The 54,075-nt window shown below is 65.9% G+C and carries 59 protein-coding genes (2 of these 59 only partly in view); 28 read left to right on the top strand and 31 right to left on the bottom strand.

What is annotated here, in order from left to right; translation table 11 throughout:
- From FEJ81_RS13505 to FEJ81_RS13485, 5 genes are all read left to right on the top strand, one after another.
- Window positions 1-543, top strand: the 3' portion of a protein-coding gene (locus FEJ81_RS13505) for a phosphate uptake regulator PhoU (protein WP_138245780.1). Its footprint begins 489 nt before the window's first position; 543 of the gene's 1,032 nt are visible here — the last part of the coding sequence; its start codon lies beyond the left edge, outside the window; the stop codon is at window positions 541-543.
- 73 nt (window positions 544-616) lie between these two features.
- Window positions 617-802 (top strand): DUF7525 family protein, encoded by a 186-nt coding sequence (locus tag FEJ81_RS13500; protein WP_138245779.1) that lies wholly within the window; start codon window positions 617-619, stop codon window positions 800-802.
- Between the two features lie 112 nt (window positions 803-914).
- Complete coding sequence (locus FEJ81_RS13495) at window positions 915-1,139, top strand: DUF7123 family protein (RefSeq protein ID WP_006429547.1); 225 nt, start codon at window positions 915-917, stop codon at window positions 1,137-1,139.
- 109 nt (window positions 1,140-1,248) lie between these two features.
- Complete coding sequence (locus FEJ81_RS13490; protein WP_138245778.1) at window positions 1,249-1,683, top strand: SRPBCC family protein; 435 nt, start codon at window positions 1,249-1,251, stop codon at window positions 1,681-1,683.
- 25 nt (window positions 1,684-1,708) lie between these two features.
- Entirely contained in the window at window positions 1,709-2,563 is an 855-nt protein-coding gene (locus FEJ81_RS13485; RefSeq protein ID WP_138245777.1) for a carbon-nitrogen family hydrolase, read from the top strand.
- 275 nt (window positions 2,564-2,838) lie between these two features.
- Here the strand turns inward: FEJ81_RS13485 and FEJ81_RS13480 are convergent, their stop codons facing one another.
- The 5 genes from FEJ81_RS13480 to FEJ81_RS13460 form a co-directional block, all read right to left on the bottom strand.
- The gene (locus tag FEJ81_RS13480) at window positions 2,839-3,561 is read right to left on the bottom strand and encodes a hypothetical protein (RefSeq protein WP_138246791.1); all 723 of its coding nucleotides are present in this window, start codon (window positions 3,559-3,561) and stop codon (window positions 2,839-2,841) included.
- 163 nt (window positions 3,562-3,724) lie between these two features.
- The gene (glmU, locus tag FEJ81_RS13475; protein WP_138245776.1) at window positions 3,725-4,912 is read right to left on the bottom strand and encodes a bifunctional sugar-1-phosphate nucleotidylyltransferase/acetyltransferase; all 1,188 of its coding nucleotides are present in this window, start codon (window positions 4,910-4,912) and stop codon (window positions 3,725-3,727) included.
- 157 nt (window positions 4,913-5,069) lie between these two features.
- On the bottom strand, window positions 5,070-6,602 hold the full coding sequence (locus FEJ81_RS13470) for an aldehyde dehydrogenase family protein (protein ID WP_138245775.1): 1,533 nt from the start codon (window positions 6,600-6,602) through the stop codon (window positions 5,070-5,072).
- Window positions 6,603-7,010: 408 nt separating this feature from the next.
- Window positions 7,011-7,529: a hypothetical protein gene (locus tag FEJ81_RS13465; protein WP_138245774.1), complete on the bottom strand. Its 519-nt coding sequence runs from the start codon at window positions 7,527-7,529 to the stop codon at window positions 7,011-7,013.
- A 93-nt stretch (window positions 7,530-7,622) separates the two neighbouring features.
- On the bottom strand, window positions 7,623-8,432 hold the full coding sequence (locus FEJ81_RS13460) for an RIO1 family regulatory kinase/ATPase domain-containing protein (protein WP_138245773.1): 810 nt from the start codon (window positions 8,430-8,432) through the stop codon (window positions 7,623-7,625).
- Between the two features lie 201 nt (window positions 8,433-8,633).
- Between FEJ81_RS13460 and FEJ81_RS13455 the strand changes: the two genes are divergently transcribed.
- On the top strand, window positions 8,634-9,815 hold the full coding sequence (locus FEJ81_RS13455; RefSeq protein ID WP_229504711.1) for a DUF7544 domain-containing protein: 1,182 nt from the start codon (window positions 8,634-8,636) through the stop codon (window positions 9,813-9,815).
- 92 nt (window positions 9,816-9,907) lie between these two features.
- Complete coding sequence (locus tag FEJ81_RS13450) at window positions 9,908-11,050, top strand: acyl-CoA dehydrogenase family protein (RefSeq protein ID WP_138245772.1); 1,143 nt, start codon at window positions 9,908-9,910, stop codon at window positions 11,048-11,050.
- A gap of 84 nt (window positions 11,051-11,134) precedes the next feature.
- Here the strand turns inward: FEJ81_RS13450 and FEJ81_RS13445 are convergent, their stop codons facing one another.
- The 3 genes from FEJ81_RS13445 to FEJ81_RS13435 form a co-directional block, all read right to left on the bottom strand.
- Entirely contained in the window at window positions 11,135-11,905 is a 771-nt protein-coding gene (locus FEJ81_RS13445; RefSeq protein ID WP_138245771.1) for a DUF6517 family protein, read from the bottom strand.
- Window positions 11,906-12,031: 126 nt separating this feature from the next.
- Window positions 12,032-13,288, bottom strand: coding sequence for a Glu/Leu/Phe/Val family dehydrogenase (locus tag FEJ81_RS13440; protein ID WP_138245770.1), 1,257 nt, complete (start codon window positions 13,286-13,288; stop codon window positions 12,032-12,034).
- 108 nt (window positions 13,289-13,396) lie between these two features.
- Window positions 13,397-14,254, bottom strand: coding sequence for an HpcH/HpaI aldolase/citrate lyase family protein (locus tag FEJ81_RS13435; RefSeq protein ID WP_138245769.1), 858 nt, complete (start codon window positions 14,252-14,254; stop codon window positions 13,397-13,399).
- A gap of 623 nt (window positions 14,255-14,877) precedes the next feature.
- Here FEJ81_RS13435 and FEJ81_RS13430 point away from each other — a divergent pair.
- Together FEJ81_RS13430 and FEJ81_RS13425 are read left to right on the top strand one after the other, a co-directional pair.
- On the top strand, window positions 14,878-15,126 hold the full coding sequence (locus FEJ81_RS13430) for a sporulation control protein (RefSeq protein ID WP_138245768.1): 249 nt from the start codon (window positions 14,878-14,880) through the stop codon (window positions 15,124-15,126).
- Window positions 15,127-15,358: 232 nt separating this feature from the next.
- Complete coding sequence (locus FEJ81_RS13425) at window positions 15,359-16,645, top strand: Cdc6/Cdc18 family protein (protein ID WP_138245767.1); 1,287 nt, start codon at window positions 15,359-15,361, stop codon at window positions 16,643-16,645.
- Between the two features lie 268 nt (window positions 16,646-16,913).
- Here the strand turns inward: FEJ81_RS13425 and FEJ81_RS13420 are convergent, their stop codons facing one another.
- Window positions 16,914-17,126: a hypothetical protein gene (locus FEJ81_RS13420; RefSeq protein WP_138245766.1), complete on the bottom strand. Its 213-nt coding sequence runs from the start codon at window positions 17,124-17,126 to the stop codon at window positions 16,914-16,916.
- Window positions 17,127-17,246: 120 nt separating this feature from the next.
- Between FEJ81_RS13420 and FEJ81_RS13415 the strand changes: the two genes are divergently transcribed.
- Window positions 17,247-18,647, top strand: a complete 1,401-nt coding sequence (locus FEJ81_RS13415) for an NAD-dependent succinate-semialdehyde dehydrogenase (protein WP_138245765.1) — start codon at window positions 17,247-17,249, stop codon at window positions 18,645-18,647.
- Window positions 18,648-18,691: 44 nt separating this feature from the next.
- Here FEJ81_RS13415 and FEJ81_RS13410 read toward each other — a convergent pair whose 3' ends face one another.
- Window positions 18,692-19,399, bottom strand: coding sequence for a DUF2270 domain-containing protein (locus tag FEJ81_RS13410; RefSeq protein WP_138245764.1), 708 nt, complete (start codon window positions 19,397-19,399; stop codon window positions 18,692-18,694).
- Between the two features lie 166 nt (window positions 19,400-19,565).
- Here FEJ81_RS13410 and FEJ81_RS13405 point away from each other — a divergent pair, with 166 nt between their 5' ends.
- The 3 genes from FEJ81_RS13405 to FEJ81_RS13395 are packed head-to-tail and all read left to right on the top strand — an operon-like array spanning window position 19,566 to window position 21,344.
- Entirely contained in the window at window positions 19,566-20,087 is a 522-nt protein-coding gene (locus FEJ81_RS13405) for a MaoC family dehydratase (protein WP_138245763.1), read from the top strand.
- A 5-nt stretch (window positions 20,088-20,092) separates the two neighbouring features.
- Window positions 20,093-20,731: a PH domain-containing protein gene (locus FEJ81_RS13400; RefSeq protein ID WP_138245762.1), complete on the top strand. Its 639-nt coding sequence runs from the start codon at window positions 20,093-20,095 to the stop codon at window positions 20,729-20,731.
- Window positions 20,709-21,344 carry a PH domain-containing protein gene (locus tag FEJ81_RS13395; RefSeq protein WP_138245761.1) on the top strand — a complete coding sequence of 212 codons (636 nt, stop codon included), beginning with the start codon at window positions 20,709-20,711 and terminating at the stop codon, window positions 21,342-21,344. The genes FEJ81_RS13400 and FEJ81_RS13395 overlap by 23 nt, the downstream gene beginning before the upstream one ends.
- An 11-nt stretch (window positions 21,345-21,355) precedes the next feature.
- On the opposite strand, the gene FEJ81_RS13390 is transcribed toward FEJ81_RS13395, so the two are convergent.
- From FEJ81_RS13390 to FEJ81_RS13380, 3 genes are all read right to left on the bottom strand, one after another.
- Entirely contained in the window at window positions 21,356-22,477 is a 1,122-nt protein-coding gene (locus tag FEJ81_RS13390; RefSeq protein WP_138245760.1) for a DUF7537 family lipoprotein, read from the bottom strand.
- 139 nt (window positions 22,478-22,616) lie between these two features.
- Window positions 22,617-22,967: a DUF5658 family protein gene (locus FEJ81_RS13385; RefSeq protein WP_138246790.1), complete on the bottom strand. Its 351-nt coding sequence runs from the start codon at window positions 22,965-22,967 to the stop codon at window positions 22,617-22,619.
- 221 nt (window positions 22,968-23,188) lie between these two features.
- Window positions 23,189-24,994 carry an acyl-CoA carboxylase subunit beta gene (locus tag FEJ81_RS13380; protein WP_138245759.1) on the bottom strand — a complete coding sequence of 602 codons (1,806 nt, stop codon included), beginning with the start codon at window positions 24,992-24,994 and terminating at the stop codon, window positions 23,189-23,191.
- 532 nt (window positions 24,995-25,526) lie between these two features.
- Between FEJ81_RS13380 and FEJ81_RS13375 the strand changes: the two genes are divergently transcribed.
- Window positions 25,527-26,699: a hypothetical protein gene (locus tag FEJ81_RS13375; protein ID WP_138245758.1), complete on the top strand. Its 1,173-nt coding sequence runs from the start codon at window positions 25,527-25,529 to the stop codon at window positions 26,697-26,699.
- 71 nt (window positions 26,700-26,770) lie between these two features.
- On the top strand, window positions 26,771-27,028 hold the full coding sequence (locus FEJ81_RS13370) for a hypothetical protein (RefSeq protein WP_138245757.1): 258 nt from the start codon (window positions 26,771-26,773) through the stop codon (window positions 27,026-27,028).
- Window positions 27,029-27,032: 4 nt separating this feature from the next.
- Here the strand turns inward: FEJ81_RS13370 and FEJ81_RS13365 are convergent, their stop codons facing one another.
- The 3 genes from FEJ81_RS13365 to FEJ81_RS13355 all read right to left on the bottom strand — a co-directional run bounded on the left by FEJ81_RS13365 (window position 27,033) and on the right by FEJ81_RS13355 (window position 29,711).
- Complete coding sequence (locus tag FEJ81_RS13365; RefSeq protein WP_138245756.1) at window positions 27,033-27,902, bottom strand: class 1 fructose-bisphosphatase; 870 nt, start codon at window positions 27,900-27,902, stop codon at window positions 27,033-27,035.
- A gap of 1 nt (window position 27,903) precedes the next feature.
- A complete protein-coding gene (locus FEJ81_RS13360; protein WP_138245755.1) occupies window positions 27,904-28,698 on the bottom strand; it encodes a class I fructose-bisphosphate aldolase in 795 nt (264 codons plus the stop codon).
- A 224-nt stretch (window positions 28,699-28,922) separates the two neighbouring features.
- Complete coding sequence (locus FEJ81_RS13355) at window positions 28,923-29,711, bottom strand: hypothetical protein (protein WP_138245754.1); 789 nt, start codon at window positions 29,709-29,711, stop codon at window positions 28,923-28,925.
- Between the two features lie 129 nt (window positions 29,712-29,840).
- Between FEJ81_RS13355 and FEJ81_RS13350 the strand changes: the two genes are divergently transcribed.
- Both FEJ81_RS13350 and FEJ81_RS13345 read left to right on the top strand, forming a co-directional pair.
- The gene (locus FEJ81_RS13350; RefSeq protein WP_138245753.1) at window positions 29,841-30,695 is read left to right on the top strand and encodes a 3-hydroxyacyl-CoA dehydrogenase family protein; all 855 of its coding nucleotides are present in this window, start codon (window positions 29,841-29,843) and stop codon (window positions 30,693-30,695) included.
- Between the two features lie 157 nt (window positions 30,696-30,852).
- Window positions 30,853-32,139 carry a hypothetical protein gene (locus FEJ81_RS13345; RefSeq protein ID WP_138245752.1) on the top strand — a complete coding sequence of 429 codons (1,287 nt, stop codon included), beginning with the start codon at window positions 30,853-30,855 and terminating at the stop codon, window positions 32,137-32,139.
- Window positions 32,140-32,187: 48 nt separating this feature from the next.
- Here FEJ81_RS13345 and FEJ81_RS13340 read toward each other — a convergent pair whose 3' ends face one another.
- Window positions 32,188-32,607, bottom strand: coding sequence for a thiol-disulfide oxidoreductase DCC family protein (locus FEJ81_RS13340; protein WP_138245751.1), 420 nt, complete (start codon window positions 32,605-32,607; stop codon window positions 32,188-32,190).
- Between the two features lie 56 nt (window positions 32,608-32,663).
- Window positions 32,664-33,710, bottom strand: coding sequence for a phytoene/squalene synthase family protein (locus tag FEJ81_RS13335; protein WP_138245750.1), 1,047 nt, complete (start codon window positions 33,708-33,710; stop codon window positions 32,664-32,666).
- 159 nt (window positions 33,711-33,869) lie between these two features.
- Here FEJ81_RS13335 and FEJ81_RS13330 point away from each other — a divergent pair, with 159 nt between their 5' ends.
- The gene (locus FEJ81_RS13330) at window positions 33,870-34,511 is read left to right on the top strand and encodes an SDR family oxidoreductase (protein WP_138245749.1); all 642 of its coding nucleotides are present in this window, start codon (window positions 33,870-33,872) and stop codon (window positions 34,509-34,511) included.
- Window positions 34,512-34,551: 40 nt separating this feature from the next.
- On the opposite strand, the gene FEJ81_RS13325 is transcribed toward FEJ81_RS13330, so the two are convergent.
- Complete coding sequence (locus FEJ81_RS13325) at window positions 34,552-35,202, bottom strand: helix-turn-helix domain-containing protein (protein WP_138245748.1); 651 nt, start codon at window positions 35,200-35,202, stop codon at window positions 34,552-34,554.
- A gap of 84 nt (window positions 35,203-35,286) precedes the next feature.
- Between FEJ81_RS13325 and FEJ81_RS13320 the strand changes: the two genes are divergently transcribed.
- The 3 genes from FEJ81_RS13320 to FEJ81_RS23235 all read left to right on the top strand — a co-directional run bounded on the left by FEJ81_RS13320 (window position 35,287) and on the right by FEJ81_RS23235 (window position 37,902).
- Entirely contained in the window at window positions 35,287-36,345 is a 1,059-nt protein-coding gene (locus tag FEJ81_RS13320; protein ID WP_229504710.1) for a complex I subunit 1/NuoH family protein, read from the top strand.
- A gap of 84 nt (window positions 36,346-36,429) precedes the next feature.
- Window positions 36,430-37,623, top strand: coding sequence for an acyl-CoA dehydrogenase family protein (locus FEJ81_RS13315; RefSeq protein WP_138245746.1), 1,194 nt, complete (start codon window positions 36,430-36,432; stop codon window positions 37,621-37,623).
- Window positions 37,624-37,731: 108 nt separating this feature from the next.
- The gene (locus FEJ81_RS23235) at window positions 37,732-37,902 is read left to right on the top strand and encodes a hypothetical protein (RefSeq protein WP_175416420.1); all 171 of its coding nucleotides are present in this window, start codon (window positions 37,732-37,734) and stop codon (window positions 37,900-37,902) included.
- A 17-nt stretch (window positions 37,903-37,919) separates the two neighbouring features.
- Here the strand turns inward: FEJ81_RS23235 and FEJ81_RS13310 are convergent, their stop codons facing one another.
- Both FEJ81_RS13310 and FEJ81_RS13305 read right to left on the bottom strand, forming a co-directional pair.
- Entirely contained in the window at window positions 37,920-38,222 is a 303-nt protein-coding gene (locus FEJ81_RS13310; RefSeq protein WP_138245745.1) for a PadR family transcriptional regulator, read from the bottom strand.
- A gap of 70 nt (window positions 38,223-38,292) precedes the next feature.
- Complete coding sequence (locus FEJ81_RS13305; protein ID WP_138245744.1) at window positions 38,293-39,198, bottom strand: DUF3267 domain-containing protein; 906 nt, start codon at window positions 39,196-39,198, stop codon at window positions 38,293-38,295.
- 103 nt (window positions 39,199-39,301) lie between these two features.
- Here FEJ81_RS13305 and FEJ81_RS13300 point away from each other — a divergent pair, with 103 nt between their 5' ends.
- The gene (locus FEJ81_RS13300; protein ID WP_138245743.1) at window positions 39,302-39,583 is read left to right on the top strand and encodes a DUF7111 family protein; all 282 of its coding nucleotides are present in this window, start codon (window positions 39,302-39,304) and stop codon (window positions 39,581-39,583) included.
- A 1-nt stretch (window position 39,584) separates the two neighbouring features.
- On the opposite strand, the gene FEJ81_RS13295 is transcribed toward FEJ81_RS13300, so the two are convergent.
- On the bottom strand, window positions 39,585-39,938 hold the full coding sequence (locus tag FEJ81_RS13295) for a DUF7410 domain-containing protein (protein WP_175416419.1): 354 nt from the start codon (window positions 39,936-39,938) through the stop codon (window positions 39,585-39,587).
- Window positions 39,939-40,063: 125 nt separating this feature from the next.
- On the opposite strand from FEJ81_RS13295, the gene FEJ81_RS13290 reads away from it, so the two are divergent.
- A complete protein-coding gene (locus FEJ81_RS13290; protein WP_138245742.1) occupies window positions 40,064-41,494 on the top strand; it encodes a heme o synthase in 1,431 nt (476 codons plus the stop codon).
- 419 nt (window positions 41,495-41,913) lie between these two features.
- Here the strand turns inward: FEJ81_RS13290 and FEJ81_RS13285 are convergent, their stop codons facing one another.
- From FEJ81_RS13285 to FEJ81_RS13275, 3 genes are all read right to left on the bottom strand, one after another.
- Window positions 41,914-43,536 carry an SLC13 family permease gene (locus FEJ81_RS13285; RefSeq protein WP_138245741.1) on the bottom strand — a complete coding sequence of 541 codons (1,623 nt, stop codon included), beginning with the start codon at window positions 43,534-43,536 and terminating at the stop codon, window positions 41,914-41,916.
- A 160-nt stretch (window positions 43,537-43,696) separates the two neighbouring features.
- Window positions 43,697-43,942 carry a hypothetical protein gene (locus FEJ81_RS13280; protein WP_138245740.1) on the bottom strand — a complete coding sequence of 82 codons (246 nt, stop codon included), beginning with the start codon at window positions 43,940-43,942 and terminating at the stop codon, window positions 43,697-43,699.
- 173 nt (window positions 43,943-44,115) lie between these two features.
- Window positions 44,116-45,183, bottom strand: coding sequence for a M42 family metallopeptidase (locus FEJ81_RS13275; protein ID WP_138245739.1), 1,068 nt, complete (start codon window positions 45,181-45,183; stop codon window positions 44,116-44,118).
- Window positions 45,184-45,348: 165 nt separating this feature from the next.
- Here FEJ81_RS13275 and FEJ81_RS13270 point away from each other — a divergent pair, with 165 nt between their 5' ends.
- Together FEJ81_RS13270 and FEJ81_RS13265 are read left to right on the top strand one after the other, a co-directional pair.
- On the top strand, window positions 45,349-46,515 hold the full coding sequence (locus tag FEJ81_RS13270) for a thiolase C-terminal domain-containing protein (RefSeq protein ID WP_138245738.1): 1,167 nt from the start codon (window positions 45,349-45,351) through the stop codon (window positions 46,513-46,515).
- Between the two features lie 58 nt (window positions 46,516-46,573).
- Entirely contained in the window at window positions 46,574-46,969 is a 396-nt protein-coding gene (locus FEJ81_RS13265) for a Zn-ribbon domain-containing OB-fold protein (RefSeq protein ID WP_138245737.1), read from the top strand.
- A 79-nt stretch (window positions 46,970-47,048) separates the two neighbouring features.
- On the opposite strand, the gene FEJ81_RS13260 is transcribed toward FEJ81_RS13265, so the two are convergent.
- The 3 genes from FEJ81_RS13260 to FEJ81_RS13250 all read right to left on the bottom strand — a co-directional run bounded on the left by FEJ81_RS13260 (window position 47,049) and on the right by FEJ81_RS13250 (window position 49,678).
- Window positions 47,049-47,993, bottom strand: coding sequence for an alpha/beta fold hydrolase (locus FEJ81_RS13260; protein ID WP_138245736.1), 945 nt, complete (start codon window positions 47,991-47,993; stop codon window positions 47,049-47,051).
- A gap of 165 nt (window positions 47,994-48,158) precedes the next feature.
- Entirely contained in the window at window positions 48,159-49,265 is a 1,107-nt protein-coding gene (gene meaB / locus FEJ81_RS13255) for a methylmalonyl Co-A mutase-associated GTPase MeaB (RefSeq protein WP_394349639.1), read from the bottom strand.
- Entirely contained in the window at window positions 49,262-49,678 is a 417-nt protein-coding gene (locus FEJ81_RS13250) for a cobalamin B12-binding domain-containing protein (protein WP_138245735.1), read from the bottom strand. Before FEJ81_RS13250 ends, meaB begins: the two co-directional genes overlap by 4 nt.
- A 234-nt stretch (window positions 49,679-49,912) precedes the next feature.
- Between FEJ81_RS13250 and FEJ81_RS13245 the strand changes: the two genes are divergently transcribed.
- Both FEJ81_RS13245 and FEJ81_RS13240 read left to right on the top strand, forming a co-directional pair.
- Window positions 49,913-50,587 (top strand): HD domain-containing protein, encoded by a 675-nt coding sequence (locus tag FEJ81_RS13245; RefSeq protein ID WP_138245734.1) that lies wholly within the window; start codon window positions 49,913-49,915, stop codon window positions 50,585-50,587.
- 135 nt (window positions 50,588-50,722) lie between these two features.
- The gene (locus FEJ81_RS13240) at window positions 50,723-51,265 is read left to right on the top strand and encodes a DUF7332 family protein (RefSeq protein WP_138245733.1); all 543 of its coding nucleotides are present in this window, start codon (window positions 50,723-50,725) and stop codon (window positions 51,263-51,265) included.
- Window positions 51,266-51,342: 77 nt separating this feature from the next.
- Here the strand turns inward: FEJ81_RS13240 and FEJ81_RS13235 are convergent, their stop codons facing one another.
- Entirely contained in the window at window positions 51,343-52,023 is a 681-nt protein-coding gene (locus tag FEJ81_RS13235) for a LysE family translocator (protein ID WP_138246787.1), read from the bottom strand.
- A 153-nt stretch (window positions 52,024-52,176) separates the two neighbouring features.
- Window positions 52,177-52,833 (bottom strand): class I SAM-dependent methyltransferase, encoded by a 657-nt coding sequence (locus FEJ81_RS13230; RefSeq protein WP_138245732.1) that lies wholly within the window; start codon window positions 52,831-52,833, stop codon window positions 52,177-52,179.
- Window positions 52,834-53,006: 173 nt separating this feature from the next.
- On the opposite strand from FEJ81_RS13230, the gene FEJ81_RS13225 reads away from it, so the two are divergent.
- Window positions 53,007-53,633 (top strand): TlpA family protein disulfide reductase, encoded by a 627-nt coding sequence (locus FEJ81_RS13225; protein WP_138245731.1) that lies wholly within the window; start codon window positions 53,007-53,009, stop codon window positions 53,631-53,633.
- A gap of 27 nt (window positions 53,634-53,660) precedes the next feature.
- Here FEJ81_RS13225 and FEJ81_RS13220 read toward each other — a convergent pair whose 3' ends face one another.
- Window positions 53,661-54,075: the 3' end of a sister chromatid cohesion protein PDS5 gene (locus tag FEJ81_RS13220; RefSeq protein WP_138245730.1), read on the bottom strand. 3,794 nt of this gene lie beyond the right edge of the window; only the last 415 of its 4,209 coding nucleotides appear in the window; the start codon falls outside the window, past its right edge; it ends in the stop codon at window positions 53,661-53,663.

Here is a 54,075-nt window from a genome sequence, read left to right as displayed (position 1 = left end):
CTGGCCCAGCGCGCGCTCAACCGGGAGCGCCAGGCGAACAAGATCTTCGTCCTCCTGCTTCGCCTGATCTTTACGGCCTACCAGAACCCCAACCTCGCGCGAGCGGTCGGCTTGAACACCGGCTTTCCGCTCATCGGCTACCGCTCGATCGCGAAGAACCTCGAGCTGACCGCCGACAACGGCGAGGACATCGCCGAAATCGTCATCGAGACCCAGGGGCACACGCTGAACGTCGACAGTTCGGTGATGCGCCAGATCCGAGAGCTGAACGACCTCGTCGATGAGATCACCTCCCGAGCCGTCGAGGCGGCCGTCGAGCGCGATTACGACAAGTCCAACGAGGTCCGCGAACTGTTCCACGAGATCGACGACCTCGAGCAGGAAATCCTCTCGGGGCTGCCCGAGATGGACAACGAGGACCTGCTGCGGATCCGCGAAGTGCTCGTCAGTCTGCAGCAGACCGCCCAGTACGCGATGCGAAACGCCGAAATAGCGGCGAACCTCGCGCTGAACGAGGAGTCCGAGCACACGACCATCAAGTGATCGAGCCGCCGGCGTCCACCGACAGCCCGTCAGAATGAGTGAAGTTAAGAGACCCCACACACAACGCCCGGGCATGGCTACGGAATCCGAGACGACGGACAAGGGCGTCGGACTGGCGCTCGCACTGGGGGCGCTCGCGGTGATCGGCGCACTGTTAATGCTCACTGGCGCACCGGACGTGACGGCGGCGTGGGGCTTCGCCGCGGCCGTTCTCTTTAGTTCGCTGGCGGTCGTCGGCATCCACCTCTACTGGCACTGACGGCGATCGAATCGCGGGTCGGTCCCGATACTCGACGGCGATTCACTCGCGATCGGGCCGTATCGGCCGTTAAAAGTTAAGACCGACGACCACTTAGAGGGACCCACGGACGATGACCGACTATTCCGACGAAGAGCAGCGAATTATCTCGTACCTCCGCGAGAGCGCCGCCCGCGGCGAGCAGTACTTCCGGGCGAAAAACATCGCGGACGCGATCGGACTCTCGTCGAAACAGGTAGGCGCTCGACTTCCCCATCTCGCGGAGAAGACAGACGAAGTCGACATCGAGAAATGGGGTCGCGCTCGATCGACGACGTGGCGCGTCACGATCAGTTGAGTCGGTTCGAACGGACCCCGGCCGGGGCCCGACTGCCACCGCTCGAACTGACGCCGGCGACCGCCCGCGGTCCACGGTCTTTTTATCCGACAATCGCACACGTACGGGCATGACTGTACGGGTCGACCGGTCGTTCGACGTGTCGGCATCGCCCGAGCGGGTCTGGGAGTTCATCGCCGATCCGGCGAACCGCGCCCGGGCGATCAGCGTCGTCGAAGAGTACTCGGTGGACGATCCGGACGGACGACGGGTGACCTGGCACGTGCAACTCCCCATCCCCCTCGTCCGAAAGACCGTCACCGTAAACACCGAGGACGTCACCCGAAGACCGCCCGAGTACGTCGAGTTCGTCGGGAAATCAAAGGTCCTCGAGGTCACCGGCACACATGAGATCGTCGAAACGGACGACGGTGCCCGCCTCGAGAACTCCTTCGTCGTCGACGGCAAGCTACCGGGCGTCGAGAAGTTCTTCAAGCGCAATCTCGACTCGGAACTCGAGAACCTCCAGCGCGCGCTCGAACGGGACCTCCAGACGACACAGTAACGGTGGTGGAGGCCACGATAGGAGTATGACCGTCGATACGAACGCCGAGGCCGCCGGCGCCGCCACCGGCGAGTCGCTCACACTCGCGCTCGCACAGATTCGGGTGGAGGCCGGCGAGGTCGAGGCGAACGTCGACCGAGCGCTCGAGGCGGTGGCGCGGGCCGCGGCTCGCGGGGCCGATCTGGTCGCGCTGCCGGAACTGTTCAACGTGGGCTACTTCGCGTTCGATCTCTACGCGCGCAACGCGGAGCCGTTCGCGGGCGAGACGTTCACCAGACTCCGGGAGGCGGCCGCCGACCACGGGATCGCCGTCCTTGCTGGTAGCATCGTCGAGGATCTGGGGGCGACCGAAACCGTCGAGACGCCGGCCGACGACGGGTTGGCAAACACCGCCGCGCTGTTCGACGCCGACGGCGACCTCCGACTCGTCTACCGGAAACACCACCTGTTCGGCTACGAGTCAGCGGAGTCGGAGCTGCTGGTCCCCGGCGAGCGACTCGAGACGGCGTCGATCGGCGGGCTGACCGTCGGCGTGACCACCTGTTACGACCTGCGGTTCCCGGAACTCTACCGGCGATTGGTCGACGACGGCGTCGAGTTGGTACTCGTTCCGAGCGCGTGGCCCTATCCACGTATCGAACACTGGACGACGCTCTCGCGGGCCCGCGCCATCGAGAATCAGGCCTACGTCGCGACGGTAAACGGGGCCGGCGAGTTCGACGACGCCACCCTGTTGGGCCGCTCGAGCGTCTACGACCCGTGGGGCGTCTCGCTGGCCTCGAGCGGGGACGAGCCGGCGCTGGTCACGACCGAAATCGATCCCGGAACGGTCGCCGATGTCCGCGAGGAGTTTCCGGCGCTGCGGGACCGGCGACTGTGACCGTCACGGAATCGCACGCTGTGGCGGGGACCGACCGCTGACTTTTTATCTCGGCACGTTCTCAATACGGATGCCGGCATAGGCGCTTTTCACGTCTCACCGGCATTGCGCGTCGCTCCGGCCCGTCGCGCGCTCGGTTTCCCGGGAACCGAGCGTCACGCCCGCACCCGTCTCCTCGTCCCACCTTTCGCCGCGCTCTCGTTTCGATACCATTCGACTTCGATCCGAGACTCACGAGGTTCGTCTTCGCCCATTCTCGACCGTTTTCGCTCGAGTCAGAACGGGAAGCCGCCGTAGCGCAGATAGACCATATCGAGGATGAGGACGAGTTGGAAGAAACCCTGCACGCCGCCGAGCATCGCGTTCTGTTGGCCGATCGCGGAAATGACCGACGGGTCGGGATCGGCCGAGCGCATCTCCTTGTACATTCGGAGTTCGCCCGGCAACAGGAAGCCGAATCCCTGCACCGAGAGGATCGTGACGATTCCGAGCGCGACGGCGATCGCGGGATCGGTCATCGCGAACCCGTTGATGGTGAGCGCGATCCACGCCAGCGAGCCGACCGTCGCGAGGGCGAACGGGACCTGCCAGCGCCGGTCACGCCACGCGTTCAGCCGCCAGCCAAGCAACAGCAAGATTGGAATCAGGTTCGCCGCGGTAAACAGCGCCAGCCACGACTCGGCGTGGGGAAACATGCCGGTTCGTTGGGCCAGCGTGATGCCGCCGGCGATCGTGACGAACGCGAGCGACGGGAGGAGAAACGCCGTCTTGGGCGTGAGCCGCTGGAACACCGCCGCGCTCTGTTCGTCGTCGAGACCGCCGATGATCGGCCCGAGGACGGCACCGATGAAGACGTCGAACCCCGTCCACAGAATCCCCGCCATCACGTGGACGAAGGTGTGTTGCTGGATCGTCGCGACCGTTACCGCGTAGCCGAGTGCGGCGAGTGGCACCACCACGACGGCGACCGCAAACGCCGGATTCGCTCGGTTCCCCATCCCCCTGATCGTTCCGCGAACCGTCGCCGACGACATGCGTGCCACCAGTCAGCAGAGGGGCATAAACACTGGTGCTCGAGCAACGACTACCGGAAGAAAACCATTCGCCAAAAGCGGTGGTAACAGCCGGCGAACGGCGTTAGAGACGGTCCGCCGTCACCGGTTATCGGTCCCGATCGACGGTTTCGCCGGGATGCGTGGTCGCGCCGCCCTCGAGTTTCAGGCCGGGCGTGAGACTCGTGTTGATACCCGTCTTGGCCTCGTCACCGGCGACGACGCCGAACTTCCGGCGGCCGGTGGAGACGCGGTCGCCCTTGACGGTGAACTCGATATCGGCGTCGTCGTGGCGGAGGTTCGCGACGTTCGTCCCCGCGCCGAAATTGACGTTCCGGCCGAGGACGCTGTCGCCGACGTAGGAGAGGTGACTGACCGACGTGCCCCGCGAGAGGACGCTGTTTTTGATCTCGACCGAGTGCCCGACTTCCGCGTCCGGGCCGACCAGCGTCGCGCCGCGGACGTACGCGTTCGGTCCGATTTCGGCACCCTCACGAACGAGTGCCGGGCCCTCGATCGCGACGCCGGGGTCAACCGTCGCGCCCTCCTCGACGACGACCCGCCCCTCGAGCGTGGCGTCCTCGCTCACGTCGCCGTCGATCCGGCGCTCGAGGGCGGCGAGTTTCCACTCGTTTGCCTCGAGGAGTTCCCACGGCCGGCCGACGTCGAGCCAGCGCTCGAGCGTGACCGGCGTGACGTCGTACTCGTCGATCACGCGGGCGACCACGTCGGTGATCTCGTGCTCGCCGCGCTCGCTCGCCGGCACCTCGAGCCATTCGCGGGCCTCGGCCGGGAAGGCGTAGGCCCCCGCATTGGCGAGGTTCGTCGGCGGCTCGTCGGGCTTTTCGACGATTTCCGTGACGCGGTCCCCGCCGGGTTCGGTGCTGAGGACGCCGTAGTTGCTCGGCCGCTCGACCTCGATCGCACAGATCGCCGGACAGGCGTCGAACAGCCGATCGATCGCAGCCTGATCGTAGAGGTTGTCGCCGTTGAGGACGGCGAAGGGGCCCTCGAGGTGGTCTCGAGCGGCGTTGACCGCGTCGGCGGTTCCGGCCTGTTCTGCTTGGACGGCGTAGGAGACGGGGACGCCTCGGTACTCCGCGCCGAAGTAGTCCCGGACCGTCTCGGCCTCGTAGCCGATCACGAGCACGATTTCGTCGGTTCCGGCCTCGATCGCCGCGTCGACGGTGTGGGCCGCGAGCGGTCGGTCGGCGACCGGGAGCATCGGCTTCGGCACCGATTCCGACAGCGGTCGCATTCGCGTTCCTTGCCCCGCCGCGAGAACGACTGCCTTCATGTACTCGCCCCTTCCACGAATCCCCGGATAAGCGATTCGTTCGCGAGTAGAAAATGAAAGACGAGCGTTCCGTTAATACTGCTGGGAAATCGAACGCCGCGTCGATGTGGCGGGCCTCTACCTCGTGGGCCGTGACGGGACGGCCTCGAGTACCTGCTCAGTCCTCCGATGTCTTGATGTCGGCCGACAGCCCCTGTGCCATCTCGATGTCCTCGGCGTTGTTCATCGTCCACGCGGTCCGCTCGGTGACGGCCTCGATGGCCTCGCGGGCGCTGGGGTAGCCGTTGCCCGATTTCTTCACCCCGCCGAAGGGGAGTTGGACCTCCGCGCCGATACACGGCAGGTTCGCGTACGCGAGCCCGATGTCCGCGCGGTCGCGGAAGTAGTTGATCTGGCGGTAGTCCTCCGAGATGATCGCCCCCGCGAGCCCGTAGGGGGTGTCGTTGTGGATCTCGACCGCGTCCTCGATATCGCCCGCGTACTCGATCAGGGCCACGTGCGGGCCGAAACACTCCTCGTTCAGACAGCGCAGGTCGGACTCGTAGTCGATCTCGTAGACGAACGGGCCGACCCAGTGACCACCGTCGTGCCCCTCCGGAATCTCGCTCTCCTCGAGTTCGAACCGATCGACCAAGACGGTCGCTCCCTCCTCGCGGGCGAGGTCGTTGTGCTGTCGGATCTTCTCGACGTGGTCGGCCTCGATGGCCGGCCCCATGAACGTATCCGCCTCGAGCGGGTCGCCGACCGCGATATCCTCGGCGATGTCGACGAACCGCGCTTTGAACTCATCGTAGACGTCCTCGTGGACGATCAGGCGCTCGCTCGAGACGCAGCGCTGACCCGTGGTCTTGAACGAGCTCATCACGGCGGAGTGGACGGCGATGTCCAGATCCGCCTCCTCGGTGACGACGATCCCGTTCTTGCCGCCCATCTCGCAGGCCGCGAGTTTGCCGGGTTCGCTGCCGACCTTGCCGGCGATTTCGTGGCCGACCTCCGCGGAGCCGGTAAAGAGCACGGTGTCCACGCGGGCGTCGTCCGTGATCGCCGCGCCGGCGTCGCCGAAGCCCTGCACCATGTTGAAGACGCCCTCCGGAATCCCGGCGTCGTCCATCATCTCGGCGATGATCTGGCCGCACCACGGCGTCTGCTCGGCGGGCTTCCAGACGACGGTGTTGCCCTCGACCAAGGCGATGGCCATGTGCCAGAACGGGATCGCGACCGGGAAGTTCCACGGCGTGATACAGCCGATGACGCCCCGCGGTTTCCGGCGCATGAACGAGTCCTTGCCCGCGACCTCCGAGGGAACCACGTCGCCGTGGGGGTGGCGCGCGTTGCCCGCCGCCCACTCGACCATGTGCCACGCTTCGGTGACGTCTGCCTTCCCCTCGGAAATCTCCTTGCCGCACTCCTTCGAGACGATCTCGCCCAGTTCCTCGTGGCGCTCCCGTAGCTCGTGATAGATGTCCCAGAGGTACTCCGCGCGGTCGATGTAGGACAGGGCGCGCCACTCCTCGAAGGCGTCCTCGGCGGCCTCGAGGGCCGCGTCGACGTCGGCTTCGGTCCCGCGCTGGAAGGTCGCCAGCGTCTCCCCGGTGGCGGGATTCTCGCTCTCGAAGGTGTCCTCGTCTCCTTTGGTCCACTCGCCGCCGATGTAGTGGCCGTGTACCTGTTCGGTGAGTTGCTGGCTCATACTAGATCGGACGGCGGCAGCGGTGAAAATCTTGATGGTGGTTCACACGCCCCGAATCGGGTGGATGGTGCTCGACTCGAGGAAAGACAGTCACTGCTATGAACACGCTCGACGACAGCCGTGTGACCACTGTGGAGATTCGCTCTGTCTGCCGAGCAACGAAGAGATTCGGATTACGTGCTCAGTACAGGGAACGAATTTATCGCGGTACATTTAGTCATTACCAGTGATGGAATCGTCACCACCAACTATCTGCCCACGTTGTGGGAAGCGTGAGACGTACTCAGCACACTATACGACGCCGGGATGGCGGATACAATTCTATGAATGCGATAATTGCGGCCGAAGATATGATCCGTACCGTGACGAGGAATACGGTATCGACTAATGGAAAGTTCGCACGCTCACTTATCGTTCCTCTTCCTTCCCGCGGTCTTCGGTCACGGTCCGCTCTCCCTCCGGCGGCGCGTCCTCTAAATCCTCGTGGCGTTCGTCACCCGCCTCGGTCATCCCCTCCGTCGAGGGCTCGAGGCCCTCGCCGGTCCGACCCTCCTCGCTCGCGGCCGGCTCGTCGGGCGTTCCGGACGGCGGCCCCATCGTCCGCTGTTCGTCGCTGTCGTCTCGCGCGTCGGTGCTCTCGTCGCGCTCGATGACCGGATCAGTTCCCTCGTCCGACGCCGCGAGCGAGTCGCGCTTTCCCTCGAGTCGAATCGCGTCGTCGGTGACCTCGTCGACAGCGCTCGCGTCCAGCGGGACGATTTCCTCGTCGTCCTCCCACTCGAGGATCGACTGGATCGCGCTCGTCGCGCCCTCGTCGGCGTCGACGTACGCCGTTCCCGCCTCGGTCATCCTGACGGTGCCGAGGCGGTCGCCGCCGGCGGTTTCGACCCGTTTCCCGATATCGTCGTCGGTAAACGTTGCGCACATGCGCGACCATAGCGCCACCCCGTGAAAACCCGTGGTGCCTGCACTGGCCTGTGTTGTGGCCGCTGTTCCGATCGACCGCCGGTCGTCCTTCGGTCACTGCCCGCCCAGATCGGCCGCCTTCTCGAGTTCGCTCCGCAGGGTCGTCGAGTCGAACTCGTGATCGGGTCGGAGCCGAACGAAGTCGAGGAACTCCCGCGCGGAGAGCAATACGTCGGGGCCGTAGGCCGTCGCAGCCGCGTCGACGGCGTCCCGTGGACCGATTCGGGGCTCGAGGACCGCCAGCGCACAGGCCAGATCGTAGGCCGTGGTCTCGTCGACGCGGTCGTCGTTGACGCTGGTGGCGTCGATGAAGTAGAACTCGCCGTCACAGAGAAGGATGTTCTCGGCCCGCAGGTCGCCGTGGGCGAGCCCGTGCTCGTGGACGGTCGCGAGCATCGCGAACAGTTCGGGCGCTCGTCCCGCGACGATGTCGTCCGAGACATCGTCGAGCGACCGGAAGTCGGGGAGGTACTCGAGGACGAGCACGCCGAGGCCGTTGACTTCGAAAGCGTCGATCGGTCGGGGCGCGTTGACGCCGATCTCGCGCATCCGCTCGGTCGCCGCGTACTCGTGTTCGACCATCTCGCGGGGCGTATCAAAGCGGTCGAAAAACCCCTCGCTCCCGGCGGAGAACGCGCCGACGTTGCGACCGGTCGTCAGCACCGCGTGGACCAGCGCGTTCTGCCGGGAGACGATCTTGACGAACCACTCGTCGTCGATGACGCAGGGCGTCGAGAGCCAGTTGTCGGCCTCGAGGAACTCGACGCGGACGCAGTCGCGGTCGTAGCGATCCGCCAGCGTGCGGACGACACGCTCGATGCGGCTCCACTCGACGGATCCTCGTGCGAGCCGGCGGATATCCATACTCGCACTGTCGGCGGTTGTGGTTAAATGTTCCTCGAAGTGTTGCCGGGGGAACGTGTCTGCCGTCGACCGACCGATTGCTCGTCCCGTTCGCTGACTGCTCGTCAGAACAGTATTATTATCACTTCTGCGAAAGTATCGTCGAGTAATATGGACGCTATCGACGATCTCGGCGATGCGATCGATGTCACGTGAAACCGCTTGACACCGGTTCGGAAAGGGACGTGGCTCAAACTCGCGCTCGTCGTCTTTTTCGTGGGTTCGTTCGGGATCGGCGGGATGGGATTTCCCGGCAATTTCGGAGCGAGCACCGATGACCCGACGTTCGAGGGCGAACAGCCGACGGGATCCACGGACCTTCCCGTCGACGACGTGCTCTTCTGGGTGCTTGCTATCCTCGCGGTCGTTCTCGTGCTCGGGCTCGCCTACGATTTCGTCGCCGCGGTCATGGAGTTCGTCTTTCTCGAGTCACTTCGCTCGTCCGACGTGCGTCTCAGGCGCTACTTCTCGGCGAACCTCGGGAAGGGGCTGTGGCTGTTCCTCTTCCGACTCGGTCTCCAGGTCCTGGTCGGCGCCCTCGCTGTCGTCCCGGCCGTGGCCATCATCCTCTCGATGGAATCCGGGCTCGACGGCGTTTCGGCCACCCTCCTCCTGCTCTACATCCTCTATGCGCTCGTGCTGGGGGTGATCTACAGCATCGTGATGCGATTCACCACTGACTTCGTCACGCCGATCATGCTGCTCGAGGACCGCGGCGTGCTCGCCTCGTGGGGTCGGTTCCGGGCGACGCTACGAGCGAATTGGGCGGATTACGGCGTCTACCTGCTGTTGGTCTGGGTCCTCCAGCTCATCGTCGGTATCGCCGCCGGACTCGTCCTCGGACTCGGCGGGTTGCTACTGGCGATTCCGTTCGCTATCGTCGCGATCCTGCTGTTCATCGCCCTCGATGCGATCGGCCTAGTACTGGCAATTCTGGTCGCCCTCGTCGGCCTCGTGCTGTTCGCGGTCTTCGCCCTCCTGTTTTACGTCCCGATCACGGCGTACTTCCGCTATTACGCATTGCTGCTCCTCGGCGATGCCGACATCGATCTCGATCTCATCCCCGACCGGCGCGAGGCGGTCCGTAACGGCGGTCTCGGATCGGCCGGGCGGGACGACGCCGGGGACGGAACCGAATCCGGTGGGTTCGAGTCCGACGACGGCTCCGGCTGGGGCGATTCCGATGGTCGGGATGGTTCGGACGGACGGGACGACTCGAGCGGCTGGGACGACTCCGGCGATTGGGACGGCGAGCCGGACGACCAAGGTGGGTCGGACAGTCGCGACTGGCGGGACGACCGAGACGGATCGAACGACCGCGACGAGGACGACGGCTGGCGGTAGAACTGTCTCCGACGGGTCGCGGGAGACGGCTATCGTCGTGCGATCGTGCGGATCGTCGGTGCGCTTATTTCGGGCGCTAACAAGTGTCACGTATGGAGTTCGACCTGCCCGACGAACACCGGATGATCCGGGAGACTGTGAGGGACTTCTGTGAGCGGGAGATCGAGCCGATCGCCCAGGAGATCGAGGACGAGCACCGGTTCCCCGCCGAAATCTTCGACCAGCTCGCCGATCTCGATATGATGGGCGTCCCAATCGCCGAGGAGAACGGCGGGCTCGGCGGTGACACGCTCATGTACGCGCTGGTCGCCGAGGAACTCGGCCGTGTCTCCGGCGCGATCGGGCTTTCCTACGTCGCCCACACGTCGCTCGCGTCGAAACCCATCGAACTGTTCGGCTCCGAGGCCCAGAAAGAACGCTGGCTGCGCCCGCTCGCCGAGGGCGACTACGTCGGCGGCTGGGCGCTGACCGAACCCAGTAGCGGCTCCGACGCGTCGGACATGGACACGACCGCCCGGAAAGAGGGCGACGAGTGGGTCCTCGACGGCACCAAACAGTTCATCACGAACGCCTCCGAGGCCGGTTCGATCCTCGTCAAAGCGGTCACGGACCCCGCGGCAGGCTACGACGGCATCTCGACGTTCATCGTCGATCCGCGCGAGGACGACGGCTTCGAGGTGACGACGATCTGGGACAAGATGGGGCTGAACGCCTCGCCGACCTGCGAAATCTCCCTCGAGGACGTGCGCTTGCCGGAGGACCGCCTGCTCGGCGAGGAAGGCGAGGGCTGGGAACAGACGAAAAAGACCCTCGACGGGGGTCGCATCTCCATCGCCGCGCTCTCGACGGGGCTCGCACAGGGGGCCTACGAACACGCCAAAGCCTACAGTAAAGAGCGCGAGCAGTTCGGCCAGCCGATCTGCGAGTTCGACGCGGTTCGGGACACAATCGTCGACATGCACCGCAAGACGGAGCGAGCGCGACTGCTGACGCACAGAGCCGCGCGGACGTACGATCGGGGCGATCCCGTCACCCGAGAGTCCGCGCTCGCGAAACTCGACGCCAGCGAGGCGGCCCGCGAGGTGGCAGAGGACGCCGTCCAGGTCCTCGGCGGCTACGGCTACACCACCGATTTCGCGCCGCAGCGGTTCTACCGCGACGCGAAGCTCATGGAGATCGGCGAGGGGACCAGCGAGATTCAACACGTGGTCATCGGCCGGGAATTGGGCCTGTAGACGACTCCGGCGGCTACGGGCTCGAGGCGGCGCGGCTGACGAACGCCGAGCGGCTCTCGCGGTCGACCCGGTCGCCGGACCGGCTTAATTGAGGATGCCGTCGTCGCCGTCGCTCTCGTTGCCGTCACTGCTGTTGGTCTCGTTTCCGCTCCCCGAGTCGTCGCTGCTCTCGTTGCCGCCGTCGCCGTCGGAACCGGAATCCCCGCTCGAGGCGTCCTCGTCGACGTCGGTGGTAACGGACTCCATGAGCGAGACGATGCGGTCTTCCTCTTGACCGCGGAGTTGCCGGGGATAGACGCCGATGCTGACGAGCAGATCCTCGCCCGCCTCGACGGCTTCGCTGACGTGGACATCGACGTCGACATCCGCTCCGTCGAACTGGGCCTCGCCGGTGAACCGCGACCGGGTCGTCTCCTCCTCGAGGAGCGAGACGGAGAACTCCTCGTCGGGGGAGACGTCGCCGAGCCCGTCGTAGTTGCTCGCGACGAGTTCCATGAGTTCGGTGGCGGACATCTCCTCGACGGGGTTGAACTCCCGACCGAGCAGGGAGACCTGCGGCGTCGTCAGGACGATGAAGACGGCACCGCGCTGTCGGCCCAGCGGCCCCATATCCACTGCCTTCTCGTGGGTGGTCTTGTAGTTCGTGACGCTGATCTCCTCGGAGAGGGGCCCGACCTCCCGTTCGACGACGACCTCCTCGATACCGATCTGGTCGTAGCCGGTCGCCGATCGCGCGTCGGCCTCGACCCCGGCGGGCGAGGACTCGTGTTCGTCCATGCCGATCAGTCCCAGACAGCCCGAGAGGCCGGCGAGGCCTGTAGCTCCGACGCCAGCGAGTACGGTTCGTCGATTCATTTCCTGAGAAATGGCGGTTCAGTTGGTAAGTGTTTGTTGGAACGGCGACCGTCTGTCAATACGAAAGGAAATCGGCCGCGCCCGCACGGACCGATCGTTCTGGGCCGCGGACGACCGGTCCCCGAATCAGGGCCAGCTCCCGGCTTCCGCGAAGGCGTCGGCGACCCGCTGGATCGCGACGACGTAGGCCGCGGTTCGGGGGTTCTCGAGGTCGTGTTCCTCGTAGGTCTCGACGAGGGCGTCGAAGGCGTCGACGATGACCGTCTCGAGTTCCTCGTTGACCCGCTCTTCGGCCCAGTAGAAGCGCTGGCGGTTCTGGACCCACTCGAAGTACGAGACGGTAACCCCGCCCGCGTTCGCGAGGATGTCCGGAATGACGAAGACGTCTTTCTCCTCGAGGACCTCGTCGGCCGCGGGGGTCAGCGGCCCGTTCGCGGCTTCGGAAATGACGTCCGCCTCGACGTCCTCGGCGAGGTCGGCGTCGATCGCGTTCTCGAGCGCGGCCGGGATCAGCAGGTCGACGTCGAGGGTGAGGACTTCGTCGTTGGTGAGTTCCGCTTCGCTTTCCTCGTAGCCGACGACGCTGCCGGTCTCGTTCTTGTAGTCCTTGGCCGCGACCGGATCGAACCCGTCCGGGTTGTAGATACCGCCGCTCGAGTCGCTGGCCGCGACGACGGTCGCGCCCATCTCGTCGATCAGTTTGGCGGCGATCCAGCCGGCGTTGCCGTAGCCCTGCACGGCGACGGTCGCGCCCTCGAGATCCTTGTCGAGGTAGTCGAAGGCCTCGCGCGCGGCGATGACGGTCGAGCGACCGGTGGCCTCGACGCGGCCCTCGCTCCCGCCGGAGTCGAGTGCCTTGCCCGTGATGACGCCCGGCTCGGTCGTGTTCTCGAGGGTCTCGTAGGTGTCTTTGATCCAATTCATCTCCCGCTGGCCCGTGTTCACGTCGGGTGCGGGAACGTCCCGGTCCTCACCGATCAGCGGGCGGAGTTCTTTCGCGAACGAGCGGGTAAGTCGCTCGAGTTCCGCTTCGGAGTAGTCGTCCGGATCGACCGCGATCCCGCCTTTGCCGCCGCCGAGCGGGATGTCGACGATCGCGGTTTTGTACGTCATCCAGCCCGAGAGCGCCTTGACCTCGTCGCGGGAGACCTGCGGGTGATAGCGGATGCCGCCCTTGTAGGGACCGCGGTCGCCGTTGAACTGCGAGCGGAAGGCCGTGAATCGCTCGAGGTCGCCGTCGTCGCGTTCGATCGTGAGATTGGTCTCGAGCACTCGCTCGGGGTGTTTGAGCCGCTCGATCACATCGTCGCCGATGTCGAGGTACGCCGCAGCGTCGTCGATCTGCGACTGCAGGCTTTCGAATGGGTTGGTATCATCGCTCATACGCAGTGGGTTCCGGCGACCGAGGGATAAGCGTAGCGAATATCTATCATGGAATGGGCCACCCGTCCAGTTTGATCCTTGAAAGTACCTTTTATATTGATCGTTCGGTCAGACCTCCTCGGCGGCTTCTGCCCGCTCAATGATCCGTTCGGCGCGGGCGATCAGCGGCGCGTCGATCATCTCGCCGTCGACCGCGAACACGCCCCGTCCCGCGGCGTCGGCCTCGCGTTTGGCCTCGAGGACGCGGGTCGCCCACTCGCGGTCCGCGGCCGAGGGCGTGAACGCCTCGTTGATCGGCCCGACCTGCGCGGGGTGAATCGCCAGTTTGCCGTCGTACCCCAACTGGATCGCGAAGTCGACGTCCTCGCGCAATGCGTCTTCGTCCTTGAAGTCGGAGACGATGGTGTCGATCGCGGTACACTCATTGGCCGCCGCCGCGAGCACGACGCGTTCCCGCGCGTAGAGCACCTCGGTTCCCGCCGCGGTCCGGGTCGCCCCGATGTCCGCCGAGAGGTCTTCCGCGCCGAACACCAGCGCGTCGGTCGCGGACACGGCCGCGATTTCGGGTGCCGCGAGGACGCCGGCGGCGCTCTCGATCAGCGCGAAGACGGGCAACATCGTCTCGTACGTACCGAGTTCGTCGACGAGCGCGTGGACGTCGTCGGCCGAGCCGACCTTCGGGAGCATGACGCTATCGAGCCGGAGTTCCGTGCCGTCTCCCAGTAGGGCATCGAGGTCGTCCCTGAGCGTCGATTCCGCCGCGTTGACTCGAACGCAGACCTCACACTCGGGATCGAAGTCGGGATCGGTCAGCACATCCCGAACGGCCTCGCGGGCCTCTGGTTTTCGCTGGGGGGAGACGGCGTCCTCGAGGTCTAAGACGATCACGTCCGCTCCGGACTCGGGCGCTTTCCGGCACATATCGGGTCGATCACCGGGCGTGAACAGGACGCTTCTGCGAACCATGTCCTCATCTCGGTCGTCCAGGGTCAAAGGCGTCGGTGTGGCAGCGCGTTTCGACGCGTCGACGACCGCTCGAATATTCGATTCGAGGAGCGCACTCGAGTGGGAACCCGACCGGGGCTGCGACCGTCGAACGGATCATAGACGGTCTCACGCGGACAGTGACCCGTTCGGTGACGGACACCCCTCGTGCAGAGTGAAAGGCGCGTCGACACGTGGGGGTGGTTCGTGACCGAAGCGATGAGCAGTGCTGCTCGGTGCGCAAATCGTTCCCACCCCTCGTGCAGAGTGAAACCTCGACTGCGGTTGCAATGTTTTTCACTCTGCACGAGGGGTACTCCGGCGGCGAAGCGACGGTGATGGGACCCACACCCCCCGTTCAGAGTGAAAACGGGTCCGAGCGGGGGCGGGGTGTCGACGACTGCCGGCGATTCCGAACCATTCCTGCGGGCTTCTGTTCGATCAATGGCCAATCTGAGACGGGAATCTGCCGATAGAGTGGCTCGAGCGGCAAATCGTGGCTCGTGTATCGATCTTCTGAAAGTCGGCAGTCGTGCTGTAGACGCAGCGGGAGCCACCCGGCGAGAAGACACAAAAGATATACGGTATGACAGGAACGAAACCATATGCCTGCGATCGCACTCGGATTTGTCGTCTATCTCGGGCTCCAAGGGATCATCGCACGGTTCGTCTACCGCGAAGCCGCGGTTCACAACCGCCATTCTCCGCTGCTTATCGCGATCGTCGCGTTCGTCTGCAGTGTCGTCGCTGTCTTTCTCGTGGACAGCGTCCTTTTGATTCTACTGGTCCAAGCGATCGCGATCGCGCTGTATCGCCTCGGGGCCGCTCGAAACCGATCAGGGACACCGCCGTAACCAGTGCAGCGGTCTCCGTCCGACCGGTCTCGTCTCGCATCCTCACCGGTTCGCATTTTCAGTCTGAACGAGGGGTGTGGACCGCTCACGATGCGAGTTCAGTCTGCATCCGGCTGAGTGGGGTGATTGCACCAAATTCGGCTTATACGGGTGCTATCGATCCTCTATGCTGTGCTTATCAGTCTGAACTACCTTCCATAGATTTATAACGACAGTCTTCCAGAACGGAAACATGGCTGAGCAGACGGGTGGGGACCCGCTCTTCGAATCTCACGACCCCATCTTTAATCGGAAGGAACTCCTCCACGTCGGTCACGTCCCCGATGAGGACCGCATCGTCGGGCGCGACGACGAGATCCAGTCCGTCGCGGCCGAGGTCGGTGCGATCACGCGCGGCGACCCGCCGAACAACGTGATGCTCTACGGCAAGACGGGAACCGGAAAGAGTCTCATCTCCCGGCACGTCGCGACTCGAGCCCAAGACGCCGCCCGGAGCAACGACATCGATTGTGGCGTGCTCTACGTCGACTGCTCCGAGGCGAACACGGAAACCCGAACGACGCGCCAGTTGGCGCTCAGTTTGAAAGACCAGACCGACTACCAACAGAACATCCCGCTTCGGGGGGTCGGAACGATGGAGTACTACCAGCACATCTGGCGCATTCTCGAGGCGTGTTTCGACGCAGTCATCGTCATCTTAGACGAGATCGACAAACTGGACAACAGCAACATTCTGATGCAGCTTTCCCGCGCTCGCGAAGCCCGGAAAACCGACGCGTACATCGGCGTGATCGGGATCAGCAACAAGGTCCAGTATCGGGAGACCCTCGACGAACGGATCGACAGCAGTTTCGGCCACCGCGAACTGTTCTTCCATCCCTACGACGCGTCCCAACTCCGGGAGATCATGCGCAATCGCGAGGACGCGTTCCAGCCCGACGTGCTCGAGGGCGGCACGATCGAACTCTGTGCGGCCCTCGCCGCGAAGAAACATGGAGACGCGCGGAAGGCGATCGAGATCCTCAAGGAAGCCGGCGAACTCGCACGTCGCACCGGCAGCGAGACGGTCTCGGAGGACCACATCCAGCAGGCACAGGAGGTCGCCGAGATCAACCGCATCGAAGAACTCACCAGCGGTGCGACCGTCCACGCGAAACTCGCGCTGTACGCGCTCGCGAGCCGCATCATTACAGGCGATCGGGAGACCTACAAGACCCGGGAGGTCTACGAGCGCTACGTCGGAATCTGCGAACTGGTCGCCAACGATCCGATCACTGAAAACGGACTCTACCGCCAACTCAAGGAACAGGCGTTCCTCGGCGTCATCGAGTCCGAGAAAACCGGCGGCGGTCGGTCGCAGGGCAGTTACCTCCTGCACCGCCTCGTCACCGATCCGAAACACATCGTCAAGGCCGTCCGCCGCGATTCCTCGCTCGAGGAACTGCCGACGTACGATCACCTCCGTGAGCGGGACTCGTCGACGGCGGACCGCGACGTCGACCTCGAGTCGTTTTCGTAGGACGACCGCTGGGTCGGGATCCCGTTCGTGCCGACCTAGTCACCATCAACTACTCTCCCACTGTCCTCTCACCGACCACCCACTCACTTACTCATCTACCACTCATTTCCCTCACCGCCCACCCCCTCACTCACCTCCAACTACCCACACCCACCCCGCCCCACCCCACCCATTCGAGACGGTTTTCAGTCTGAACGAGGGGTGGGGGACCCTCGTTGCGATCTGGACACCGCTCGCGTCGACCGACGAAAAAGAGTCGTAATCGGTGTTACACTGCTTCGGCGAGGTCGGACCGGCGTCGCGATCGGCGGTCGACGACCGAACCGCAGTCGGTACAGACGAGCAACCGCTCGCCGTCGGCCGTCGCGGTCTCCCAGTCGCCGGTGATCGGACTCTCGTGGCCACAGTCCGGACAGAAGAGGACGGTCTTTCGCTGCGCTGGCGGCGGGTGTGAATCGTCGTGCTGGGTCTGCGTTGACATTGCCGTTTCTAGGAATTCGAGGAGTATAGGGGTTGTGTGGTACGAACGACCGTGACGGTCCGACTCGTCCTTTAGTTGGCAGCCCTGCGTACTAAGCGGTTCGTCGTGGTCGGTTCCCGCGTGTCCATCGAGAGTACGAATCCGGCGACGGGAGACGTGGTCGACAGTTTCGACGAGACATCGACCGAAGAGCGAGACGAACACCTAGCGCGGGCGAACGAGACCTTCGAGGAGTGGCGCGATACGCCGATTCAGGCCCGCCAGCGGCTCCTCTCGAGGGCGGCCGACGTCCTCCGGGACAACGCGGACGAGTACGCCCACCTGATGACCGAGGAGATGGGGAAACCCATCGGACAGGCCCACGACGAGGTCAAGAAGTGCGCGTGGGTCTGTGACTACTACGCCGAACACGCCGCCGAACACCTACAGGACGAGGTCGTCGCGAGCGACGAGAGCGCCCGCACGGTCGTCGCCTACCAGCCGCTCGGCCCGGTGCTCGCCATCATGCCGTGGAACTTCCCGTTCTGGCAGGTGTTCCGCTTCGCCGCCCCCAACCTCGCCGCGGGCAACGTCGGCCTGCTGAAACACGCCTCGAACGTCCCCGGCTGTGCGCGGGCCATCGAGGACGTTTTCGAACAGGCGGGGTTCCCGGAGGGTGCCTTCACCTCGCTGCTGATCAGTTCCAGCGAGATCGACGAGGTGATCGAGGACGACCGCATTCGAGCCGTCACCATCACCGGCAGCGACGGGGCAGGCCGAGCGGTTGCCGAAACGGCCGGCAGCCAGCTCAAGAAGAACGTCCTCGAGTTAGGCGGGAGCGACCCCTTCGTCGTGCTCGAGGACGCGCCGATGGAGCAGACGGTCGAGACGGCGGTACAGGCCCGACTCATCAACAACGGCCAGTCCTGTATCGCGGCCAAGCGGTTCATCGTGGTCGAGGATGTCTACGACGAGTTCGTCGATCGGTTCACCGAGGCGATGGACGAGCAGGTCGTGGGCGATCCGATGGACGACGACACCGATATCGGCCCGCAGGCCCGCGAGGATCTGATGGAGGACCTCCACGAGCAGGTCGAGAAGACGGTCGATCAGGGCGGCGAGATCAAACTCGGCGGCGAGCCGATGGACCGCGACGGCGCGTTCTACCCGCCGACGGTACTCACGGATGTCCCGGAAAACGCGCCCGCGGATCAGGAGGAACTGTTCGGCCCGGTCGCGACGGTCTTCCGGGTCCCGGACGAGGCCGCCGCGATCGAGAAGGCAAACGACACCCGCTTCGGCCTCGGCGCGAGCGTCTGGACCGAGGATCTCGAGCGCGGCGAGCGGGTCGCCCGCCAGTTCGAATCCGGGCTGGCGTTCGTCAACGAACTTGTCAAGTCCGATCCGCGGCTGCCCTTCGGCGGCGTGAAGGACTCGGGCTACGGTCGCGAACTCGCCCGACACGGCATCCGGGAGTTCGTGAACACCAAGACCATCTGGGTCCAGCAGGACGCCGGCGAAGAAACGGAGATGGTCGAGTAACGCTGAACGCCGCGGTCGCTCGGATCGCGGTGTCTCGGCCGCGGTCACTCGCCCCGCTCGAGGTCGCCGCGATCACCCTCGTCGCTCGTCTCCGTGACGGCTCCCGCGTCGGGCCAGACGGCGATCGCGACGAGCGAGAGGTACACCGCGGCGACGGCGCCGATGACGAGCCAACCGGGCGTACTCGACACGGAAGCGGCCCGCACCAGCGAGACGTCTTCGCCGCTCAGCCGGACGAGCCAGATGAGCAGGAGGCCGACCAACAGCGGGAGGTACACCCGTCTGAGCCGATGGGCGAGCGCGTCTCGGAGCGGCATCTTCACAGCTGGATCCCTGTAGTCCTCGCTCAACTGGGGCCGCCAGTCGCGCTGTTCGATCCCTTCGGTGGGGTCGAGCGCGTTCGCGAAGAGGTTCTCCTGCATAGTCCGCACGCGCGAGCGCCAGATGTCGTACCGTCGGTACCGGCGGGCCTCGATCAGCAGGAACACGATGCCGATGAGGATCGCGACTAGGACGATCGAGTGTGCGGTATCCTCGCTCGAGAACGCGTACGCGAGGATGCCCGCGATGACCGTCACCGCCCAGTTGGTCGTCGAATCGAGCCGCGTCCGCCAGTTGACCGCTCGGTCAACCTCGCCGCGGTAGAGGTGGGCGACGACGGACCCGAGCCCGGTGCTCCCATCGACCATCTCGCGACCGATCTCGCGTTCGTCGGGCGCTTCCGGATCGAACTCGTCTCGATCGCGGCTCATCTCGTCTGGAGCAACGAGTACGCGAGAAAAGTGTCTGTTGCAGCACCATGCCGGCCGATACCGGTCACGCTCCTAGCGGTCACACGCCCCACGGGTACGTCTCCGGTACGCGTTTGGAGCCCGGGACGACGCCACGTTTTTGTAGGATCTGCGTGATTTCGAACGCATGACGGGACTGTACTACGAGGAGTTTTCGGTCGGCGAGACCATCGACCACGAGCGCCGGCGGACGATCTCCGAGAGCGACAACCAGCGCTTCTGTGATATGACGATGAACCAGCAGCCCCTCCATCTCGACGCCGAGTTCGCGGCCGACACCGAGTTCGGTCAGCGGGTGGTCAACGGCCTCTACACGATGTCGCTGGCCGTCGGCGTCTCGATCCCGGAGACGACCGACGGGACGATCGTCGCGAACCTCTCCTACGACAGCGTCGAGCACCCGAATCCGGTTTTCCACGGCGATACGATCCGCGCCCGGTCGACGGTCACGGACAAGCGCGAGACCAGCGACGGCGAGCGCGGGATCGTCACCATGCACGTCGAAGCGTTCAAAGCGAACGATCCGGACGAACCGCTCGTCTGCGAGTTCGACAGGACGGTGCTCTCGCTGAAACGGGAGCACGCGGTCAGCGACCACACGGACGATGGAAACGCGGGCAACGAGCACGCGAACGGGGAGGGTGCGTGATCGCGATGAGCACCGAATCAGAAGCGTCCGACGTTGCAGGCCCCGCCACCGCGGACCTCGAGTGGCTGTCGCTGGATGACGACGAGGAAATCATCTGGGCCGGCGGCCCGGATCGGCGGACGCTCATTCCGGCCGTTGCGATCGGGATTCCGCTGGCGATCGTCCTGATCGGCGTCGTCATCATCGTCAGCGAGTACCTCCGCGTGACGAACACCCACTACGTCGTGACGGACCGCGCGCTGTACAAGAAGACCGGTGTGCTCTCGCGGGACGTCAAGCGGATCGAACACGAGAAGGTCCAGGACATCTCTTACAGCCAGAGCGCGCTGGGAACGCACTTCGGTTACGGTACCGTCGAGGTCAGCACCGCCGGCGGCTCCGGCGTCGAGATGGCGTTCAACTCGGTTCCCGACCCGAAGGCCGTCCAGCAGCGGATCAGCGAACGGATCAAACGCGAGCGCGGCGAGTCCGCCGACGACCGCACGAAAGACGACGTGCTCGAGGAGATCCTCACCGAACTTCGAGCGATTCGAACGGCCGTCGAAGACGGGTCGGCCGGTCAGTCGTCTACCGAGAACCGATCCGCAGCCCAGCCAGCTGACGACCGCCAGTCCTACGAGTATGACGAGGATCAGTCGATCTGAGGCCGGCGGGCCGGCCGGGGGTGGAGACGAGACGCCGTCGGCCGCCGATCCGTCCGCGTCGGCTCCCCCGTGGCTCCCGCTCGAGGACGGCGACCGGATCCGCTGGCAGGCCGGTCCGCGAATCCAGACCGTCCTCCCGTGGGCCGCACTCGCACTCGTCGGCGCGGTCGCCCTGCTGGCCGCGGTCGTCGTCGATGTGCTTCCGATCGTCGCCGTCGCCGTCGCCGGCCTGGCGGTCGTCCTCGCGCCGGCGCTGTGGCAGTACGCTCGCGTCTCGCGAACGGCGTTCGTCGTCACGGAGACGGTCGCCGCCACGCGACACGGCGTCCTCGGGCGGACCGTTCGAATCGTCTCCCTCGAGCGGATCCAGAACACGACCGTCGAGCAGGACCCGATCGGCCGGATCGTCGGCTACGGCACCGTCACGATCGAGACCGCCGGCGGCTCGGAACTCGCGTTCTGGAACGTCGAGGAACCGGGCCGAATTCGCGACCGACTCGAGGCCGAACGCGAGCGTCTGACGGGGAGCGAGATCCCGGGCCGGCGCGACCAGTGGGAAGCGGTCCTCGCCGAGGTCCGGGAGTGGCGGCTGGGCCTCGAGCGGAACCCGTAATCAGCCCCCGCTCAGCGGACCTCGATATCGCCGTTCATCAATGGTTCGTGCGGGTTACAGACGTATTTCGCCATCTCTTCGCTCGCGATAATGTCGAGAAACTGATCAGGGCCCGGATCGGTCGTTACCTCGGTTTCGTAGTCGTCGACGACCTCGTCGTTCTCATCCCGAATTTCGATGTTATGTGCCAGGCCGTCACCGGATGACCAGCCGATCGTGTAGGATTCCCCTTCTTCGAGGACGAGCGTCGGGTTCTCGACGCCGGCGATGGCCGACGGTTCGCGCCCGACCCACGCGCTAGTCTCACCCGCGAAGTCGACCGTGCTACCGGGCTCGACCTCGAACCGTTTTTCGCCGGTTTCCTCGAGGTCGTCGACCCATGCGGGTTCCGCGACGGTCGTTTCGCCGATCCCGCTGAATTCGAAGCTGGCCTCGAGTTCGACGCGCGTGTCGTTCCGTACCCCGGATTGCGCCGCTCGAAATCGCCGAATCAGGCCGTCTTCGTCGACGAGGATCGATCCCTCCTCGTCGAGTTCGTCGTCGGGAACGTGTTGTTCCTCAAGGCCCGTGATGCTGACGCTGTGGACGGATTCGGCACCGATCGTCTCCGTGCCGTCGTACTCGCCGTCGGCGATCCGTACCCATGATTCCATCGGGTTGAGCGACGCCTCGACTAACTCACCGGCAGTGCGCTCCGTGACATGGTTACTGGTATTCGTTGCGCCGCGGTCACCGTCGATGTAGAGGGCGTGGTCCACGTCGCTCCCGTCCGGCCCCTCGAACGTGGTTTTTTCGAGGCGTTCGGCGCCGGGTTCGGAACGAACCTCGAAGAAATCCGGCGCCGTCGTCGTCGATTCGTCTGTGGTTTCGTCCGTCCGTCGGACCGTGATCGCGTACTCGCCGGTAAACGACGTTGCCGTCACCAGACTTCTGTGAGCGTCGAACAGCGCCGCCGGGTCGTCGATGCCGTCACTACTCAACCCCGGCGGAAACTCGAGATCGGTCGATTCGCCCTCGGGTCCGTCGTCGGTCTCGGAACTGCCGATATCGTCGCTGAGACAGCCGGCCAGTCCGACGACACTGAGCGCGCCACAGCCGCGGAGCCACCGCCGTCTCGTCGTTCTATTTGTCATACGACTATAGTTTCTATATCAGAAGATAAATCTATTGATGACAGCACACAGTACAGTCGATCCCGGGACCCAAGTCGTCCGACTGCTCGAAGCAACGGACTCGGGATGGAGCTTTGGTCCGCCCCTATCGCCACGGACCTCAGAGAACGCTCGCGATCGTGTAGACGTTAAGCACCGCGGCGGCCAGCCACGGCAGCGCGAGCCCGGCGGGGACGATCGGCCGGTACTCCCGCTCGAGGAGGAGCCGACAGACCAACCCGACGCCGATGGCGAAGCCCTTCAGCGCGAGCATCCCGCCCAGCCCGTGGCTCTCGATCGCCCCGCGAGCGGCGGGATTGGACTCGGACAGGCCGACGTGGAGGCCGACGAACGTCGTCACCACGTCGGCGAGCAGGGCCAGTATCACGACCGCCCAGAGCAGCCGCTCGAGGTCGACGGGCGTCACGTCGCCCGGCAAACGATGGCGCAGGAACGCGCCCTCGGAACTCATAGGCCCCCCGCCGGAATCGAACCGGCTCGTCGCGCCGTCGGGAACGAGCGTCGATTCCATCACGCGGGGTATTGTTATGCCAAGCGTAGGGGCCGCTCCGTCGTCGGTAAGCCGTCATAACCGCCGCTTCGCGCCGCTCGAGCGGCACAGAGCGGTCTCGGTTCGGACTCGCGGGTGAGAAGGTGATGAACGGGCCGCCTCGCTGTCGGCCAGCCGGCCCGTCAGAGAATCGTTCCGTGTTTCTTGTCGGGCAGCGACTTCTCGAGATCGGCGTAGAAGTCGAAGCGGGCGGCCAGTTCCTCGCGCAGCGCGCTCGGCGGGACGATCTCGTCGATGACGACCTCGCTGGCCATCCGGTGAATATCGATGTCTTCGCGGTACTCCTCGCGGAGTTCCTTTTCCATCCGTTCGCGCTCGTCGGGATCGTCGATCTCGGCGAGCTTGCGGGCGTAGACGGCGTTGATCGCCGCCTCGGGCCCCATGATCGCGATCTCGCCGGAGGGCAGCCCGATCACGCTCTCGGGATCGTAGGCGGGCCCGCCCATCGCGTAGATACCCGCGCCGTAGGCCTTGCGGACGACGACGGTCTGTTTCGGGACCGTGGCCGAGGAGGTCGCGTAGATCATCTTCTTGCCCTGCTCTAAGATGCCGTCTTTCTCGACCTGCGAGCCGGCCATGAAGCCGGGCGTGTCACAGAGGTAGAGTAAGGGGATGTTGAACGCGTCCGACTTCCAGATGAACTCCGCGGCCTTCTCGGCCGCGTCGGGGAAAATCGCGCCGGCGCGGTGGGCAGGTTGGTTGGCGACGATGCCGACCGGCCGGCCGTCGATCCGGGCGTAGGCCGTGACGATTTCGGGACCGTAATCGGGGCGTAACTCGAAGTACGAGCCCGCGTCGACGATCCGGTCGATAACGTCGGTCATGTCGTACCCCCGGTTTGGCTGCTGTGGGACGATCGCGTCGATGCCGTCCGGCGACTTCGCGGGCGCGGTCGGCTCCCGTTTCGGCGGCGTCTCGTCCGCGTTGTCAGGCAGGTAGGTGATCAACTGGGCCACGAGTTCGCGAGCGTGTTCCTCGTCGTCGGCGATCAGGTCCGCCGACCCCGATTCGCGCATGTGGACCTGCGGCCCGCCGAGTTCCTGTAGGTCGATGTCCTCGCCGGTGACCATCTGCACCATCCGCGGGGACGCGATCGCCATCGCGGACATCCCCTCGACCATGATCGTGAAGTCCGCGAAGACCGGCGTGTAGGCCGCGCCGGCGATCGAGGGGCCGTAGAGCACGCAGATCTGTGGCACCCGCCCGGAGAGCATCGAGTGGTTGTAGTAGTACTTCCCGATCCCCTCCCGGTTGGCGAAGAAGCCGGTCTGCTGGTCGATCCGGCCGCCCGAGGAGTCCATCAGGTAGAACACCGGATTGCCGGTCTTGAGCGCGCGCTGTTGCATCCGGAGGAACTTCTCGACGCCCTTGGCGGCCATACTTCCGCGCTTGACCGTGTAGTCGTTGGCCATGACGTGGATGTCCCGCCCCTCGAAGGTCGCCGCAGCCGTGATCAGGCCGTCCGCCGGCAGCCGGTCGTCGGTGTCTTCGTCCGTGTTCGCCCCGCTCGAGTGCCAGTCGTCGAACGCCGCGAACGTGCCGTCCTCGAAGCGCAACTCGCTGTCCGCGCCGGAAAACCACAGCTCGAGCCGATCGCGGACGAACAGTTTCCCCTCCTCGGCAAGTTGGTCCCTGTACTTCTCGGGACCACCCTCGAGGATGTCCGCGATTTCCTCCCGCAGTCGCTGCTCGCGCTCGGTCGGCTCGAGGTCGTCGTCATCGCCGGAGTCGTGGGTCTCCGCACCGGGGCTGGCCGTCGTTCCCTCGTCGGCCGGGACGCCGGGCTCCCCGTCGATCTCGTGGACCGCCGTCGGATCACTTTCGTCGCCGCAGTAGACTTCGACCGTCTCGCCGACGTGATCGGCCAGCGCGGCCGCGATCGCCGCAGCCTCCTCGCCGTCGGCACCGGCCGTGATACGAACTCGCATGCTACTGCCTGTGTCGGGCGACCGGATACCGTTTTCCCCGATTCGCGATCGCTCGAGCGAGCGGGCCGTCGGCTCGGGGCTCGAGGCACAGAGATGGAAAGGAGAGAACGGTCCGCGCCGAATCGATCGCCACTGATCATCGGCGCTCGCCGCGAGGGGATGAGGAGGTTGCGTCATCGCGGCCGGCGCGAACCGATCGAGAGGTGCGTTCTGCCTCCGCGGTCACCAACACGGAGACAATACGTACTGACCGGGCACGTGACACGAACGCTTGCGTTCAGTCGTGCAGCTATTATATCGGGGTATTTCCAGTGGGAATGGCCGCCGTCTCGTGGGCGGACCGTCGAATTCCGAAATTCGGCGGAAACGCATCGAAACCGCCGTATATCGGGAATACTACCTTCGGCGGCAGCTGCAGGCAGAACCCCTTTCGTCAATTTTGCCGTTCATTTTGACGGTTATCGATCCCGTGTCCGTGAACAGACGATTCGACGGAGCGGGGCGCACAGCGACCGAACATCAGTATCGCGGTATGTCGATAGCACACTCCGGGCGTCTCGTGCAGCGACTCGCGACGCTTCGCGATCGACTCGAGTCGGGAATGGACCGGCGAGAGTTCCTGCGAACCGTCGTCACCGGCGGGTTCGCCGTCGGCATGGCCCAGTGGCTCGGCGTTGACGACTTCCTCGCGGCCGACGACGGCGAGGTCCCCGTCGTCACTGCTCTCGTCAGGGACGACCCCGACGATCCGTGGTCGGTCCGGGACCGAACGCGCCACGTCCCCGCGGAGTGGTACGCCGCCGTCGAGAAGGCCTTCGAGATCAACGACCTGCTAGCCCGCCGCGCCTTCACCGGCTACCTCGGGAGCGCGGTCATCCCCGGCAGCTACGAGAGCGGGACCGCCACCGTCTCCGTCGGCCTCTCGAGCGACGGCCACTCCCTGGGGCAGTTACTCGACGAGCTCGCGGAGGGGATCGACATCAACTCCGAGACGATCATCGATATCGGCGACATCCAAGACGATGCCGAGCCCAGGGAGCCGCGAATCGCCGATCTCACCGCGGACGGCCGCGTCCCCAGCGGCGTCGCCTGCGAGACGGCCTCGAGCATGGCGACGCTCGGGCCGGCGCTGTACCACCCCGACGGCGAGCGGCAGTTCTTCGTGACGGCGGACCACGCCTTTGGCGAGGATAGCGACACGACCGGCAATTCCCTGTTGCTGCCCCGCGAGGGCAATGAGACGCTCGAAATCGGGACCGTCACCGACTATCATCCCGTCGAGGACATCGCCGCCGTCGTCCCTACCGGCGAAGTCGAACCCGCGAGCAGGATCGACGCGCCGTCCCAACCCCGTGTCCGCGGGCAGTACACCAAGTTCGGCCTCGCCGATCTCGTCGCTCGCGACGAGGAACTCGAGAAGGTCGGTGCCCTGAGCGGCCACACGACGGGCAAGATTCAGGGCGTCGACGCCGTCACCTGTTTCACCGACGACTTCTGTCGTCGCGGGCAGATCCGCTGGGGCGGCGAGATGGATCTGACCGACGGCGACAGCGGCTCCGTGAGCTACCACCGCGACCCCGAGAGCGAGGACGGCGACGTGCTCGTCGCGGGGTTCAACAACGCCCGCACCTGGTGGCCCGGACAGAGCTACGTCTGGGGCGTCGGTGCCTACCGATTGACCGAGAAACATGGCTACCACTTCTAACCGCCGCGGAATCGACGACAGAACTCATACCGGGCCGACGAGCCCGCTCGAATCGATCGACCCGACCGCAGATGAGTAACGACACCGCCCGCTCGACGGACGCCGGTCGCAATCGAAGCACCGTCAGTTCCGCTGCACGCGGCCTTCTCAGACTGCTTGGCGACCTGCTCGCCGTCTCGCTGTGGATCCTCTTCCTGACGCTCCTGTTCCTCGAGACGGCGTGGCCCCGCTGGGCGTTCTACACGCTGCTCGTGATCGGTGTCGGGACCTACGTCACCGTGACGCCGGCGTGGGTCCGGACCACCAGCGACGGTGACGGCGAGGACTGAGCCGTTACGCGAGCGTCGCCTCGAGTCGCTCGATCAGCTCGCCGTTCCCGACGTGGACCGGCGTCCGGTCGTGTAACTCGTCGGGTTCCACGGCGAGCAGCGACTGCGTGCCGTCCGAGGAGCGCCCGCCGGCTCGCTCGACGACGTAGCCGATCGGGTTCCCCTCGAACTGCAGCCGGAGCTTGCCGTCCGGACGGGACTCGAGGGCGGGGTAGCCGAAGGTGCCGCCGTAGGTGAGCACCTGATTGATGTCGCCGATCAGCGCGCCGCCGTAGCGGAGTTTGAGTTCGGACTCGATCTCGCGGGCGTACTCGCGGAAGTCGGCGGGCCAGTCGGGGACGCGACCGCCGAAGCCGTAGACGACCGGCTCCGCGGGGAGGGTCACGTCGCGGTCGACGACCGTGCGCTCGCCGCCGGAGAGTTCGTACTCGGTGACGGTCTCGTCGGTCGCGATCACCATCGTCGTGATCGGTCCGTAGAGGACGAAGCCGGCGGCGACGAGGGTCTCGCCGCGAGCCGGGAGGGCGGCGTCGTAGACGCCGAAGATCGTCCCCATCGTGTTGTTCGATTTGAGGTTCGAGGAGCCGTCGAGCGGGTCCACGGCGACGGCGTAGCTATCCGACGCCGACGGATCCGCGCCGCAGTCGACGACGTCGGCTCGCTCCTCGCTCGCGTACTGGCCGACGCCGTCGATTCCGGCGAGTCGATCGCCGAGCAACTCGTCGGCCCAGACGTCGGCCTCGGCTTGGGTCTCGCCGCTGGGATTCTCCTCGTCGACTGTCCCGCGTCGGCCGATCAGCCCCTGTCGGATCTCGGTCGCCGAGCGACTGATCGTCGCCACGACGCTCTCGACGACTGGATCTGACACCGTCATCCTAGTCGGCGGCCTCGAGTGCGGCGTCGGCGGTGGCCTCCTCGTAGATGACCTCCTCGAGCGCGTCGAGGATCGTGGTCGGGTTCTCGCGCTGCCAGACGTTGCGGCCGACGGCGAGGCCGCTCGCGCCGGCGTTGACAGCGGCCTCGACGGTCGAACAGAAGTCGTAGTCGGAGGTCTTCGAGCCGCCGCTCATGACGACTTTCATGTCGCCCGCGGCCTTGCAGGCGTGCTCCATGGCGTCGGTGCTGCCGGGGTACTTGACCTTCGCGATGTCGGCACCGACCTCGAGTGCGATGCGGGTCGCATACGAGATCGTGCTCGGCTTGGTGTCGTTCTTGAGCCCCTGTCCGCGCGGGTAGGACCACATGACGACGGGGAGGTCGTACTCGCGGGCTTTCTCCTGGACGCGGCGGAACTCCTCGTACATCTCGACCTCGTGGTTCGAGCCGCTGTAGACGGTAAAGCCGACCGCGTCGGCACCGATCTCGGCCGCGTAGTCGACCGAGCAGTTGATCGCCGAATCGGGCTCGCCCATCCACATGTTCGAGGTCCCGTTGAGCTTCACCAGGAGGTTGACATCGTCCTCGTAGCTCGGGTAGTAGCCCTCCGCGATCCCCTTCTGGACGGCGATCGAGGTGACCGCGTCGTGCGTCGCCGTTTCGAAGACGGTCGACGGATCGAGTTTCTCCGGTACTTCCTCGAAATCGACGGGCCCGTGCTCGAGTCCGTGGTCCATCGCGAGAATCAGTGACTTGCCGTCGCGAACGATCGGAGAGTCGTCGATCGGAATCATCTGTTAGACGGTCCAACAGGCCGCTATAAATCTCTGATGGTCCGGATTATCGAAATTGAGTATAAAAGTAGTAATATGGCCGGTTTTCCGTGGCGAATCGTTGTATCGAACTGAAACCTATCGGTTCGAAAGGAACACGCGTCGTGTTCAGAGCGATCGCCTCGAGTCGGCGTCAGAACGCTCGAATCGCGAGAATGCGCCGAATCAGAACAGTCGCCGGCGACTCAGTTGCCGAGCTGTTCGCGCGCGTTGTGCCGCCACGTCCGGACGTGCAGGACGTTCAGATCGAGGACGCCGGCGACCGTCATCGCGTCGATCGTCGCCAGTCGCTCCGCCGAGCGGACGCCGGCTTCGGCCAGCGCGTCGGCGTCGTCGGGTCCGACCCCCGTAACCGCCGTGATCGGCGTCGGTCTGGGATACGGCCGCTCCGACGGTTGCTCTCGGCCGACGGCGATAGGTCCCGAGTGCTCGTACTCGAAGGCCTGCCAGTCCTCGTCCCCGCTGACGGCGATCCACTCGCGTTCGGCGTCGCCGAGGCCCCGAACCTCGTCCGAGCGTCGCTCGAGGTCGCCGTCGCTCTCGAACGACCACGGCAGCGAGTACCGCCGGCGGAGGGTGTCCGCGATCGGTTCCGCGACGCCTCGATCCAGTAACATCCGGTAGGAGTACTCCTTGTCCGCGATGGCGTCCGGATCGATATCGACCGCCTCGAGCGCGTCGCGCTCGTCGGGTTCGATCGGCGCATCCGTCTCCGTCTCCGCCGTTCCGTCGGGGTCGTCGTCCGTATCGACTGCTGTGTCGGCTGCGGTCTCAGCCACAGCGTCGGTCGCCTCGAGCAGGTCGTCCTCGTCGAACTCGAGTTCGACATCGTCGCGGCCGCCGGCATCGACGACAGCGTTCCCGTCGTCGCTCACGTCGACGGTGATGCCGATATCGACGATACGGCTCCCCTCTCCCTCGCTCTCGGCTGGTGTGCCCGTCCCCGCGTCGCTGACGGCGTTTTTCTTGCTCACGCGATCCACCGGTTGTCCGTAGCTCACACTGTCCCGTCTTGAAACTTATCCTCGGCGCGTCCCGTATCGTAGCCACTTCAGTGGCTCCGACACCAGCACGCTTACGGCCGCGACCGAGGTAGCGCCCGTATGGTTCGCGAGCAGATCGACCGGATCGGCGTCGTCGGCGCGGGAACGATGGGCAGCGGCATCGCACAGGTCGCGGCGACCAACGGCTACGACGTGGTGATGCGCGACATCGAACAGGAGTTCGTCGAGAACGGGTTCGATACCATCGACGACAGCCTCGAGCGACTCGCGACCCGCGGCGACCTCGGCGAGGACCCGTCGACCGTCCGAGACCGGATCGAGGGGACGACGCTCCTCGAGGATCTCGGGGACTGCGACCTCGTCGTCGAGGCCGCCCTCGAGGAGCTCGAGGTCAAACGGGAGGTGTTCGCCGACCTCGAGCGGGTCTGTGACGACGACGTCCTGCTGGCGACGAACACGAGTACGCTCTCGATCACCTCGATCGCGAGCGATCTCGAGGCCCCCGAGCGCGTGATCGGACTGCATTTCATGAACCCGGTGCCGATCATGGAGGGTGTCGAGGTCGTCGTCGGCGAGAAGACGACCGATGCGGCGACCGAACTGGCCCACCACATCGCCGAGGATCTCGGAAAAACGACGTGGGAGGCCGACGACAAGCCCGGCTTCGTCACCAACCGCATCCTGATGCCCTGGATCAACGAGGGGATCCGCGCCTACGACGAGGGCGTCGCCTCGAAGGAGGACATCGACCGCGGGATGGAACTCGGCACGAACGTCCCAATGGGACCGCTCACCCTCGCCGATCATATCGGGCTGGATGTCTGTCTCCACGCCTCCGAAACGCTCCACGAGGAACTGGGTGACCGGTACAAGCCCGCCTACCTGCTCAAGCGAAAGGTCGAGGCCGGCGACCTCGGCAAGAAAACGGGGACGGGCTTCTACGAATACGAGTGAGTGAACGCCCTCTCACTGCCCGGCTCGAGGCACGTACCGTCGACTGCCCGTTCTGAAACGAGCCTTCGATCCCCGGCTACCACCCCAGTCCTCGAGCGTTCGAGTACAGTTCACCAAGACCTAATTTATTTACAGTTGACACGCGTACTCGGCGACGATGCGACCCGCCCGACTCGCGCTCCTCGCCCTCTGCTGTAGCCTCGTCGCGATAGGCGGCCTCGCCACCGTCGCGGGCGCGCCCCCGCCGACGCAGCTCTGCGGGGTCTGTGGCCCGCACGTCGCGAACGACGCCGAGATCGACGGCGCGACCGAACCCGGCACGCTCGATATCTATATCGACGAAACGGGTGACTCGCTGTGGCAGGCTCGCGTTCCAGTCAATTCGTCGGCCGCCGAGCGATACCGGAGCAACGACACCGCACTCGAGGCCGCAGTCGACGACGCGTGGGCGCGCTCCCACGCGGCCGGCGACGTCGGCACCGTCGACTCGAGTCTCGATGGCGAGACGGTCGTCGTGAACTACACCGTCGACGACGTCGCGAGCCGCGGGGTCGGCGACGCGTGGCTCGTCGATTACTTCGCCGTGGGCGCGTCGAACACCCGGTACGGGCTGGCGGCCGATCGGGTGACGGTCCACACGCCAGAGGGCACCGAAATCACGAACCGCGTCCCCGACGCCGCGGTCGATGGGAACGCCGCGACGTGGACGGCCGATACCGGGTTCGACGAGCAGACGTACGTCACCTACGGCAACGGCGGCGTCCGCGGCATGGCGACCGGCTACGCCACGATCGGGCTCGAGACCGGCCCGACGGCGCTCGATCACGGCGTGCGCGGCGGTCTCTTCCCCGGCATCCTGCTCGGGCTCGTTGGCGTCGCGATCGGTCGAATCGATACGGGGACCGATGCCTTCGACGCCGCGACGCTCGAGCGGCTGATCGTCGCCGTCGGTGCCGTCGGCGCGGGCGGCTTCCTCGTCGTCGGCGTGGCCGCGACCGGTGCCGATCCCGCGCCGGGTGCCATCGCGCTGGCCGCGCTCGGAGCCGGCTACGCCCTGCTGGGAAGCGCGGCGCGCCGGTTCGGGGACGGACTCGAGACTCGCGGGCTGGTCGGGCTGTCGCTCCTCGCGACGGTCGCCACTGCGGGAATAACTCTCCTGTTGGTCGGCCCGCCGGTGTACGCGTACCCGCTCTGTTTCGGCGCGGCCACCGCGCTCTGTCTCCCGATCGGGTACGCCGCCGAGCGCGGGCGATTCCCGATCGCACTCGTCGCGGTCGCCGCGCTCGCGCCGGTCGGTGCGATCGCGAGCATCGCTCCCGTCTCCCTGTTCGGATACGGGCCGACCGTCTACGGCCTCTTACTGCTCCCGTGGGTCGGAGTCGTCGCCGCCTTCGGCTACCCGCTCGCGCTGCTCGGTCGACGGCTGGCTCTCGGGGTCGACTGAGCGCTCCTCGTAGTCGATTTCCACTCGAGACCGAGCGTCTCGACCGAACTACTCGAGGAATCGCGCGCCGACATCGACGTCAGCCGGCGGCATGGCACACTGGTCTTTTTTGCCGAACCAGCGATAGCGGCGTGCGGCGACGAAGTCGTAGGCCCAGTTCCGGAGCCGGCGCGGGAGGAATCGGAACGGGCCCAACAGGGCGTAGACGCCGCCGAGGAGCCGCGCGATGCGGATGACCGCGTCCGATTTCACGTAACAGTCCTCGCCCTCGATCAGGACGATCGACTCGAGTTCGTCGGTCGGGAGGCCGTGCTCGGCGAGCAGTTCGGTGCCGATATCGGACTGGAGGGAGGCAAAGCGGAACGTGCCCTCCGTGTCCCGGGGGAGAATGAACTGGACGAACCCGTTACAGAGGTTACAGACGCCGTCGAAGAGGATGATCGGGCCGTCCGGCGTCTCCGAACTCATTGTTGTCTCCCCGTTGCGGCCGGTTCCAATTCAGGGTTCCGGTCGGCGCGGGTCGGCTACTGGTGGAGCGGCTGTTCGGACATCGTACGCCGGAGTTCCTCGAGCCGCGAGCGGGAGACGCCGTCCTCGAACTGCTGGAGCAGCGCGAAAACCTCCGCTCGAGAGACCTTCACGTCGCCCTCGCGGACGACGTCTTCCGGGCGTTCGCGCAGTTCCCGGAGGGTCCCGACCGCGAGCAGGTAGGGGATCGCCCACGCCGAGAGCCGGTTGCCGTGGTGTTCGGGCACGACCTCGAGGTAGCGCTGGGCGTCGTCGAGGTAGCCTTCGGCGCGGCCTGTCACCCGCTTGATGACGTTCGTGACGCCACCGTGGTGGGCCTCGTCGGTGACCGCCTCGACGTCGACGTCCTCCGCCGCGAGCCACTCGGCGGGGAGGTAGACGTTGTTTTCCTCGTGGTAGTCGTCCTCGACGTCTTTCGCGATGTTGACCAGTTGCAAGAGGAGCGCAAACGATCGGGCGTTCTCCCGCATCTCCGCGGCCCGCTCGTTGGAGGTGCCGCGGGCGACCAGGCCCGTAATCAGGGTGCCGACCGTGCCGGCGGCGTACCAGCAGTACTCCTCGAGTTCCTCGATGGTCTGGAGGCGCAGTCCGCCCTCGGTGGCGTACCGGTCGGTGAACATCGCCATGCCGTCGACGAGTTCGCGGACGGGTTCGCGCATGATTTCTCGGGGCTCCTCCTCGAGCGATTCGAACGTTCGCAGCACCCGGGGCGTCTCGGCGACGACCTCCCAGTCGTCGGTGCGTTCCTCCGGAATCCACGGCTCGACGTCGTCCATGAAGGCCGCGACCGATGCCGACTCGTCCGGATCGAGCAGCCGATCGAACGTCGAGAGCAGTTCGGTCTGGGTCTCCGGCGGGATGTGTCCCGCATCCTCGATCGTATCAGCGATTCGACAGAGGAGGTAGCCGAGACAAATGTGTCTCGCCATCGGCTCCTCGAGCCGATCGATCGTGATCGAAAAGGTCCGCGAAACGCCGTGAACCGCGTCATAACACCACTCGAGGTCGGCGTCAGTGGGGGGTTCGGGCTGGCCCGTGGTCATCTACTCGAGTTAGTTTCGTGACCATCCGGGAAAAACACCGCGGTCGCGGCGTGTTCTTCCGATCGGCGGCAATCGCGGTGTGAACGCGGGTCGATCGGTTCCTCGCTGCCCGGCGAGTTCCGACGAAATCCGTATAGTGTCGACGGACGAAACGGACCCGTGACTCGGACCGTACTCATCGCCGGCGCTCACGGACAGGTCGGACAGCATATCACGGAACTACTCGGCGAGAGCGAGCACACCGCTCGAGCGATGGTCCGCGACGACTCCCAGACCGACGAAATGGCGGACCTGGGCGGCGAGCCGGTCGTCGCGGACCTGACCGGCGATGTCGATCACGCGGTCGAGGGCTGCGACGCGATACTCTTCGCGGCCGGCTCCGGCGGCGAGGATGTCTACGGTGTCGACCGCGACGGGGCGATCAACCTGATCGACGCGGCGGGCGACGCCGGCGTCGACCGGTTCGTCATGCTCAGTTCGATGGGTGCCGACGATCCCGCGGCCGGTCCCGACGCGCTCGAGGACTACCTGACTGCGAAAGCGGAGGCCGACGAGTACCTCCGGCAGAGCGGCCTCGACCACACGATCGTCCGGCCGGGGGAGCTGACCAACGACTCCGGGGTCGGGACGATCGAACTCGGAGAGGACATCGGACTGGACGCCGGGGATATTCCCCGCGAGGACGTCGCCCGAACCCTCGTGGCCACGCTCGACTACGACGCTCTCATCGGGGAGACCTTCGAGATTCTCTCGGGCGACGAGCCGATCGACGAGGCCCTCGAGTGGTTCTGCTCGCAGTAATCGGGTCCTCTGTGCGCCGCACCGGCCGCCGCCGTGGTCGTCACAGTACCGTTCGGATAATGCGTGACTCCGCCTTCTGGAGGTGCTCCGCCGCGGTACTTCGCGCACATTCCAGTTCCGCCGCTACGTCCTCGATCGTCGCCTCGCGCGGGGTTTCGTAGTAGCCCGTTGCCAGCGCGGTGGTGATCGCTTCGCGCTGGCGCGACGTAAGCGCAGCATCGACGGTTTCTCGCGCCGTGTCGTACTCCCCGACGCGTTCGACCGCGACGTCGATTCCGTCAGGAACAGTCGCCAATGCAGTCCGGAGCGCGTCGGCCTCGCCGACCACCTCGAAGCGGACCCCACCGTCGTCCTCGTAGGTCAACGGTGGGAGGACGAGCAGCCCATCACGCGTAAACGCCTCGTACAGGGCTCGTTCGACCGCGGTCGTCCGCCCCTGCGTATAACAGTAGAACCGTCGCTCATCGATTCGCGTGATGGCGAACGACTCGATTTCGGCGGTCGACTCGAGCGCGTCCGCGAGCGCTTCGGTGTCGCCGACGACGGAGAACAGGATGGCTGGGACGTCGATGTCCGCGATGTTCCAGTGGACCATCCGGACGCGATCGACGAACTCCCGCTCCGTCATGACCGTGTGCACCGGATGGATTTCGCGGTCCGTCGGCCGGACGGTCAGTCGGAGATACCGCATAGCTCGGGGTTCGGACGGCGCTACTATAAATGTCCGAATATGTCTCGCAGAACCAAACTCCTGGATCGGGCCGAACCACTGCGCATGACGCTCCTCCCCGAGGCGGTTGCTCGGACGCTGTTCGGCAATTCGCCGACGCTCCTCGAGCAGACTGTCGCTGCGATCGCTGCCGCCGTACTCGTCGCAGCGATTCCATTGACGTGTGCCGCGATCGTTATCTGGGCAAAGCGCAAGGTAACGGCTGCGTTCACCGACCGGATCGCCCCGAACCGACTCGGGCCCGGCGGAACGCTAATCATCGTCGCCGATGCCGTCCGCCTGCTCGGTAAGGAATTGATCGTCCCGGACGAAGCCGACCGGCCGGCGTACGATCTCGGTCCGGTCCTCGTCGTCTTCTCGGCCATCGTCGGGTTCGCGGTCGTTCCGATGGGGTCGATCGCCGGTATCACCGTTCAGTTGGCCGACCCCGAGGTCGGGCTGGCGTACGTCTTCGCGGTCGCGTCACTCGCCACGCTCGGACTGACGATGTGCGGCTACGCGTCGGCGAACAAGTACTCGCTGCTCGGCGGGCTGCGTGCGGTCGCACAGAACATCGCCTACGAGATTCCGCTGATCGTCACCGGGCTGTCGGTCGTGATCTTCGCCGGCAGCTTACGGATGGGCGAAATCGTCGCCGCCCAGCAAGCGACGCTCTTCGAACTCGGCGGGCTGTCGATCCCGTCGTGGTACGCGATCGTCAACCCCTTCGCCTTCGCCCTGTTTCTGACGGCGAACCTCGCGGAAGTCGGCCGCAACCCCTTCGACGTGCCCGAAGCACCGACCGAACTCGTCGCCGGCTACCAGACCGAGTACTCCTCGGTCTACTTCGTACTCGTCTACATGGGCGAGTTCGTCCACGTCTTTCTGGGCGGTGCGATCGTCGCCACGGTCTTCCTCGGCGGGCCAGCCGGTCCGGTCCTTCCCGGATTCGTCTGGTTCCTCGGCAAGCTCTGGGCCGTGTTCCTGTTCACGCAGTGGGCGCGCTCCGCGCTGCCCCGAGTCCGGATCGACCAACTGATCGAGATCGGCTGGAAGGGGCTGCTCGTGTGCTCGTTCGCCAACCTGTTCGTCACCGCTAGCATCGTCGGCCTATTGGCCGCGTGAGTCGCCCGAAATCGGGAATCGGCGTCGCCTCGAGGCCGCTGCCGAAGAGCGAACTATAAAGGCGCGAGGTCACGCATTCCGGGTATGGACTTCGCACTCTCGGCCGAACAGCAACAGATTCGGGACATGGTCTCGGAGTTCGTCGACGAGGAGGTCGTTCCCGTCGCCGACGAGATCGACCACGAGGACGAGTTCCCCGCCGACCTCGTCGGCGAGATGGCCGACCTCGGGCTGATGGGAATGCCGTTCCCCGAGGAGTACGGCGGTGCCGGACTGGACTATCACTCGTATGCGATCGGGCTCGAGGAGATCGCTCGCGGCTCGGGCGGGCTGGGAACGATCGTCGCCGCCCATACCTCGCTGGCGGGGAACATGCTCTACGAGTTCGGCGACGAGTCCCAGAAGGAGGAGTACCTGACGCCGCTGGCAGAGGGTCGGGACATCGGCGCGTTCGCGCTCTCCGAAGCGGGAGCAGGGAGCGACGTGCCCGCCATGGACACCACCGCAGAGAAGAGCGAGGCGCAAAGCGCCTCGGAACGGAGCGGCGCAGCCGCGGAGAAGGACGGCGACGAGTACGTGATCAACGGCGGCAAGCTCTGGATCTCCAACGGCTCCGTCGCCGACACGGTCACGCTCTTCGCGAAGACCGACCCCGAGGCCGGCAACAAGGGCATCTCCTCCTTTATCGTCCGGCCCGAGGAGGACGAGGGCTTCATCGTCGAGGGCACGGAGGAGAAACTCGGCGATAAGGGCTGTCCGACCGCCGAACTCCGGTTCGACGACCTCCGCATTCCGGAATCGCGTCGACTCGGAGAGGAGGGCGAGGGCTTCGTCCACGCGCTGAAAACGCTCAACGGCGGCCGAATCACGATCGCCGCCCGCGGTGTCGGTATCGCCCGCGCGGCCTTCGAGGAGGCCCGCGACTATGCCAACGAGCGCGAGCAGTTCGGCCAACCGATCGGCGAGTTCCAGTCGATCAAACACAAGCTCGCGGACATGGACACGAAGATTCAGGCCGCGAAGATGCTCATGCACAAGGCCGCGGACAAGAAGATCCGCGGCGAGGACTACATCAAAGACGCCTCGCAGGCCAAGCTCTACGCCTCCGAGGTCAGCCGCGAGGTCGCCAACGAGGGCATCCAGATCCACGGCGGCTACGGCTACACAAAGGACTTCGCCGCCCAGCGGTTCTACCGCGACGCGAAACTCAACGAGATCTACGAGGGTACCAGCGAAGTGCTGCGGAACACGATCGGCGACCAACTGCTCGAGGAGTAGCCCCTCGGTCCCGATTCTCGGACGCCAGCGTCGCGGCTGTCGCGGCTCTCGTTTGTTCCAGCACCACGATTACAGTACGTTTACAGTAATCCAGCGTCCAGTGGGCGCATGGATCGAACGGAGTTGTTCCTCGCGATCATCGCGTACACGCTGATCGTGCTGACGTTCACGATCGATGGCGCATACGTCGACTTCGCGATGGTCCCGCTTTTCGGACTGCTGTTCGCGATTCCGCTGTACGTTGCCGGCCGCCTCATCAAAAACCCCTCTCTCGAGTGACCGATGCGGTGACCGGCCTACTCGTCGGTATCGTCGCCGTCCTCGAGACAGTCCCGAACCCACGCGTAGTGGTCTTGCACCCGCTGTGCGCCGCCGTCGGTCAGCGCGTAGACGTCGTGTAACCCCTCCGTCCGTTTCTCGACGAAGCCCGCGTCGACCAGCGCCGACAGCGAGCCGTAGAAGGATTTGGGCTCGAGCCGGTCGTCGTAGTGGGACTCGAGGCGGGATTTCAGTTGCTGGCCGCGCAGTTCGTCCTCTTCGGCCGCGGCGAGCAGGAAACAGATGTCCCGGCGGCGGCCGCTCCGGAGCCACTTGCTCATGGCGCGGTATCGGGGCGGCGGCCGCTCGAGGGTTACGGTTTCCGTGTTCGCGGGTCCACCCTACGCGCCCTCACTCGCGCTCGAGCCGTTGCCGGACGGTCGCGACGACCGTCCAGACGAGGCCGCCGAGGGCGGCGACCCCGAGCAGGGCCCAATCACCGATCTCGAGGAACGCGGTGCCGCCGGGTCGGCGGTCGTGGCGGAAGAGCAGCCAGCCGCGGTCGGGATCGCCGAGGACGATGTCGCCGGAGCCGAAGGCGAGCGAGAGAAACACCGCGAGGAGCGCGTACGCCGCGACTGCGGCGAGGGTAGCGACACTTCCCCGCAGGAATCGCGAGAGGAGCGGCGTCCCCGGCAGGCGGCTCACGGCCCGTTCGTCCGCGCCGTAGATGCCGAATCCGCGAACGCCGCTAGGCGGGTCGCCCACGCGAACGTCGGCGGGGTACTGACAGAGGACGCCGGCCATCCAGAGGTCGCCGATCGAGCCGGCCGCGTTCGCCGCCAGCGGGACGATCAGCAACGGCGTGGGGAAGACGACCATCGTGACGAGCCCGGCCGCGGTGATCACTGCAAACGGCGCGAGCAGGGCGACGAGCAACTGATTCCGGGAGTAACTCGCTCCGCTCGTCTCGGCGTAGGCGTACGGCAATACGAAGTACGAGAGACCGATGCCGTAGCTCGGGGCGTCGCCATAGCGAGCCATGAACACGCCGTGGAGGAGTTCGTGGGGGACGACCACACAGACGAGCAGTCCGAGGGAGACGACTAATCCGCCGAGCACCGTCGGCGGCGAGGACGGCGCGATCGCGATCGGCTCGAGCGCGGTACCCCGGATCCATGCGAGAACGTGGCCGAACGCGTAGGCGAAGCCGAAGAATCCCACCGCGGAGACGACGAGCCACTGTATCGCGACCGATCGCGTGAGTCGAAACGTCGCGAGCGGGCGACGGGTCTGGACGGAGTCCGAACGGCTCACGGAGCGAGACTCGAAGGCCATCGAAAAATCGGTGTCGATGTTCGGACCGCGAGTCCCGACCGGAACCGACAGTTTCCCGGTGATCGGTCGAGGAAGTCCGATCATGACCGACGACCGGACGGCCGAAGCCGACGGTATCACGGCCACCTACGACGAGACCGAGACGGAGCGCGTCCTCGCGTTCGAGCGGGCGACCGGCGGAACGGCCGCGATCGCCCAGAACCGCGAGGGGTACGCGATGCTGAAAGTGCGGCCGACGGCCGAGGGCGACGAACTCGAGCGCTACTACGGGTTCGATATGGCGCTCGATCACGTCGGCGAACTGCTCGGCGTCTCGCCACACGACCTCCCGATCCCGGAGGCGGCCGAGGACATGGGGATGTGACTCAGACGACGAACGCCGCGAGGATTAACAGCCCGAAGTACAGCAACACGAGCACGCCGAGGGCGTACAGCCGGAAGCGCCGCATCGCCGTGTGTTCCTCGCGAGCCGCCCGCTCGACGGCCGCCCGCTCGCGATCGGAGAGGCGATCGGGGTGCTCGAGGCCGCGGTGAAGCCGCTCGTATCGCTCCCGTCGGAACGGCCGGTCGCAGTACGGACACCGGGCGGGCGGCTCGCCGCCGCGATCGTTCCCCTCGAACTCGCCGTCGATGGCGGTCGCTACGGCAGGGGTGTCGACCGCGGGTGCGCGACCGCGCGATTCGCCGGTCACGGGACCGGCTACGAGGACCTGCCCCATCCTTCTTCGGTCGTCTCTCGAGGACTGTGTCGGCGGCCGACAGACATCCGGAAACTCGCCGCCGCTGATGGGAAAAAGCGGGAGCCCTAAATACGCGGAGTCGAAGGTTGTAGACGAGAATAGCCGTGGCAAGAGAGTCGTTTCCCCGCCCGATCGGCACGCGACGCCGCTTCTCAGCACTGCTCGCAGCGACCGCGCTGGGCGTCTACCTGCTCCTGATCGTCGGCGCGACGACTTCGCTGACGAACGCGGCCGCGTCGTGTTCGACGTGGCCGACCTGTCACGCGCCCGTCGACCCGCTGAGTCAGACCGAGCTCGCGATCGCGTGGGCCCACCGGCTCACGGCGGTCGTCGTCGGCCTGCTCGTCGCCGCGACCGCCGTCGCCGCGGTCCTCGGCGACACCTCGAGCCGTATCCGAACGACGCTCGTCGTCGCCGCCGCGCTCTACGTCGTCCAGATCGGCGTCGGTGCCGTCACCGCGACGATCGGCCCCGCGGCGATCCTCCCCGGGCTCCACCTCGGGCTCGGACTCGTGATCTTCTCGGGGATCGTCCTCGCGCTCGCGTGGGACCTCGAGCTCGCGACCGGCAGCGAGGACGAGGACGGTATCGACTCGCCCGAGCCGCTCGCGGATCTCGAGGAATCGGTGCCGACCGCCTCGGAACGCACGCTCCCCTCGAGTCGCCTCGCTCGCGCTCGGCTCACCGCCTTCGCGTACTTCCAGATGATGAAACCGCGACTGATGTGGCTGCTCTGTCTCGTCGCCGCCGCGGGGATGGCGCTGGCCGCCGGCCCCGGCCTCGAGATTCCCACGATCATCGCGACGCTCGGCGGCGGCGTCCTCGCGATCGGCGCCTCGGGGACCTTCAACCACGTCCTCGAGCGCGATGTCGACCAGAAGATGTCCCGCACGGCAGACCGGCCGCTGGCGGTCGATCTGATTCCGGTTCGCAACGCCTTGCTGTTCGGCGCCGGACTGACCGTCGCGTCGCTGGCCGCGTTCCTGACGATCAACCGGCTGGCCGCGGCGCTCGGGCTGGCCGCGATCATCTTCTACAGCGTGGTCTACACGCTCCTCCTCAAACCGAACACGGTCCAGAATACGGTCATCGGCGGCGCTGCGGGCGCACTGCCTGCGCTCATCGGCTGGGCCGCCGTCACGAACGAAATCGGCTGGCCCGGCCTCGCGCTCGCGGGCGTCATCTTCCTCTGGACGCCGGCACACTTCTACAACCTCGCGCTGGCCTACAAGAACGACTACGCTCGCGGCGGCTTCCCCATGATGCCGGTCGTCCGCGGCGAGACAGAGACGCGAAAGCAGATCATCTACTACATCGCTGCGACGCTCGTGAGTTCGATCGCGCTGGCGTGGCTCACCGACCTCGGTCCGCTGTACGCCGGGACGGTCGTCGTCTTCGGCGGGATCTTCCTCTGGGCCGCCGTTCGACTCCACTTCGAGCAGACCGAGGCCGCCGCGTTCCGCGCGTTCCACGCCTCGAACGCGTTCCTCGGAGCCGTGCTGGTCGCGATCCTCGTCGACGCGCTCGCGTTTTGAGTCGTTGTCTTGCTCTCGAGAACGAACGGACAGACCTTTCCGACGACCCGATCGGTGAGTCCGGCTCCTCGTAACGCCGCTTCGTACCCGTTGACCGTCGCGTACACCCGACCGCACGCCGCGTGCGATCGGGGAAACGTGGCAGTCGTTACTCCCTCGAGTCCGTGCAGTCACTCCGAAATCGCTCACTCAGCGTTGAGCGTATCCTGAATCTCGAGGCGAGGGAAAAGCCGAAACGCGAACTGGTGGGCCGCGGAGAAGTGCGCGCTATCAATCGGCCAGTTCCGAACTCGAGCGTAGCGTCCCGCGGCCGAGCACACGACGGCTTCGAGAGCCGATCTCGAGACGAACAGGAATTCCGCAACCGATCGTCGGGTGTGGCTCGAGTCCTTCTCACCGATCGGACACAAATCGCGCTCTCACCAGAGCAGATGCGGCCAAACGAACGTAAACAGGACCCAGATGAGCCCGGTGAGGACGGCGGTCATGATGGCGTTCAAGATGAGCCCCGCGCGGAGCATGTGGCGCTGTTCGACGTAGCCGCTGCCGAACACGATGGCGTTGGGCGGCGTCGCGACCGGGAGCGCGAAGGCGAAGCTCGCGGCGATCGTCCCGGCGACCGAGAGGAACAGCGCGGTCGAGAAGTCGGTCAGCCCGAGCGTCGCCGAGAAGACGCTCCCGAGGCTGATCAGGATGGGAACGATGATACTGGTCGTCGCGGCGTTCGACGTCATTTCGGTGAGGAAGATGACCAGCAACACGACCGCGCCGATGACGAGGACAATGGGCGCGCCGACGAGCCCGCTGAACGCCGTGTTCGCGATCCACTCCGTCGCACCCGTGTCCGCGAGCGCGTTCGCGAGCGAGATACCCCCGCCGAACAGCAACAGCGTCCCCCAGTCGATGTCGACCAGTTCCTCCCACTCCATCGTGTCGGCCAGTACGAGCGCCGGAACCGCGGCGACGCCGACCATCACGTAATAGAGCAGTCCCTGATGGCCGTCGACGCCGAAGACCGTCATCCCCTCGCCGCCGAAGATGGTCGTCATCCAGACGCTCGAGAGGTACGGTTCGAAGAACTCGCCGAGTCCGCCGACCATCCAGAGCCCGGCCGTCGCGGCGAAGATCGCGGCCACGCGCTTGCCGCGGGGAGCGAGTTCGCCCTCCGCCGCGAGTTGCTCTCGAGCACTGGCTCGAGCGGCGCCCACGTCGGGGACCTCCGGCGGATACAGCACGTAGGTCAGGACGAACCAGACGAGTGGGAGCGTCACGACGACGATCGGGAAGCCGACGAGGAACCAGTCGGCGAACCCGATCTCGTAGTCCAGAATGGCGTTGAGCTGGCCCACGAGGATGGCGTTGGGCGGCGTACCGATGATCGTCCCGACGCCGCCGACGCTGGCGGCGTAGGCGGTCCCGAGGAGCATCGAGATCTGGAGGTTCGTGAACGCGGCCGGCGACTCGGCGATCCCGCCGTCGGCAGCCGGTTCTTCGGACGCCGACGTGTCCTGCGTTTTCGCCTCCGACGACGCGAGGTCATCGCGGTCAAGGACTTGCGTGAGGACCCCGACCGCGATGGGCGTCATCATCGCGGCCGTCGCGGTGTTCGAGACCCACATCGACAACACGGCGGTCACGACCATGATCGCGAGGATCAACCGCCGCGGCGAACTGCCCATCTTGGCGATGGAGTACAGCGCGATCCGCCGGTCGATATCGTACTTTTGGATCGCGTTCGCGAGCATGAACCCGGCCAGGAACAGGAAGATGATGTGATCCGCGAACCCGACGAGCGCGGCGTCCATCGAGTCGTAGACGCCGGTGCCGGTCAGCAACACGGGAATCGTTAGTGCGGTGACCGCCAGCGGAAGCGCACCGGTTACCCAGAGGATGCCTGCGAAGAACATCGTCGCAATGGCGTACTGGCCCGTCACCGAGAGCCCGGCCGGGGACGGGGCGGCTGCGATCGCAACCATCCCGATCCCCGCAAGGAGGAATTGTACTAATCGCTTGTTTGACCCGCCCAAGAGTCGATGTATCATTGATACAGCCATGAATAATCATTATTGTTATTAAATCTTTTCATCCGCAAGCGTGAGATCACCACCCACGCTGTTCACGCGTCGAGATGCGAGGTCTACAACTCACCTCGCGGACGCGACGGGGAATCTGCGGTGGTCACAGCGACGGTCCTCACTCCGACTAAAAATGGTCGACGATCGCCCGCACCTGCTCGTCGGCGAGTTCCACGCTGTAGAGCTCCAAGAGCGTCTCCCGGCGCGCTCGAGAGAGGGACCGGTTCCCGCTCTCGAGCATCGAGATGTGGGCCTGCATGAGCTCGTCGACTTCCCGTTCGACCGCCCGCTGGTCGTACCCGGCGGCGACTCGGAGCAGTCGCCACGCGCGCGGCGAGATGGCATCGGGATCGGGAACGTCGGATGCGTCCATGAGAGTCGGTACGAGTGAAATGAGAGGCATCGTTGAAATGTGCTTCGTCAGGAATCGGCGTCATACGCCGCCGCTTGCCCCGAATGAGTTCGCCGCACTCGTCCCCTATCGTCGAATACTGGCCGTTACTCCTCAAAAGAGCCGCTCGAGCAGTCGCGATGTCTGATCCCCAGTCAGAGCGTGTAGTCGTACTCGCCGTCTTCGGTCGCGAGGAAGGCCTCGAGCAGATCGATCGTCGCAGCGATGTCGTCGACGTGGGCGGTCTCGGTCACGGTGTGGAGGTATCGGGTCGGGACCGAGATCGCGCCGACGGGTTTCGCGCCGGCGGTGTGCTGGAAGCCGGCGGTGTCGGTGCCACCCGACGGGAGTATCTCGAGTTGGTGGTCGATCTCCTCGTCCTCGGCGAGCGACTGGAGTCGGCCGTGGAGTTTCGGGTTGGTGATGACGCTCGAGTCCTTGAGCTTGATGGCGGTGCCGTCGCCGAGTTCGGTGACGTGCGAGCCGGCGTCGAAGCCGGGGATGTCGTTGGCGACGGTGACGTCCAGTGCGAGCGCGAGGTCGGGGTCGATATCGACGCCGAGGGCGCGAGCGCCGCGGAGTCCGACCTCCTCTTGGACGGTCGCACAGAAGTGGATCGTCACGTCGGGATCGGTCAGCCGGCGGGCCGCCTCGAGCATGGCGAACAGACAGACACGGTCGTCCAGCGCTTTGCCGGTGATCGTCTCGCCGACGCGCTCGGTGGTCTGGTCCATCGTGACGAGGTCGCCGGGCGAGACGCGCTCGGTTAGCTCCTCGTAGGGCAGACCGGGGTCGACGACGACGTCCTCGACCTCGGGGGTCTTCTCCCGCTCGCTCTCGTCTAACGTGTGCGGCGGTGGCGAGCCGATAACGGCCGGAACGTCCTCGTCTTCGGCGTGAATCGTCACGCGCTGGGCCTTGAGCACGCGAGCGTCCCAGCCGCCGAGCGCGTCGAGTTCGACGAAGCCGTAGCCGTCGTCGTCGCCGCGGATGTGGCGAACCATAAAGCCAATTTCGTCCATGTGTGCCGCGACGGCCACCGAGTAGTCGCTCTCGCCCTCGAGGGTCCCGACGACGTTGCCCATCGCATCGGTGCGCACGCGGTCGACCGAGTCCTCGAACTCCCGGACGACGAGTTCGCGGACGCGATCCTCGTAGCCGGGGACGCCACTCGTCTCCGTCAACTCCGTCAGGAGCGACAGATCGAACGGAACGGTTGTCATGCCCGTACGTGCGGCGCGATGTGATATAAGGTCGTGGAAACGGGCGGAGCACTGCCGTGAGTTTGGCCGCGAGCGCCGTTCCGGCCGGCGGAGAGTCCGAATTCGATGAGTGTCCGCGGTCGTAACCGCGGAGTATTAACGGATCCGTCCACTACTCGTGTGTATATGAGTGACGTACGTGTTGCGGGCACAGGGCTGACGCCGTTCGGGAACAGTCCCGAACGGACCGGCCGGGATCTCTTCGCCGAAGCGAGCATCGCAGCCTTCGAAGAGAGCGGGGTTCCCCGGGACGATGTCGAGGCCGTCCTCTACGGCAACTTCATGGGCGAACTCTCCGAACATCAGGGCCATCAGGGCCCGCTGATGGCCGAAGCGGCGGGCGTGCGGGCGCCGGCGACCCGCTACGAATCCGCCTGCGCCTCGAGCGGCGTCGCGGTCCGCGAGGCGGTCAAACGGATCCGCAACGGCGAGAACGACGTGTTGCTGGTCGGCGGCGCGGAACGCATGACCAACCTCGGCACCGCGGGCGCGACCGAGGCGCTCGCCATCGCCGCGGACGACCTCTGGGAGGTGCGGGCCGGGGTGACCTTCCCCGGCGCGTACGCGCTGATGGCACAGGCCTACTTCGACGAGTTCGGCGGCGAACACGAGGATCTGGCCCACATCGCGGTGAAGAATCACGAAAACGCCCTCACCAACGAGAAGGCCCAGTACCAGCGCGCGATCGAGGTCGCGGACGTCCTCGAGGCCCCGCCGGTCTCCGAACCGCTCGGGCTCTACGACGCCTGTCCGATCTCGGACGGCGCGTCGGCGCTCGTCCTGACGAGCGAGTCCTACGCCGCCAAGCACGACCTCGAGGCCCCCGTCGCGATCACGGGGACCGGGCAGGGCGGCGACCGGATGGCCCTCCACGACCGCGAACACCTCGCCCGCTCGCCCGCCGCGCGCGAGGCGGGCGCGGAGGCCTACGCCGACGCCGGCGTCGACGCCGGCGACGTGGACTTCGCGGAGGTCCACGACTGCTTTACGATCGCCGAAGTACTCGCGCTCGAGGCCTTGGACCTCGAGCCGATCGGCGAGGGGATCTCGGCGGCCCGGAACGGGCGGACGACCGCGGACGGCGAGACGCCGATCAACCTCTCGGGGGGGCTGAAGGCCAAGGGCCACCCGGTCGGCGCGACCGGCGCGTCCCAGATCGCTGAAGTGACCGATCTGTTGGCCGGCGAGCATCCCAACAGCGACCACGTCGCGGATGCGACGACCGGCGTCGCCCACAACGCGGGCGGTACAGTTGCGAGTGCAACCGTTCACGTGTTGGAGGTGGTCGCATGAGCGAACGAAGTGACGCAAATGCGACTACGCCAGAGCTTGCTCTGGAGGTGACGAACTGATGAGCGACTCCGAAAACGAGGTCCACGACGCCGGCTTCGACAACTGGCTCGCGGCCGCCGAGGAGGGGGACGCGTACTACCTCGAGTGTGCGAACGGCCACGGCTCCCTGCCGCCGCGTCGGGTCTGTCCCGACTGTGGCTCGACCGACCTCGCCGAGGCCGACCTGCCCGAAACCGGCGATATTCAGACGTTCACCGTCACGCACGTCCCGACGCCGGCCTTCGAGGAGGACGCGCCCTACGCGACGGCCGTCGTCGACTTCGGCTCCGTTCGCCTGACCGGACAGGTCGTCGGGGTCGATCCCGAGGCCGTCGAAACCGGGCTCTCGGTCGAACTCGAGATCACGGTTTCGGAGACGACCGGCGAGCGCGTGATCGGCCTCCGTCCGGCGTAGTCGCTTTTTTAGGTTCGAACTCGCCGAGTCTGGAAGCGGGTCGAATTTCGGAAGAAGACCGTCTCGCTCGACCGCTCGACTACTCGTCGCCGCCGATATCGACTCGCGGGAGTTCGGCGCTCAGGTACTCGACGAACTTGTCGGGGTGCTCGGCGTGGGGCAACTGCGTCGCGTAGTCGATGACGACGAGATCGAGGTCGGCCGCCTCGGCGAGATCCCTGCCCTCCCGAAGCGGAACGAGTTCGGCGTCTCGACCCCAGATCAGCGTCGTGGGGGTCTCGAGGGCCGCCAGCTCCGTCGCGAGGTCGAAATCGGGGTCGAGGGTGCCCGCGGCGAAGGAGGCGGTCGCGTAGCGTGCGCCTGGCTGGTGGGCGCTGGTCCACGCGTACTGGACCTCGTCGGCGTCGATCCGGTCGGAATCATAGTAGCCGTCCCGGTCGTAGAAGTACCGGATCGAGGGCTTGCTCGCGAGCAGGTTGTACAGCGTCGTGCCGACGATCGGCGTCCGCATGAGGGTTCGGAGCCACGGTCGCTCGTCGCCGGTCTCGTCGGTCGGACAGATCAATACCAGCCGCTCGAAGTCGGTCTCGTCGGCGGCATCGACGGCGAAGGTTCCGGACAGCGACGAGGCGACGACGATCGGCTCGTCGGTCACGTCGGCCGCGAAGTCGCGGACGAACTCGGCGTAGAGGGTCGCGGAGTAGACCAACGGCGGCCGCTCGGATCGGCCGAACCCGGGAAGGTCGACCGCGTACACGTGGTAGTCCTCGGCCAGTTGCTCGACGATCGGCTCGAACTCGTGGCTGCTCGAGCCCGCGTAGATCCCGTGAAGCAGGAGCATGTCGGGATCGTTCGGATCGCCCGCGACGGTGTAGCTCGTCTCGATCCCTCGCCATCGATACGTCCGTTCGACGCCGATCAGCGGGTTCTCGAGGTCGCCCGCGCGTCGCTTGAGGAGGCGGTTGCCGAGGACTGCCCCACCGATGGTTCCGAGAGCTGCACCGAGGACTGTTCGGGCTTTCATAGACGAACATAGGACGGCAACGGCCTTAGACCTCAGGTATGGATTCAGAACCTGCTGGAATCGGCACATCGACCGACGAGTGACGAGCGAGCGCAGTGAACGGACGAGTCGAGGAAGTGTGCACGAGTCGGGTAGTTCCCCTCTTCTCGAGCGGCCACGGTGTCGCTACTCCGGACCCGAGCCGTCCTCGCCCGGCTTGGTCTCGAGGTTTTCGACGCAGGCCTCGACAGGCGCGAGCACGTCGTTCGCGATCGAGTACGGGTCGGTCTCGCCCCGACGCACGGCGTCGGCGAGGTCGTCGATCCCGCCGCGTTCGTCGAGTTCGTCCTCGAGCAGGGCGTGGACATCCTCGCGGAGCAGCGTGCGGATCTCCTCGGCGTAGCGCTGGCGGACCTTCTCGGCTCGAGTGCCGGAGTCGACGAGGTACGCGCGGTGGTTCGCGAGTTCGTCGATGAAGGTCTCGACGCCGGTGCCCTTCGTGGCGACGGTCTCGACGATCGGCGGCGTCCAGTCCTCGGCCTCGTCTTCGTCCGCGTCGGTCTCGCCGTCCCAGTCGTCGTGGGCGTCGATCACCTCCTGACTGTGGTGGCCACCGCTGCCACTGCCGAGCCCGCTCTCCTCGCCGAGGTGGACCATCTCCCGAAGCTCCTGTACCGTGCGGTCCGCCCCGTCGCGGTCGGCCTTGTTCACGACGAAGACGTCCGCGATCTCGAGGATGCCGGCTTTCAGCGTCTGGATGTCGTCGCCCGAACCCGGCGGGACGAGGACGGCGACGGTGTCGGCGGTCCGGACGATGTCGATCTCGTTCTGGCCCGCGCCGACGGTCTCGATGATGATCTTGTCCTTGCCGAAGGCGTCCATCGCCTTGACGGCGTCCGCCGTCGCCGTCGAGAGACCGCCGAGCGTGCCGCGGGCGCTCATCGAGCGGACGAACACGTCCATATCGCCCACGGTGGAGGCCATCCGGATGCGGTCCCCGAGCACCGCGCCGCCGGTGAACGGCGAGGAGGGATCGATCGCGATGACGCCGACCGTCTCGCCGCGGCCGCGGTAGGTTTCGGCGAGTTTGTCGACCAGCGTGGACTTGCCCGCGCCGGGGCTGCCCGTAATACCGATCACATCGGCGTCGCCCGTGTGCGCGTACAGTTCGGAGACGAGGTCCCGATAGCCCGGCGATCGATTCTCGATCTTCGAGATGGTCCGGGCGAGCGCGCGGTGTTTCCCCGTCAGTAGGTCCTTGAGCAGCGATTCGTCGTCGGCGTCCATGGTCATCGCTGGGGCGCGTTCTCGCGGACGAACTCGATGGTCTCCTCGATCGACGTGCCGGGGCCGAAGATGGCGGCGACACCTTCTTCTTTGAGCCCCTCGCGGTCCTCGTCGGGGATGACGCCGCCGGCGAGGACGAGGGTGTCCTCTTTCGCCCCGTACTCCTCGAGGCCGTCCATGATCTTCGGGACGAGCGTGTCGTGTGCGCCCGAGAGGATGGAGATCCCGAGGACATCGACGTCCTCCTGGACCGCCGCCTGAACGATCTCCTCGGGGGACTTGTGCAGGCCGGAGTAAATGACTTCGAAGCCGGCGTCCCGGAACGCGCGCGCGACGACGTGAGCACCGCGGTCGTGGCCGTCGAGACCGACTTTGGCGACGAGACACCGGATCGACTCCGCTTCCTGTTCGCTGCTCATACACACACCTACCCGATCCGACTGTTTGACTTTAACGGAAGATGGTTGAAGTTGCGACGAGAAGAGAGGTCTCCGCCCGCCGGCGAACTGCCGGTCGATCGCCCCGTTCCCGGCGCGTATATTGTTCCGTTACTGTCACGTCTCAACGGAATCGGTCCGAACCAAAGGCTAAAGAACGAAACGACCGAACATTCCGCTAATGACTATCGTTCGTCTACTGCGGAGGGATCTATCGTGGGCGTTGAAATAAAGGAAACGCGTGTGCCCGATGCCGAGTTCGAGGAGATGAAGGGCTTCGTCTTCGAGTACCTCGCGGCAAGCGTCGAAAAGGAGGAGGAAGGGGGTCGCATGCGCTGGTACCCGTGGCACTCCGCCGAGTACCGCCACAACCACATCCTCAACGTCGTCGATCTCGCGACCGACATCGCCGAGGAGGAGGGCGCAGACGTCGACGTCACCCGCGTCGCCGCCCTCTTTCACGACGTCGCCAAACTCGAGACCGATCAGGAACTCCACGCCGAGGCCGGCGCTCGTGTTGCCCGCGAGTACCTCGAGTCCCGCGCCGAGTACCCCGAATCGTTCATCCAGCAGGTGTGTCGCGCGATCGAACACCACTCCTATCAGGGCGATCTGACCGATCTCGCACTGGAGACCCAGTGTCTCATCGAAGCCGATCTGCTCGATAAGGTCGGCGCGAACGGCATCGCCCTGATGTTGCTCCGGATGGGCTACGAGGCCCGCACCCACATGGACTGCGACGAGATGGTCGAGCGCGTCCTCGAGCGCGGCTATGACGCCGCCTCCCGTGTTCAGAGCGACACCGCCGAGGGCATCGCCCACCAGCGCCTGAAACGCGTCAAGTGGTTCAGCGAGTGGCTCGAGGACGAAATCGCCGCGATGGGTAACTAAACGGGTCCGGTGCCGGTCGCGGCCTCGCCCGCTCGAGTCCTGTTTTTCTGACGACCTCGAGACCGGCAACTCCCGATCGACGACCGACCGAATCGGCCGGTGCGTTCATACTGGTCTGCTCTCGAGACGAGTGTAATGCACATCCCACGTCGGCCGAGCACCGTCTCAGTTCTCGTCCTCTGCTGTCTCGTACTTCTCGCTACGGTCCCCGTCGCGACGCTGGCCCAGCAGTCTCCGTCTCCGGTCGGGAACGGTGCCGACTCGAGCGGGCAACCGGTCTCGACGTGTTTCACCGGGTCGGGAACCGAGTTTATGATCGGCGCCGAGAACGGCACGCACATCTGGGTTCGGCTGCACGCGGCGATGCTGACCGACTCCGGCGGCTCGATCGGTGCCGAACTCGCCGGCTCGACCGGCGGCTCGTCGATCACTGAGGTCGTCGTCGGGTTCGAGTACGTCGGCGATGGACTCCGCGATCTTCTCACGAGCCCTGCCGACTCGATCGACCTCGTCAGCGGGTTCGACTTCCGGCTCCCGATGCTCGAGAACGTGATGACAGGACTCAGCGCGGAATCAACCCAGTCCGACGGGGACCGGTCGAACGGCGAGGAGGGTACCACGGGTAGCGACGGCGAGACGGCGGAATCCGACGGCCGCTTCGAGATGCTCAGGTGCTAAGCCGCCGGTCTCGTGCCGTCGGTGGGCGCTTCCGACTCGAGAAAGCGAGAAGATCCGAGACGCGTTTCGAGAGCCGCTCAGACGAACCGGAGCGCGCCCATGACGAGAAAGAGCAGCCCGAAGCCGACGAGGACGACGGCGCTCAGCGCGGCGACCGCGGGGGCGAACGCATCGACGCGCTTGCCGGCCGCGGCCAGCGCCGCCGGGTAGGCGACGATCCACAGAGCGATCCCGCCGAAGAAGCCGATCAGCAGCGCCGGCGAGCCGGTCTGGACGACCAGCGTGCCCGCGAGGGCCTGCCCCACCGCCGGGGCGTGTGCGAGCACGTCGAGGGTCCCCGGCTCGAGCAGGCCGACGCCGACGGTGAGCCAGAAGCCGATCTGGTAGGGGTTGGTCAGCGAGAGGACGAACGTCTTCCGGAACCCCGTGGCGGCGGCTCGGCCGGCATCGGTAAACGACGTCGCCGTTCTGGCCTCGTCGATCGCACCGATCGCGAAGTACAGCATGAGACAGCCCCCGGCCAGATAGAGCGCGGGCCTGACGGCCGGAATGCGGTCGATCACGGCGACGATGCCGGCCAACGTGAGCGCGAAGAAGATCGCGTCCGCGAGCATCGCACCGAGACCGGCTCGGAATCCGGCCGGCCAGCCGCGGACGACGCTCTCCTCGGCGATAATCGCGTTCATCGGTCCCGGCGGTGCCGCGAGCGCGAGTCCGAAGATCACGCCGGCCAGCGCTGTAACGACGAGTGAAGCCACGCGTTCTCGGTTGCAAGTGGGCGTGCTGCCGTGAAAAGAATCGCGAATTCGACTGCCGTGCTCGTCCAGCCCCGTTTCGGGCAGGCCGGTTGCGAGCCGAATGCGCGGCAGTCGGCGGTCCATCACCTCGCGGAACCGCAGTCGGGTCCGCATTCAGGCGTCGTCACCGCCCACATCCGAAACCAGCGGATACGACTGCGTCCCGCCGCTCGAGCGCCGCGCGACGAGCGTCGCGACTGCGATCGTGCCGTCGTCGTCCTCGCTCCCATCCTCGTCTCCGCCATCGTCGACCGGTCGCCGCCGCTCCTCGTAGGAGAGGATCGTCAGATCCAGACAGGCCCGGAGCAGGTCGTTCGACCGGTACCGGTAGCGATCGGTCGAGGGGCCGGCGACCGGGTCGCTCGAGCGGAGGTGGTGCTCGTAGATCAGCACCCCGCCGGGGGCGAGCGCGTCTTTGAGCGCCGGCAGGTGCTCGAGGGCGGCGAAGAAGCTCACGACGATCACGTCGTAGCGCTCGCGGCCGGGATCGAAGTCGGCCAGATCGGCGCGGATCCAGTTCGCGTCGACACCCCGTTCGGCGGCGCGGTCCCGAGCGCGCTCGAGCGCAGCGTCGGAGATGTCCACCGCGTCCACGTCGTAGCCGTGCTCGGCGAGAAAGAGCGCGTTTCGCCCGGTCCCGGTCGCGACATCGAGCGCGCGCCCGTCCGGAAGCGTCGAAATGCGGCGCTCGAGCGCCGGAACTGGGTCGTCGTCGGGGTCGAAGTCGGCCTGCTCGTACCGGTCGTTCCATCGGTCGCGGTCGTCGCTCACGGGGCTATCGACGGACGCTCGACGCTTAACTGTCGGGCTCCGAACGGGGCCGTCCGACTGGTTCCGACCGCAGGTGGTCGGTTCGACGCACGAACCAGTGAATCCTTTTTGCGCCGTCCCATACAAGATCATAACGACATGCCGACCACGTGCTCCATGCCGGTGAGACGACCATGAGACGGCGCGAGCTGATCGCCGGGCTCGGCAGCGTCGGCGTACTCGCCGGGGCGACCGGGATCGCCCTCGGCGGAGTTCCCTCGTTCGGGACGGACCGCGCCGCATCCGAGGAGGGCGGGGAGACGGACGGCCCGGTCGAGGTGGAGACGATCGACGCCCGGGGGAGCGAGGCCGGGACGATGACCGTCCCCAACGACGACGTTACGGTCGCCATGTTCTTCGTCACCGGGTGTGGCAACTGTCAGGCGCAACTGCCCAGACTCGCCGACGCACGGTCTCGCCTCGTCGCGGACCACGGAGACGATCTCACCTTTCTGTCGGTGACCTACCAGTCGTTCGATAGTATGCCGGACGACGAACTCCGGGAGTGGTGGCGTGCCCACAGCGGTAACTGGGCCGTCGGCTACGACTCGAGTTCGACACTCGCGGCGAGCTACGGCATCGTCGGCTACCCCGTCACCGCCGTCATCGACGATCAGGGCGAGAAACGCTGGGAGGAACTCGGGGTCACAGCTGCTGCGGATATCGTCGCGGCCGTCGAGTCCGTTCTCGAGGCGAACGATGGAGAGATGTCCGAGTCAGCCTCCGAGAACGAGACGAGCGGGCGATCGGCGAGCGACTGAACGGTCACCCGTTCGAGCCGCCGAGACCTACGACGAGCCGTTTCCGAACCGGGTGAACAGCCCCGAAATCGACTCCTTCCACGACGACTGTGCGTCACCGATCGCGGTGATGCCCTCCGGTCCGACGAGACAGAGCCGCTCGCTCGCGACGGCGATCGCCGTCACCGCTGTCACGGGGTCCACCGCGAGTTCCCACTGCCGGGAGCCGTCGCCGATCCCCAGCGCGGTAACGTGGCCGTCGCCGGTACCCAGACAGACGGTGTCGTCGATGACGACCGGATCTGTCGTCGCCTCGCCGGCGTCGACCCGCCAGCGTTCCGCGCCCGTCCTCGCGTCGACCGCGTAGACGCTTCCGTCGGTACTGGCGGCATAGACGCTCCCGTTCGCGACCGCCGGCGACGCGGCGAACCGGCCGCCGGTGTCGAACCGGAACTCCCGCGAG

It is taken from the genome of Natrinema versiforme, assembly GCF_005576615.1.
Classification (GTDB): Archaea; Halobacteriota; Halobacteria; order Halobacteriales; family Natrialbaceae; genus Natrinema; species Natrinema versiforme_A.
Note: the sequence above shows the minus strand (reverse complement) of the source record. Positions and strands in the feature narration are given on the sequence as shown.

What these genes read in the sequence shown, in the direction of transcription:
- FEJ81_RS13390 (WP_138245760.1), bottom strand. Translation starts at nt 22,477, where the DNA reads ATGACAAATAGAACGACGAGACGGCGGTGGCTCCGCGGCTGTGGCGCG.
- glmU (WP_138245776.1), bottom strand. Translation starts at nt 4,912, where the DNA reads ATGAAGGCAGTCGTTCTCGCGGCGGGGCAAGGAACGCGAATGCGACCG.
- FEJ81_RS13480 (WP_138246791.1), bottom strand. Translation starts at nt 3,561, where the DNA reads ATGGGGAACCGAGCGAATCCGGCGTTTGCGGTCGCCGTCGTGGTGGTG.
- FEJ81_RS13370 (WP_138245757.1), top strand. Translation starts at nt 26,771, where the DNA reads ATGAGTAACGACACCGCCCGCTCGACGGACGCCGGTCGCAATCGAAGC.
- FEJ81_RS13410 (WP_138245764.1), bottom strand. Translation starts at nt 19,399, where the DNA reads ATGAGCCGCGATCGAGACGAGTTCGATCCGGAAGCGCCCGACGAACGC.
- FEJ81_RS13380 (WP_138245759.1), bottom strand. Translation starts at nt 24,994, where the DNA reads ATGCGAGTTCGTATCACGGCCGGTGCCGACGGCGAGGAGGCTGCGGCG.
- FEJ81_RS13425 (WP_138245767.1), top strand. Translation starts at nt 15,359, where the DNA reads ATGGCTGAGCAGACGGGTGGGGACCCGCTCTTCGAATCTCACGACCCC.
- FEJ81_RS13435 (WP_138245769.1), bottom strand. Translation starts at nt 14,254, where the DNA reads ATGGTTCGCAGAAGCGTCCTGTTCACGCCCGGTGATCGACCCGATATG.
- FEJ81_RS13280 (WP_138245740.1), bottom strand. Translation starts at nt 43,942, where the DNA reads ATGGACGCATCCGACGTTCCCGATCCCGATGCCATCTCGCCGCGCGCG.
- FEJ81_RS13315 (WP_138245746.1), top strand. Translation starts at nt 36,430, where the DNA reads ATGGACTTCGCACTCTCGGCCGAACAGCAACAGATTCGGGACATGGTC.
- FEJ81_RS13345 (WP_138245752.1), top strand. Translation starts at nt 30,853, where the DNA reads ATGCGACCCGCCCGACTCGCGCTCCTCGCCCTCTGCTGTAGCCTCGTC.
- FEJ81_RS13295 (WP_175416419.1), bottom strand. Translation starts at nt 39,938, where the DNA reads ATGGGGCAGGTCCTCGTAGCCGGTCCCGTGACCGGCGAATCGCGCGGT.
- FEJ81_RS13420 (WP_138245766.1), bottom strand. Translation starts at nt 17,126, where the DNA reads ATGTCAACGCAGACCCAGCACGACGATTCACACCCGCCGCCAGCGCAG.
- FEJ81_RS13485 (WP_138245777.1), top strand. Translation starts at nt 1,709, where the DNA reads ATGACCGTCGATACGAACGCCGAGGCCGCCGGCGCCGCCACCGGCGAG.
- meaB (WP_394349639.1), bottom strand. Translation starts at nt 49,265, where the DNA reads ATGACCATGGACGCCGACGACGAATCGCTGCTCAAGGACCTACTGACG.
- FEJ81_RS13385 (WP_138246790.1), bottom strand. Translation starts at nt 22,967, where the DNA reads ATGAGTTCCGAGGGCGCGTTCCTGCGCCATCGTTTGCCGGGCGACGTG.
- FEJ81_RS13465 (WP_138245774.1), bottom strand. Translation starts at nt 7,529, where the DNA reads ATGTGCGCAACGTTTACCGACGACGATATCGGGAAACGGGTCGAAACC.
- FEJ81_RS13495 (WP_006429547.1), top strand. Translation starts at nt 915, where the DNA reads ATGACCGACTATTCCGACGAAGAGCAGCGAATTATCTCGTACCTCCGC.
- FEJ81_RS13270 (WP_138245738.1), top strand. Translation starts at nt 45,349, where the DNA reads ATGAGTGACGTACGTGTTGCGGGCACAGGGCTGACGCCGTTCGGGAAC.
- FEJ81_RS13325 (WP_138245748.1), bottom strand. Translation starts at nt 35,202, where the DNA reads ATGCGGTATCTCCGACTGACCGTCCGGCCGACGGACCGCGAAATCCAT.
- FEJ81_RS13350 (WP_138245753.1), top strand. Translation starts at nt 29,841, where the DNA reads ATGGTTCGCGAGCAGATCGACCGGATCGGCGTCGTCGGCGCGGGAACG.
- FEJ81_RS13225 (WP_138245731.1), top strand. Translation starts at nt 53,007, where the DNA reads ATGAGACGGCGCGAGCTGATCGCCGGGCTCGGCAGCGTCGGCGTACTC.
- FEJ81_RS13430 (WP_138245768.1), top strand. Translation starts at nt 14,878, where the DNA reads ATGCCTGCGATCGCACTCGGATTTGTCGTCTATCTCGGGCTCCAAGGG.
- FEJ81_RS13310 (WP_138245745.1), bottom strand. Translation starts at nt 38,222, where the DNA reads ATGAGCAAGTGGCTCCGGAGCGGCCGCCGCCGGGACATCTGTTTCCTG.
- FEJ81_RS13340 (WP_138245751.1), bottom strand. Translation starts at nt 32,607, where the DNA reads ATGAGTTCGGAGACGCCGGACGGCCCGATCATCCTCTTCGACGGCGTC.
- FEJ81_RS13470 (WP_138245775.1), bottom strand. Translation starts at nt 6,602, where the DNA reads ATGAGCCAGCAACTCACCGAACAGGTACACGGCCACTACATCGGCGGC.
- FEJ81_RS13365 (WP_138245756.1), bottom strand. Translation starts at nt 27,902, where the DNA reads ATGACGGTGTCAGATCCAGTCGTCGAGAGCGTCGTGGCGACGATCAGT.
- FEJ81_RS13375 (WP_138245758.1), top strand. Translation starts at nt 25,527, where the DNA reads ATGTCGATAGCACACTCCGGGCGTCTCGTGCAGCGACTCGCGACGCTT.
- FEJ81_RS13320 (WP_229504710.1), top strand. Translation starts at nt 35,287, where the DNA reads ATGACGCTCCTCCCCGAGGCGGTTGCTCGGACGCTGTTCGGCAATTCG.
- FEJ81_RS13360 (WP_138245755.1), bottom strand. Translation starts at nt 28,698, where the DNA reads ATGATTCCGATCGACGACTCTCCGATCGTTCGCGACGGCAAGTCACTG.
- FEJ81_RS13400 (WP_138245762.1), top strand. Translation starts at nt 20,093, where the DNA reads ATGAGCACCGAATCAGAAGCGTCCGACGTTGCAGGCCCCGCCACCGCG.
- FEJ81_RS13285 (WP_138245741.1), bottom strand. Translation starts at nt 43,536, where the DNA reads ATGATACATCGACTCTTGGGCGGGTCAAACAAGCGATTAGTACAATTC.
- FEJ81_RS13250 (WP_138245735.1), bottom strand. Translation starts at nt 49,678, where the DNA reads ATGAGCAGCGAACAGGAAGCGGAGTCGATCCGGTGTCTCGTCGCCAAA.
- FEJ81_RS23235 (WP_175416420.1), top strand. Translation starts at nt 37,732, where the DNA reads ATGGATCGAACGGAGTTGTTCCTCGCGATCATCGCGTACACGCTGATC.
- FEJ81_RS13300 (WP_138245743.1), top strand. Translation starts at nt 39,302, where the DNA reads ATGACCGACGACCGGACGGCCGAAGCCGACGGTATCACGGCCACCTAC.
- FEJ81_RS13260 (WP_138245736.1), bottom strand. Translation starts at nt 47,993, where the DNA reads ATGAAAGCCCGAACAGTCCTCGGTGCAGCTCTCGGAACCATCGGTGGG.
- FEJ81_RS13450 (WP_138245772.1), top strand. Translation starts at nt 9,908, where the DNA reads ATGGAGTTCGACCTGCCCGACGAACACCGGATGATCCGGGAGACTGTG.
- FEJ81_RS13490 (WP_138245778.1), top strand. Translation starts at nt 1,249, where the DNA reads ATGACTGTACGGGTCGACCGGTCGTTCGACGTGTCGGCATCGCCCGAG.
- FEJ81_RS13440 (WP_138245770.1), bottom strand. Translation starts at nt 13,288, where the DNA reads ATGAGCGATGATACCAACCCATTCGAAAGCCTGCAGTCGCAGATCGAC.
- FEJ81_RS13405 (WP_138245763.1), top strand. Translation starts at nt 19,566, where the DNA reads ATGACGGGACTGTACTACGAGGAGTTTTCGGTCGGCGAGACCATCGAC.
- FEJ81_RS13240 (WP_138245733.1), top strand. Translation starts at nt 50,723, where the DNA reads ATGCACATCCCACGTCGGCCGAGCACCGTCTCAGTTCTCGTCCTCTGC.
- FEJ81_RS13460 (WP_138245773.1), bottom strand. Translation starts at nt 8,432, where the DNA reads ATGGATATCCGCCGGCTCGCACGAGGATCCGTCGAGTGGAGCCGCATC.
- FEJ81_RS13445 (WP_138245771.1), bottom strand. Translation starts at nt 11,905, where the DNA reads ATGAATCGACGAACCGTACTCGCTGGCGTCGGAGCTACAGGCCTCGCC.
- FEJ81_RS13500 (WP_138245779.1), top strand. Translation starts at nt 617, where the DNA reads ATGGCTACGGAATCCGAGACGACGGACAAGGGCGTCGGACTGGCGCTC.
- FEJ81_RS13275 (WP_138245739.1), bottom strand. Translation starts at nt 45,183, where the DNA reads ATGACAACCGTTCCGTTCGATCTGTCGCTCCTGACGGAGTTGACGGAG.
- FEJ81_RS13395 (WP_138245761.1), top strand. Translation starts at nt 20,709, where the DNA reads ATGACGAGGATCAGTCGATCTGAGGCCGGCGGGCCGGCCGGGGGTGGA.
- FEJ81_RS13265 (WP_138245737.1), top strand. Translation starts at nt 46,574, where the DNA reads ATGAGCGACTCCGAAAACGAGGTCCACGACGCCGGCTTCGACAACTGG.
- FEJ81_RS13335 (WP_138245750.1), bottom strand. Translation starts at nt 33,710, where the DNA reads ATGACCACGGGCCAGCCCGAACCCCCCACTGACGCCGACCTCGAGTGG.